Below are 51,342 nucleotides of genomic sequence, written 5' to 3' on the forward strand. Positions count from 1 at the left end.
GTCGAACCGCTACCGCTTGCAAGGAGGGGCCCCGTGTTAACACACGTGTGTTAACAAGGGGCCCCTCCTTCCCGCTCAGCGGGGCGTGAGGGTGGGGTGCACGCGGACCACCACGGCGGTGGCGTTGTCGTCGCCGCCCTCGTCCAGCGTGGCGGAGAGCAGGGCGCCGACGGTCCGCGCCGGTTCCCGCCGCGCGGCCAGCAGGTCCCGTAGCCGGTGATAGCCGAGCTGGTCGCTGACCCCGTCGGTGCAGAGCAGCCAGGTGTCGCCGCTGCGCAGCGGCACGGCCAGCACGTCCGGCTCGGGCTCGTCCGGATGGCCGACATAGCGCAGCAGCTGATAGCGGGCCCGGGCCGCCTCCGGTGAGGTCGCCGGCCACCAACCGTGCAGCACCCCGAGCCAGGCCATGGTGTGGTCGACCGTCATCAGCTCCAGCAGCCCGTCGCGTAGCCGGTAGGCCCGCGCGTCGCCGAGCTGGACCAGCCAGCCCTGCCCGCCGTCCGGGTCGGCGACCAGGGCGGTCAGCGTGCAGCCGGTCAGCCCGGCCAGGTTCGCCCCGGCCTGGCGTACCCGTTGCTGGGTCTGGGCGGTGGCGGCGTGCAGCTGCTGCGCGCCGACGGTCGGCCAGCCGGCGCGGACCTCCGCCACGAAGGTGCGTACCGCGGTGGCGCCGGCGACCCGGCTGCCCTCTCCGTCGCCCATGCCGTCGACGACCACGACGAGCGGCAGCTCCGCGTCGACGTGCAGCACGTCGAAGTTCTCCGAATAGTGGTGCCCGACCACGCTGCCGCCGGCGATCTCCAGGGTGAGCCGCCCGACGACCAGCCGGTGGGCAGGGTCGACGGGTTGGTCCGGCGAGCGGCGGCGGAACACCAGCGGACGGTAGCACCGGCCGGGGTACACGAGCGGCGGGTCGCCGCCGTGTCGGGCGGCCACGACAAAGGTTGCCAACATGGGTTGACACGAGCTGGTGCTCGCCGAGGCCGGCGCTGACCTCGACGACCTGCGCCGCCGGGTGGAGGCGGCGCTGCCTACGGTGGCCTGACGCCCGGCCAATCGCTGGTGGCGCCGCCCCGCTCCGGCCCGCGTACGCTTCCCGGCGGCACCGGCCTTGAAACCTGTTTGCGGTCCATGCGACATCGGCCGCCGTCGAGTCGCAGACTCCTCGCGGTTGCCGCACACTCGCTCTCGTGGACGGTGGAGACGACAAGCGCCCGGCGGCCCCGGCCAATCCGGCGCCGCGCACCGCCGTGGTGGTCAACCCGGTGAAGGTCGCCGACCTCGACGGGTTCCGCCGGACGGTCGACGACGCGCTCGCCGCGGCCGGCTGGCCGGAGCCGACCTGGTACGAGACGACGGTCGAGGACCCCGGCCACGGCCAGGCGCGCGAGGCGGTGCGGGCCGGCGCCGAGATCGTCTTTGCCTGCGGCGGCGACGGCACGGTGCGGGCCTGCGTCACCGCGCTCGCCGGCACCGACGTGTTGCTCGCCGTGCTGCCCCAGGGCACCGGGAACCTGCTCGCCGCCAACCTCGGCCTCGACGCGGACCCGGCCGCCGGGCTGGCGGTCGCCGTCGAGCGCGGGATGCGACGGCTCGACGTCGGCGTCGTGGACGACCGGTGCTTCGCGGTCATGGCCGGGATGGGTTTCGACGCGCAGCTGCTCGACGCCACGGCCGAACGGGCCAAGAAGCACCTCGGCTGGCCGGCGTACGTGGTGGGGGCCGTGCGGCACCTGCGGGACCGGCCGATGCGGGTCACCATCCGCATCGACGGCGGGCCGCCGCTGCGCCGGCGGGCGCGCACGGTCCTGGTCGCCAACGTCGGGCGGCTCCAGGGCGGCGTACGCCTGCTCGCCGACGCGGAGCCGGACGATGGCTGGCTCGACGTGGCCGTGCTCAACCCGCGTACGCTCGGCCACTGGCTGGCGATGGCGTGGGCGCTGCTGCGCCGGCGCGGCGCGGTGCCCCGGATGGAGCTGTTCCGGGCCCGCAGGGTCGAGATCGTCAGCGACCGGGCCCAGCCACGGGAGCTCGACGGGGACCTGATCGAGCCGGGCCGGTCGCTGACCGCCGAGATCCGGCCTGGGGCGCTGTGGTTGTGCGTACCGCGGCCGGAGCGCAACCCCGACCTGTCGGTGGACGCCGCCGCGGCGGCCGAGCGCGGCGGACGCCTGGTCGAGGAGGCCCGCCGTGAGTAGCACCAAACTGGTCCCCGAGACCCGGCTCATGTCGGCCGACGAGCTCTGCGCCGAGGATGCCTGGCGTACCCTGCGCCGCCACGGCGGCTGGTGCCTGCTGCGGGACGCCTTCGTCCGGTTCCGCTACGGCGACGGCTTCAGCCACTCCCGGGCGTTGGCGTTGCAGCTCTGTCTGGCGGTGGTGCCGTTCCTGATCGCGCTCACCGGCCTGATCTCCCACCTGGGCGCCGACGCGGGCGGCGAGGTGGTCGCCGACACCGTGCTCGCGCTCACCCCCGGCCAGAGCGAGTCCGTGGTGCGGCAACTGCTCGCCGACGGGAAGCACACCGAACACCTCGGCGAGCTGGCACTGTTCCTCGGCCTGCTGACCGGGCTGGTCGCGCTCTCCACCGCCATGGCCCAGATTGAGCGGGGCGCGAACCGCATCTACGGCGTCGAGCGGGACCGGCCCGCCCTGGCCAAGTACGTCCGCGCCGCCGTGCTCGCGGTGACCGCGGGCGTGCCCGCGCTGACCGGGTTCCTGATCCTGGTCGGTGGCCGGGCGCTGGGCGACTCGGTGCAGCGGCACTACGCGTGGGGTGGCTTCGCCAACGCCGCCTGGGATGTGGTCCGCTGGCCGCTCAGCCTCGGGCTGACCGTGCTGGCCGTGGCGGTGTTGTTCCGGCACGCCCCCCGGCGTAGCCAGCCCGGGCTGTCGTGGCTGTTCTTCGGCGCCGGGATCGCCACCGCGCTCTGGTGGCTGGCGAGTCTGCTGCTCGCCGCGTACGTCAAGTACAGCGGCGGGTTCGGGCAGACGTACGGCGCACTGACCGGCATGATGGCCCTGCTGCTCTGGGCCAACCTGACCGGGGTGGCGCTCTTCGGCGGGCTGGCATTCGCCGCCCAACTGGAGGCGATGCGGATCGGCGTGGCCGAACCCGCCCAGCCCGACCTCTGGGAGTCGGAGGCCGAGCGCGCGGAGGCCCGCGACGCAGCGGGATGACCCCCACGTGTACGCGAACCGCGAATCGGGTACAGCGCGCCTCGCGGCAGACAAGGGAGGTACGGGGTGACAGCGGTCAAGGAAGCCATGCGACGACCCCTCGGGCAATTCGCCCGGCGCAGCGTGGCGGGGCTGGCGGCCGTTACCGGAGCGGGCGTCGCGTTCGGCATGCTGCTCATGCTCGTCCGGCTGCACTGGGGGCCGCTCTACCACGCCGACCACGAGGCGGCAGAGTGGTTCAACAAGCTGGTGGCCCCGCACCACGCCCTGGTCACCGTGCTCCGGGCGATCACCGACCTGGGCGGGCGGCCGGTGCTGATCTGGCTGGTCACCATCGCGGTGGTCGGGCTGCTCATCCGCCGCCAGCCCCGGCTCGCGGCCTATCTGATCATCACCGGGGTCGGCGGGGGGATCCTCGACCCCACCCTGAAGGCGCTGGTCGGACGGCTCCGCCCGGTCGTCGACGTGCCGATCACCCAGGCACCTGGCAACAGCTTCCCCAGCGGGCACGCGCTCGGTTCGTTCGTCGCGTACGGGGCACTGCTGCTGGTCTTCCTGCCGGCCCTGGCACCCCGCTGGCGTCGACCGGCCATCGCCCTGGTCGCCGCGCTGGTCTTCCTGATCGGGCTGACCCGGATCGCGCTGGGCGTGCACTTCGTTTCCGACGTGTTCGGCGGCTGGCTGCTCGGCGTGGCCTGGCTCGGCGTCACCGCGTACGCCTTCCGGCTGTGGCGGCGCGAGCGCGGCCGGCCGGTGCCGCCGATCAGCGAGGGCCTGGAGCCGGAGGCGGGCGAGGAAATCAGCCCCGCGCCGGACGAGGAGCACGTGCTGGAGCACCCCCGCTCGTCCGCCGCCGAGCTGCTGGTGGGCTGGGTGCTCGTCCTCGGCGCCGTCTACGCCTTCGGCATGGTCGTCAGCTACCACGCCAAGGGCACCGTCCTCGACGCCCTCGACACGCGGGTGCCGCAGTGGTTCGCGGCCCGGCGAACCGACCCGCTGAACGACCTGAGCTGGTGGTGGAGCAAGTTCGGCGACACCCACGCCATCCTGCTGGTCTCGCTGGTCTTCTGCCCGTTGGTGCTGGCCGTCGGGAAGCGCTGGCGGCCGGTGCTCTTCGTCGTGCTGGCGATGTTCGGCGAGCTGAGCCTCTTCCTCGTCACCGCCCGGCTGGTCGAACGGCCCCGCCCACCGGTGGAGCACCTGGACGGCCGGCTGCCGACCTCGTCCTACCCGTCCGGGCACATCGCGGCCACCATCTGCCTGTGGAGCGCGATGGCGATCATCGTGTTCGCCCGGACCGACCGCTGGTGGCGGTGGCTCTTCGTGGCCCTGGCCGTGATCATGCCGGTCGGGGTGGCCACCTCCCGGATGTACCGGGGCATGCACCACCCGACCGACTTCGTGGGCGCGATCCTGCTCGCCGCCGGCTGGATCGGGCTGCTCTGCTGGGTGGTCCGCCCCAACGCCGACGTACGCCCGGGCGCATGCTGGCCCGGCCGCCGGCCGGCGGCAGACCGGCCGGCCATCGGGCCGGCGCGAATGCACGAGTCCGCCAACGCCGGCCGCGAAAATTGAGGGAACCGCCGATGCTGCGGGTGATGACGTGGAACGTCCTGACCGGCGGGCGGGACCGTGACGGGACCGACCGGTGGGACCGGATCGTCGGGGTCGTCGCCGCGCAGCACCCCGACGTGCTGGCCCTGCAGGAGCTGCGCGGCCTCGACGGCGACGGCCGAATGGCGGAGCTGGCCGGCCGGCTGGGCATGACGCCCCACCTGGCCCGCTCCTGGTTCGGGCAGCCGGTCGCGGTGCTGGTCCGCGCACCGCTGCGGGTGCTGCGCGCCGGCCGGGTACGCCGCCCCTTCCACCACGCCACCGCACAGGTGCAGGTGGCCACCGGCGCCGGCCCGCTCACCGTGTTCGGCACCCACCTGAACCCGTGGTCGGGTGGGCGGCGGCGGTTGGAGGCAGACTGGCTCGCGGCTGCGGTCCGGCGCACCGGGGGCCGGCTGGCCCTGCTCGTCGGGGATTTGAACACGCTCGACCCGACCGTCGACCACACCGCGCGGCTGGCCGGCCTGTCACCCCGCTACCGGCGGCGGCACCTGCGCCGCGACGGCCGTACCGTCGACACCCGCGCGGTGTCCCGCCTGCTCGACGCCGGCCTGGTCGACCTCTGGCGGCACAGCGGCGGCGACGAGCCGGACGGGTCGACCGTGCCGACCCGGCACGGCGGGGCCGAGTTCGCTCCGATGCGCCTGGACTATCTGCTCGCCACCCCGGAGCTGGCCGCGTTGACCCGCGCGGTCCGGGTGGTCCGTGGCGGCGACGCCGACACCGCCTCCGACCACTATCCGCTCGTCGCCGACCTGTCGCTGGACCCGGGCTGACCCAGCTGGCTCACAGGACCCAGTTCACCAGCAGAGTGAGCACCACCGAGGCGAGCACCGACAGCAGGATCATCAGCAGGCAGCCGGCGCCGCCGCCGAGGGGACGAATTTCCACGTTCCCGATACGCATGGACCCACCTTCCCAGGCCGGCGGGTCACCGCGCGCGTAGCCGGGGCAGCAACTCCTCCTGCGCCCAGTCCAGGAAGATCGACTGGCCGTCGCCACCGACCTGCACCAGCGCCACGTGGGTGAACCCAGCGTCGACGTACTTCTGGAACGCCTCGACGTGCCGGTCCACGTCCGGCCCGCAGGAGATGCTCTCGGCCACGTCCTCCTCGCGGACGAACTGGGTGGCCCCGGCGAACGCCGCCGGGTCGGGCAGGTTGGCGTTGACCTTCCAACCCAGGCCGAACCAGCGGAACTGGTCGTGCACGATCTTGCGGCACTCCGCCTCGTCCGGGCCGTAGCAGATCGCCACCTGCCCGTAGCGGGGGCGGCCCGCGCCGCCGGCCTGCTCGTAGATCTCGATCAGGTGCGGCAGCGGCTCGGTGGCGATCATCCCATCGGCGTACTCGGCGGCGAGGGTGGCCGACTGCCGGCCGGACGCGGCGACGGCCATCCGCACCGGGCGTTCCGGCCGATCCCAGACGTACGCGTCGGGCACGTCGTAGTGGTTGCCCGAGAAGGTCAGCGTCTCGCCGTTGAGCAGCGGCCGGATGATCTGCAGCGCCTCCTCGAACATCTCGTGCCGCTGCTCCACGTGCGGCCAGCCGCCGACCACGTGTTCGTTGAGGTTCTCCCCGGCACCCAGGCCGAGGGTGAACCGGCCGTCCGACAGCACTCCGATCGTGCTGGCCTTCTGCGCCACCACCGCCGGGTGGTAGCGGCGGATCGGGCAGGTCACGAAGGACATCAGCCCGACCCGACCGGTGGCGTGGGCGACCGCGCCGAGCACCGACCAGGCGTACGGGGAGTGGCCCTGCGCGTCGAGCCACGGATAGTAGTGGTCGGACATGACCAGGTGGTCGAAGCCGGCCGCCTCGGCGCGTACGGCGTGGTCGACCAGCTCCTTCGGGCCGGACTGCTCACACATCAGGGTGTAGCCGACGCTGACCATGGGCGCATCTCCTTCCGGGCGGATCGTCCCCGGATACCCGGCCTCGCGGGCGTCAACCCTGATGTCCGCTTCGCGGGCTCGCCGCAACGCCCGACCGGGTGCCGACGAGCGTCAACCGCTCGGCCTGGGCATGCCTTGACTTATCGACTTTCGTTATGGAGCATGGAGGCTGTGAGCATAACGAAAGACGATATGGTGGGTGGTCGGTGAGCGTAACCGTGAAGGTGAGCGCGCGGCTGCTCACCGCACTGCTCGGTGCGGCCGCAGTGGTCGTACTGGTGTTCGGTGTGTGGCCGACCGTGCTCGGTCCGTCCGGCTTGGACTTGGGGCGTCACATGGTCCCGATGCCCGGCCCGCAGCGGCAGCCGTACCTGGCGGTGCAGCCCACCGTCGCGTTCGGCGAGCGGTGGCAGGCCGCCGGACTCGACTCGCAAAAGTTCTTCCCGTGGACGGACACCGCAAAGGGCACCCGGGACGCCGCGACCGGCCTTCCGCCAGTCGAACTGGCCCCCGGGAGTTCGATGGAGTTGACGTTCTGGGGGCCGACGTGGGACGACCGTCTCGGTTTCGCGGTGCCTCAGCTGGCCGCTCAGGCGCTGATCCTGTTGGTGCTGTGGTTGTTGTGGCGCATCGTCCGTACGGTGCCCACCGCTGAGGTGTTCACCGCGGCCAATGCCCGGCGGATGGGCGGCATCGGAGTTGCTGTAGCCGTCGGCGGCACCGTGGTCCAATGGCTGGGCTACGCCCTCCACGACGGGATCGTCGGTCGCTCCGCCGCCGCAGGCCTCGTTGACCTCCCATTCTCCTTCTCTTTCCTGCCGCCAGTGATCGGCTCGGTCGTGTTGCTGCTCGCCGAGGTGTTCCGGCAGGGCGTACGGCTGCGGGCCGACGTCGACGGCCTCGTCTGATGGTGCACATGCCAGATGATCCCGGCCACCGGGTGAAGGTCCACCTCGACCGCATGCTCGCCACGCGGGGAATGACCCTGGTTGAGCTCTCCGAGAAGGTAGGGGTGAGCGTCGTCAACCTTTCGGTGCTGAAGAACGGGCGTGCCCGGGCCATCAGGTTTTCCACCCTCACCGCCATCTGCGACGCGCTCGGCTGCGCGCCCGGCGACCTCCTTGAGGTTGAGCGCGGCCAGTGAATTCCCACCGAGCGACTCCTCGGATCGTGGGGGAAGAGGACCTCGCCTTCACGGCCGGCCAGTTCCTGGAGGTGGTGCGGGCCTTCACGGTGATCCTGAGCCTGCCCCGGTCGGCCGCCGAACACGTCGACGCACTCGTCGTAGCCACCGGCCAAGGCGAGGAATGGCGTGGGAACGCGGCTGAAGAGACCTATGTCGGGATCACGCTCGACTACCTGCGCGGCCTCGGCCTCCGCCGGGTCGACGGGGTTCACCTCCAGGCCGAGCCGGCCCCCAACACGGGGCTGCCAGCCGCCTGGATCCTTGAGCACCTACGTGGACGAGGGATGGGTCGCCACACCCGAGGAACTGCAGTACCTGCAGTGGCTGTGGAGTCAGCACGAAGCCCTCCTCGGCAACGCCCCGGCCTGACTCAGGAGAGGTCGGAAGTCCTGCGGACCGCTGCCACCCGGGCGGACATCTTGACGCTGGGGGGAATGCTGCCTACAGTCCGGCCTTAACCGGTTCAGGCCGGGTGGCGCAGTGCCCTGTGGTGGGGAATGGCCGCCCTCGTGGCGGCTCATGGCGACATGGGCCGCCACCGGCCGCCGCCCTGAGTGGATGGACAACTTAACCGGTTGCTTCCAACGCTTCATCGGCTTACGCTGATGCCTGCGTTCGCCGGGAGTCAGGCGGCGGCTGTCGGGCTCAGCCGCCTCGTCCATCACCACCGCACCCCGATCTGGGCACGGGGCGACCTCCCTGAGGACAGCCATGAAGAAAATTCTTTCCGTCGCGGGCGCCGCCCTGCTGACGGTTCTCGCCGCCGTCTTCGCCTTCGGGCAGCCGGCGCACGCCGCCGCCGGCTTCTCCGTCTCGAACGGCAAGCTCTACGACGCCAACGGCACCGAGTTCATCATGCGCGGGGTCAGCCACGCGCACACCTGGTACCCGCAGCAGACCAGCTCGTTCGCCAACATCAAGGCGCTCGGCGCGAACAGCGTGCGGGTGGTGCTGGCCAGCGGTGACCGCTGGGCCAAGAACGACACCGCCGACGTCGCCAACGTCATCTCGCTGTGCAAGGCCAACAAGCTGATCTGCGTCCTGGAGGTGCACGACACCACCGGGTACGGCGAGCAGAGCGGCGCGATCACCCTGGACCGGGCGGTCACCTACTGGCTGAGCATCGCCAGCGCCCTGCAGGGCCAGGAGAAGTACGTCATCGTCAACATCGGCAACGAGCCGTATGGCAACCAGAACTACGGCACCTGGGCCACCGACACCGCCAACGCCATCAAGCGGCTGCGCAACGGCGGCATCACCCACACCATCATGGTGGACGGCCCGAACTGGGGTCAGGACTGGTCCTTCACCATGCGCGACAACGCGGCCACCGTCTTCAACGCCGACCCGGCGAAGAACACGATCTTTTCGATCCACATGTACGGCGTCTTCAACACCGCCGCCAAGGTCAGTGACTACCTTGACCGGTTCCGCGCCGCCAAGCTGCCCATCGTGGTCGGCGAGTTCGGCAACATGCACTCGGACGGCGACCCGGACGAGGACGCGATCATGGCGTACAGCCAGGCCAACGGGATCGGCTACCTGGGCTGGTCGTGGAGCGGCAACGGCGGCGGCGTCGAGTACCTGGACATGGTCAACAACTTCAACCCCAACAGCCTGACCAGCTGGGGCCAGCGGATCTTCAACGGGGCCAACGGCATCAGGTCGACCGCCAAGGAGGCGTCGGTCTACTCTGGCGTCACCCCGCCGACCAGCACCCCGCCCACGACCACCCGGCCCACGACGGCCCCGCCCACGACGGCCCCACCCACCACCCCGCCGGCCGGCGGCGGCTGCACGGCGGCCTACGTGATCACCAACTCGTGGCCGGGCGGCTTCCAGGCTGAGATCACGGTGAAGGCTGGCTCGGCGGCGATCAACGGCTGGACGGTGAAGTGGACCTTCGCCAACGGCCAGACGATCACCCAGGTCTGGAACGCCACGGTCACCAACAGCGGCTCGGCGTACACCGCCCGCAACGTCGACTACAACGGCAAGCTCGGTGCTGGCGCCAGCACCAGCTTCGGCTTCCTCGGCGCCGCGAGCAGCACCAACAACGCCCCCGCGGTGACCTGCACCGCGAGCTGATCGCCCACGTACCACCGGTGGCCGGGTCCGCGCGGACCCGGCCACCGCTCGCGGCCTGGCTCAGCACTGGGCCAGCCGTGCCGCCCGCATCAGCAGGTACTCCTGCTCCGGCCGGCTGGTGGTCAGGCCGGCCGCTGACCGGTAGTGCACGACCGCCCGATCCCGGTCACCGGCCATCTCGTACAGGTGCGCCCGGGCCGCGTCGAGGCGGTGGTGCCCGGCCAGCCGGGGGTCGGCGGCCAGGACGGCGAGCGCGTCCAGCCCGGCGGCCGGGCCGTGCACCATCGCGGTGGCGACCGCGCGGTTGAGCGACACCACCGGGTTTCTCGACAGGCGTTCCAGCACCTGGTAGAGGGCGAGGATCTGCGGCCAGTCGGTCTGCGCGGCGGTGGGGGCCTCGTCGTGCAGCGCGGCGATGGCCGCCTGCAACTGGTACGGCCCGACCGGTCCCCGGGCCATCGCCCGGGTGACCAGCGCCGTCCCCTCGGCGATGGCGGCGGCGTCCCACCGGCCGCGGTCCTGGTCGGCCAGTGAGATCAGCTCCCCGGACGGGCCGGTCCGGGCGGCGGCGCGGGCCTCGGTGAGCAGCATCAGGGCGAGCAGCCCGGTCACCTCGCTGTCGTCCGGCAGCAGCGCGCGCATCGCCCGGGTCAGCCGGATCGCCTCCTCGGACAGGTCCACCCGGCGCAGCTGGTCACCACGGCTCGCCGTGTGCCCCTCGGTGAAGATCAGATAGAGCACGTGCAGCACCGAGGCGAGTCGGGACTCCCGCTCGCCCTCGTCGGGCATCCGGAACGGCAGCCCGGAGGACCGGATACGCTGCTTGGCGCGGCTGATCCGCTGCGCCATGGTGGCCTCGGGCACCAGGAAGGCGCGGGCTATCTCGGCGGTGGTGAGGCCGCCCACCGCCCGTAGGGTCAGCGCGATCGCCGACGCCGTCGACAGCGTCGGGTGGCAGCAGAGGAAGAGCAGGACCAGGGTGTCGTCCCGGTCGGTGACCAGCGGCTCGTCCGCGGCCGACGCCGTACGCCGGTGGTCGCCCTCCCGCCGGGCCGCGCGGTCCTCCCGGTCGCGCCGGGCGGCCTCGGCCCGGACCAGCTCGATCATCCGGCGGTACGCGACCTGCACGAGCCAGCCGCGCGGATTGTCCGGCAGCCCGTCGACCGGCCACTGGGTGGCCGCGTCCAGCAACGCCTCCTGCACCGCGTCCTCGGCGGTGGGGAAGTCCCCGAATCGGCGGGCGAGCACGCCGAGAACCTGCGGCGCCAGCTCGCGCAGCAGGTCCTCGGTGCTCGGGAAGCCCAGGTCAGATCTCCTGGGGCGGCGCCGACATGACGGGATGCACCTCGATCGGCATGTTCAGCGGTCGCCCGCCGGGGCCGGGCGCGGCCGAGATGTACGCGGCGATCTCGACCGCCCGTTGCGGCGTCTCGCAGTCGACGATCCACCAGCCGGCGAGGAACTCTTTGGTCTCCGCGAACGGCCCCTCGGTGACCACCGGTGCGCCGTTCTCACCCGCCCGGACGATTCGTGCCTGCTGCGGCCCGCCCAGGCCCTCCGCCTGGATCAGTTCCCCGTCGGCGGTGAGCTTCGCGTTGACGTCCCGCATGAAGTCGATGTGTGCCTGGAACTCTTCGGGCGTCCAGGTGTCGATCGACGGGAAGTCGGCCCCGGCGGCGCTGAACTGCATCAGCAGCATGTACTTCACGTTGGCTCCTTACGCCTGTGCACCGATTTTCGGTGCTTTCAGCCGCAGGTAGAAGCCGCCACCCCGGTTCTCGACATCCGCGCCGGAGAATTCTTGGAAATTCTCCGGCGCGGTAGGCCCCGGTCGGTCAGCCGGCTCGGCAGGAGACCGTCGGCCAGGTCCAGTTGCCGTTGTGCTGGATGGTGACGCCCCAGTTGTTGCCGCTGCCGTTGGGTGTGGCGACCATCGTTTGGGAGTTGGTCCAGGTGGCGTTGATGTTCCAGGTGGCGATGATCTTCGCCGGGGACGGAACGTTCATCGTGACGGTCCAGTTGTTGGAGCCGGACACCGAGACGTTGAGGTTGTAGCGGTCGCTCCACTGCTGGCCGGCCGACAGCGTCGCGGTGCAGCTACTACCGCCGCCACCGCCACCGCCACCGCCGTCGGGGGCCACGGCACGACCGGTCTGCGGGGAGATCATGCCGGCGCACAGGCCGCGACTGGCCAGCCCCTGCGCGATGCGCGGGATCGCCGCGAGGGTGTTGGCGGGCCAATCGTGCATGAGGATGACCTGGCCGTTGGTGAGCCGGCCGTTGGCCTGCACGATCGCGTCGACGCTCGCGCCGTTCCAGTCCTGCGAGTCGACGTCCCAGATGATCTCGGTCAGGCCGTACTTGGCCTCCACCGACCGCAGGGTCGAGTTGGTCTCACCGTACGGCGGGCGGAACAGCTTCGGCGTGCCGCCACCCGCGTTGGCGATGGCCTGCTGAGTCCGGGCGAGCTCCGAGTCCATCTGCGACTGGCTCTGCTGGGTCAGGTGCGGGTGGGTGTAGCTGTGGTTGCCGACCCACATGCCGGCGTCGACCTGGGCCCGGACCTGGGCCGGGTTGGCGGCCGCGTTCTGACCCGTGTTGAACATCGTGGCCCGCAGCCCGTTCTGCCTGAGCGCGTTGAGCAGGGCCGGCGTGCTGCTGGAGGGGCCGTCGTCGAAGGTGAGCCCGACGTACCCGTTGCAGGCGGCGGCGTGTGCAGGGGCGGCGGTGACGGCGAGAGTGGCGATGCTGCTTGCCGCGACCATCGCGGTGACGGCGAGTCCCGCGATCAGGGATCGCTTCGAGAGGTTCGGTGTGGTTCGCATCCGGGGTGCGCCTCCTCCTGATGAAGGGCTGGGCGGGGGGACGGGCGGGGCCAGGTCGCCAGTGCGATTTGTATCGACCATGGTCGAACTCCGGCGATGGCGACAGTATTGGTCTGGTCCTATCACGGTGTCAACAACTTCCGGAAATGACACGGAAGCCCTGCGCTGGTCGAGAAAGCAGCAAGCGACTGGCGGGTGGGTCACTGACTTCGAAACTTTCGGATTCTTTTCGAGTGACCCGCCGACCCTGACTCGCGGTGCCCTCGGACGTCGAGCGTGCTTACCGGCCCGCCTCGGTACGCTGGGCCGCCGCGCCGAACGAGGAGCCGGGAGAGAGACGACATGGCCGCAGCTCGTACCGTCCTTGACACAGTCGGGAACACCTCACTGGTGGAGCTGCGCAGGGTGGTGCCGCCGGGCTGCGCCCGGATCCTGGTGAAGGCGGAGGGCGAGAACCCGACCGGCAGCATGAAGGACCGCATGGCGCAGGCGATGATCGCCGGGGCCGAGCACGTCGGCCGGCTGCTGCCCGGCGGCACCGTCGTGGAATACACCGGCGGCAGCACCGGCGCCTCGCTCGCGCTGCGAAGCCGAGTCCGCCAAGGGCCACAACTTTTTGTCATCCCGGCGCTGCGTGACAACCGGACGAGCCGAAGGCGGGTGCCGGGGTCAACCTGCGGTGGTTGTGGGCCGAGGCCGACTGGCCTTAGGTATCGGGATTGCCCGGCGGTCCGGTTAGCAGCTCTGGGGCGAACTGAACGGCGTTCTTCAGTACCGGCCGAACCCCGCGAACGATTTAGCAAGGATGGGCAAGATCGACAGCAGCCGATCAAGCACAGCGCGCGAGTCCTGGCGTATCTCAGAGTCCGGGTGAAGGCTGGCAACGGTCGCAATGAACAGCGTGGTCACGACGTACAGTCCGGCCATGCCTGCGCCCGCCCAGGCTACGGGCTTCATCCCTGTCTCCCCTTCGGTCATGCCTGGGACGGTACACAGTTGGCAGACCACCCGCGTCGGGCCGTGCGGGCGTGTTGGTCGGCACTCACCACGCTGACATCGCCTTCAGATATCAAGCGACGAGGGGAGAAGCAGCCAATCGGCTGATAGGGCACGAAGCGTGACGGGCGGGTGTGGACAGCCAACGTGCGATTGCTGTCAGAGGTACGCAGCGGCCCGCTGCGAAATCAACTCCCTTGTCACTGCGCCCGGTCAGTCGTCATCAGTCGGGCTGGGGCGGTTCTTAGCGATCCAGGCTCGAACGGCTCTTCCGTCCCACACGCGGCCCATCTTCAAAGTGGCGAGAGGGTCAGGGAATCCCTTGCGGCCCACGATGATCGTGGCGCGCTGTTTGCTGATCCCGCCAAGCAAATCACGGATCTCATCCAACCCAAGCAGCTCCACAATCCGACGGTATGGCCTCACGGGAATGCACCAGGCCGTACGGGGTGAGACAACCCCTCTGGGGGTTGCCCTCGTGCAACTCCCATGGTGCGATGGGCGAATGACGCGACATGTCCTATACGGGGAGTACCTGACCGCCGTAGCCCTGACCCTGGCGCGCAGGCATGCCGGCCTGGAGCTTCCTGCTCAAGCGGGTGACCTGTCGGTGCGGGCGGAACTTGCCCTGTCGGGTGAGACACCGAGTGCCGATCAATCGCGGGTACTGGCCAGGGGAGGCGCGATGACCAATCACGGACCTGTTCTGCCTGTCTGGACGTGCGCGGGGTGTGGTGCGCCCTGGCCCTGCGCCACACGCCGCCGGGAGCTGCTTGCCGAGTACGACGGAGCTCTGGTGTCCCTGTCGATCTACATGGCTTCGCACTTCGTGTCCGCCGTGCAGGACATGGGCTGGGCTCCAGCCGGCGCTCTGCACCGCAGGTTCCTCGGCTGGGTGCGGCCATGAGCGTGATCGATCCGGGAGACGAGAAGTTCCACCGAGGCGACCCCGCATCGCGCGCCGTTCGATCTGACCACGACTCCCGGCCCCATCACAGGCATCGGGGATTGCTGATAGAGGCGCTTCAGGTCGCCGTCAGAGCCGCTAGCCGGCCGGGCGGTGTCATCGGACGGGTCCGGGCCTGCGGGCCGCCTTATCGCTGGTTCTCAGCCGACGGCGGTGACCTCCAGCAGCAGCGCCTGCTCGGGGTGCAGGGCCGGCAACTGCAGCCCCACCGAGGCGAGCACCGACCCGCCGAGCGTCACCCCGCCGGCTGCGGCCAGCCAGGCGGGCGGGGTCAGCTCCAGCAGCGCGGGCCCCGGCACCCCGGCTGGCGGGCGGACCAGGTAGCGGCGGGACGGGTCCAGCCCTGGCAGGCGTACCGGGCCCGGCACCTGGGCCACCGAGGTGGCCAGCCGGGAGACCGCGTACACCGCGCGGGAGCGGTCGTGGGCGACCACGCCGTGCGCCTGGACGGCCGGGTCCGGGTGGTCGACCCGGACCACCCGGCCGGCGTGCAGCAGTGGGCGGAGCCGCTTGTGCAGCGCCACCCAGGCGGCGAGTTCGGCCCGCTCGGCCGGGCCGATTCCGCTGATGTCCCATTCGATGCCGTGGTGACCGAAGAGCGCGGTGACCGCCCGGAAGCCCAGGTCGTGCACCCGGTGGGTGGTGTGCGAGCGCGCCGGGCCGAGGTGGGTGCCGATCAGCTCGGGCGGGAGCAGCAGGCCGGTCCAGCGTTGGATCGACAGCCGCTCCAGCGCATCGTTGCAGTCGCTGGCCCAGACCCGGTCGGTGCGGCTCAGGATCTCCAGGTCGACCCGGCCCCCGCCGGAGGAGCAGCTTTCGATCTCGACGCCGGGGTGCCAGGCGCGCAGCGCGTCGAGCAGCCGGTAGACCGCCACGGTCTGCGCGTGCACCCCGGGCCGGCCGGCGTGCCCGGCCTCGGTGAGGTCCCGATTGTGGTCCCACTTCAGGTACGCGATGTTGTCGTGCTCGGTCAGCAGCGCGTCCAGCCGACCCAGTAAATAGGCATACGCGTCGGGGTGGGCGAGGTTGAGCACCTGCTGGTGGCGCCACGCGGGCGGCAGCCGGCCGGGTGCCTGGAGCACCCAGTCGGGGTGGGCGCGGAACAGGTCCGAGTCGGGGTTGACCATCTCCGGTTCGACCCAGAGCCCGAACTGCATCCCGTGCCCGCGTACGTGGTCGATGAGCGGGTGCAGCCCGTCCGGCCAAACCGTGTCGTCGACCCACCAGTCGCCGAGCCCGGCCCGGTCGTGTCGACGGCCCCGGAACCAGCCGTCGTCGAGGACGAAGCGTTCCACGCCCACCTCGGCGGCCCGGTCTGCCAGGGCCTTGAGCCGGTCCAGGTCGTGGTCGAAGTAGACCGCCTCCCAGACGTTCAGCGTCACCGGGCGGGGGGAGCGCGGGTGCCGCGGGCGGGCCCGCAGGTGGGTGTGGAGCACGTCGCTGAGCCCGTCCAGCCCGTCGGCCGAGTGGACCGCGTGCAGCAGGGGAGTGGCGTACTCCGCGCCGGGGGCGAGCACGATCTCGCCGGGGGCGAGCAGCTCGCCGCCGCCCAGGGTGGCCTCGCCCGTCGGGCGGCGCTCGGCAACCGTGACGTGGTCGCCGCTCCACGCGGTGTGCACCGCCCACACCTCGCCGTGCCCGAAACCGAAGCCGGGCGTGCCGGCCACCAGCAGCAGCGTGGCGTCGTGGCCGGTCCGGCCGTGGCGGCCCTCGCGTACCCAGGCGCCCATCGGCCACGGGTGCCGCTGCGGCGCGCGTTCCCGGCACCAGCGGCCGGTGAGGTCGAGCAGTTCGGTGGCGACGGCCGGCACCGGCAGCACCGGGGTCAGCTCCCGCACCTCGTACGGCCGGTCGCCGTCGTTGCGCAGCCGGTGCCGCAGGGTCAGCAGCCCGGTCGGGTGCAGGGTGAGCTCGATGGTCAGGGGAAGCCCGGCGTCCGGGTCCGCCGCCCGCACGGTGACCCGCGCCGCGCCGGCCCCGTCGTCGACGTCCAGGCCGTCGAGGCGGAAGGCCGTCGACCAGTCCCGGCCGTCGCGGTGGCCGGACAGGCCGGGCCGGCCGCTCCAGCCGGCGCTGGCCTCGGGCAGCAGCGACAGGACGGTGGGCGCGTCGAAGCTGCTCGGCACCACCGGCGGGACGGTGGCGTCGACCAGGGCGGGCAGGTCTTCGGCGGGCAGCGGGCCGAGGTCGGCCCCCCAGTGCACGACCCGGGGCAGCCCCGGGCCGCGCGCGTCGAGCACCAGGCCGGTACGCCCGCGCCGTAGCTGGACGATGGTCATCCCTTCGACGCTCCCAGGGTCAGGCCCCGGACGAACTGCTTCTGCAGCAGGAAGAAGATCACCAGGGTGGGGATCGCGACCAGGACCGAGCCGGCCGAGACGAGGTTGTTGTCGGTGAAGAACTCGCCGCGCAGGTTGTTCAGCGAACTGGTCACCGGGAACTTGTCGCCGGTACGCATCAGGACGGTGGCCCAGAAGAACTCGTTGTAGATCCAGGTGACCTCGAGGGTCGCGAGGGCGGCCAGGGCCGGCCGGCACAGCGGCATGGTCACCTGCCAGTACTGCCGCCACACGCTGGCCCCGTCGACCATCGCCGCCTCGTACAGCTCGTGCGGCAGGGCCTTCATGTAGTTGCTCAGCACGAAGACGCAGAAGCCGCACTGGAAGGCGACGTTGACCAGGATCAACCCCCAGTAGCTGTCATACAGCAGCTCCGAGTCGCTCAGCCAGGCCGGCAGTGGGATCTTGGTGAACATCCGGAACAGCGGGATCAGCAGGGCCTGCTGCGGCAGCAGGTTCGCCGCGGTGAACAGCCCGAGCAGGGCCAGGTTGACCTTCCAGCTGAACCGGGCGATCACGAACGCCACGCAGGAGGCCAGGAAGAGGGTCAGCAGCACCGCCGGGACGGTGATGTAGACGGAGTTGAGGAAGTGCTTGCCGAACTCGGCGGTCCGCCAGGCGGTGACGTAGTTGTCGAAGGTCCAGCCGCCGAGCGACACGTAGCCGTGGCTGGCGGTGTACTGGTACGAGCGCAGCGAGGTCAGCACCGCCCAGAGGATCGGGAAGAGCCAGCCGATCGCCACCGTACCCAGGAAGAGGTGCAGGACCACCCGGGCGGGCCGCAGTGGCCGCTTGCTCATCGCCGACCCTCCCGCATGACGGTGGCCAGGTAGAGGGTGATGAAGACCAGGGAGACGACCAGCATGATCGTCGCCAGCGCCGAGCCGAAACCGATCCGGCTCGCCTCGCCCACCACGTTCGAGGTGACCAGCGCGGAAAGTAGTTCCAGGCCGTTGCGGCCCTTGTTGATGACCCAGACCAGGTCGAACGCGCGCAGCGACTCGATCACCGTCACCACCAGCACGATGATGTTGATGGGACGCATCACCGGGAAGACCACCCGGAAGAAGGTGCTGGTCTCCGAGGAGCCGTCCACCGCGGCGGCCTCGCGTAGCGACGGGTCGACGCCCTTGAGGCCGGCCAGGTAGAGCAGCATGATGTAGCCGACGTGCCGCCAGCCGGCGGCGACCAGGACCGCCCAGATGTTGACGGTCGGGTCGCCGTACCAGTCGACGTTGCTGCCGAGTACGGCGTTGAGCAGGCCCTGGTCGCGGCTGTAGAGGAGCTGCCAGATGAAGCCGATCAGCGCCAGGGACAGCACCACCGGCAGGTAGAGCGCGGTCTGGTAGAACCGGCTGCCGCGCAGTTCCTTGTCGAGCAGTACGGCGAGGAACATCCCGAACGGGGTGGCCACCACGAACAGGGCGGCCAGCCAGAGCAGGTTGTGCTGGATCGCCGGCACGAACGGCGGGTAGATGCTCACCACGTCGTCGTAGTTCTTCCACCCGACCCAGTCGATCTCGCCGAGCGGGCCGATGCCGTCCCAGTTGGTGCCGGAGAGCAGCACGGTGGCCAGCGCCGGCAGCCAGACCAGGCCGACCACCAGCAGCAGCGGCACCAGCACCATCAGCGTGAGCACCACGCGGTCGGTGCGGGACAGGAGCCGCACGGTGTCCTCCCCCCTTCCGCCGTCAGCTGGTGAAGATCGACTTCTTCTGGTTCTCGATGCTGGTCAGCAGCCCGCCGATGTCCTTCGGGTCCTTGATGAACTGCTGGAACGCCGGAATGATCACCGTGGAGGCGAAGTCCGGCCGGGTGTCCCGGTCGAGGAACTGGGCGATCTCGGTGGCGGAGCCGACCAGTTCGGCGGCCTTGCGCTGCAGGGCGGTGTAGCCGCTGGTGTCCGCGCCCGTGTTGGCCACCAGGGTGCTCGGGTCGTTCTTGACGGTGATGTCCGCCGCGTCCTTCGAGCCGACCCACTCCAGCAGCTTCCTCGCGTTCGCCGGGGACTTCGGCCTGCGGGCCATCATGTAACCGTCGATCGGCGCGTCGAGGGCCTTCGCGCCGACGGTCGAGTCGACCTCCGGGAAGGTGAAGAAGTCCAGGTCGTCCTGCTCTTCGTCGCCGAACTGCTGGGCGACGAAGAGGCCGAGCAGATACATGCCGCTCTTCTTCTGCTGCAGCGACTGGGCGGCCTCCTGCCAGGTGCGGCCGAGGGCGTCCGGCTGGTGGATCGGCAGCAGCCCCGCCCAGGTGTCGAAGACCTTCTTGACCTTGTCGGAGGTCCACTCCTCCTTGCCGGCCATCAGGTCCACGTGGAACTGGTAGCCGTTGATCCGCAGGTTGAGGATGTCGAAGGTGCCCATCGCCGGCCAGCCGTCCTTGTCGGCGAAGGCGATCGGGACCAGGCCGTCCTTCTTCATGTGCGCCGCGAGGGTGGTCAGCTCGTCGAGGGTCCGCGGCACCTGGTAGCCGTGCTGCTGCCAGACCGATTTGCGATAGAAGACGGCCCACGGGTAGTAGGACAGCGGCACGAAATATTGCTTGCCGTCGTCGCCGGTGGACGCCTTCTTGAACGCGTCCGAATATCCGGAGAGTTTGCCCCACACGTCGCTGACGTCGCCGGCCAGGCCCTTGGCGGCGAAGAACCGCATCCGGTAGCCGGCGAACCACATGAACACGTCGTCCGGCTTGCCCTGCAGGTAGTTGTTGATGTTCTCCTGGAACGTGTTGTGGTCGACCGTGTTGATGGCGACCTCGATCCCGGACGAGGTCTGGAAGCCGTCCATCACCTTGGCGATGACGTCCTTCGGCTTCGGGTCCGACTGGTTGGAGCCGAGCGACACGGTCTTGGCATCGGCACCGGAGTCGGAGTCACACCCGGCGAGCAGCCCGGTGCCGAGCAGCGCGCCCGCGCCGGCCGCGCCGGCGAGCAGAGCGCGGCGGGGGAGGCCGGCGACGGACGGGGGTACGAGTCGAGCGAGGTACTCGGCTTGCGATCGAGGACGGGACATTCGTGCCTCCTGCGGGGAAGAGGTGCGCTCACCATGAATCCACATGTCCGAACACAAACAGCCGGTGGCGGTTGAAGCTACTCCGCTCCGTCGATGTTGGAAAGTGTTGACTTGGGTGTTCGTCGGGGGCAGCCTCTGCTGTCATGCGGAGCTGGCACGGCGAGAGCATCTGGTACGGCGCCGACTACAACCCCGAGCAGTGGCCCGAGCAGACCTGGGCCGAGGACATCGCGCTGATGCGTCGGGCCGGGGTCAACCTGGTCTCGGTCGGGATCTTCTCCTGGGCCCTGCTGGAGCCCGCCCCCGGGCGCTACGAGTTCGGCTGGCTCGACCGGGCGCTGGACCTGCTGCACGACGGCGGGATCAACGTGGACCTCGCCACCGCCACCGCCAGCCCGCCGCCGTGGCTGGCCCACCGGCACCCGGAGACGCTGCCCCGCCGCGCCGACGGCACCATCCTGTGGCCGGGCGGCCGGCAGGCGTACTGCCCCAGCTCGCCGATCTTCCGGGAACGCTCACTCGCCCTGGTCGAGGCCGTCGCCGGCCGGTACGCCGACCACCCGGCCGTGGTGATGTGGCACGTCTCCAACGAACTCGGCTGCCACAACGTGCACTGCTACTGCGAGGTCAGCGCCGAGGCGTTCCGCCGCTGGCTACGCGAGCGCTACGGCGACCTGGACGCGCTCAACGCCGCCTGGGGCACCGCGTTCTGGAGCCAGCGCTACCACGACTGGGCGGAGATCAACCCGCCGCGTACCGCGCCCACCTTCGTCAACCCCACCCAGCAGCTGGACTTCCTGCGCTTCTCCTCCGACGAGCAGCGGGCCCAACTGCGCGCCGAGCGGGCGGCGCTGACCCGGCTCGCCCCCCAGCCCGTCACCACGAACTTCATGATCGGCACCGGCATCAAGCACCTGGACTACCACTCCTGGGCGTCCGACGTGGACCTGGTCGCCAACGACCACTACCTCGTCGCGGCCGACCCGCGGCCGTACGTCGACCTGGCGTTCGCCGCCGACCACACCCGCGGCGTCGCCGGCGGCGGGCCGTGGCTGCTGATGGAGCACTCCACCAGCGCCGTCAACTGGCAGCCGCGTAACGTCGCCAAGACCCCCGGCCAGCTGCGGCGCAACAGCCTCGCCCACGTGGCGCGCGGCGCCGACGGGGTGCTGTTCTTCCAGTGGCGGGCCTCCCGGGCGGGCGCGGAGAAGTTCCACTCCGCGCTGGTCCCGCACGCCGGCCCGGAGACCAAGGTGTTCCGCGAGGTGTGCCGGCTCGGCGCCGACCTGGCCGCCCTCGCCGAGATACGCGGCAGCCGGGTCGAGGCCGACGTGGCGATCCTCTTCGACTACGAGGCCTGGTGGGGCGTCGAGTTGGACTCGCACCCCAGCGTCGACGTCAGCTACGTCGACCGGCTGGCCGCCCTGCACGGTGCCCTCTGGCGGGCCGGGGTCACCGCCGACGTGGTGCACCCGTCGACTGACCTGTCCCGCTACCGGCTGGTCCTGGTGCCCACCCTCTACCTCGTCCGGGACGCCGACGCGGAGGCCCTGCGCGCGTTCGTGGCCGCCGGCGGCACCGCCCTGGTGACGTACTTCAGCGGCATCGTCGACGAGCACGACCACGTCCGGCTCGGCGGCTACCCGGGCGCGTACCGTGACCTGCTCGGCGTACGCGCCGAGGAGTTCTTTCCGCTGCACGCCGGTGAGCGGGTACGCCTCGACGACGGCTCGACCGCCGACGTGTGGACCGAGTGGCTGCACGCCGAAGGGGCGCAGGTGTTCGCCGCGTACGCCGACGGGCCGCTGCCCGGCGTGCCCGCGCTGACCCGGCACGCTGTCGGTGCCGGCGCGGCCTGGTACCTCGGCACCCGGCTCGACGAAGCCGCCACCGACCGCCTGGTGGCTCGGCTGCTCGCCGAGACCGGGGTCCGGCCGCCGGTGCCGGCCCCCAAGGGGGTGGAGGTGGTTCGGCGGCGCGCCGCCGACCGGAGCTGGCTGTTCGTCATCAACCACACCGACGTCGAGGCCCGGCTGGCCGTCACCGGCACCGAGCTGCTCGACGGCGGCCGGTGCGACGGTGAGCTGGTGGTCCCGGCCGGCGAGGTGGCGGTGGTCCGCGAGGGCCCTACCGACCGGCCGAGGGAGGTCTGATGCTCGCCCAGCAACGGCAGAGCGCCATCCTGGAGCTGATCCGCCAGCGCGGCGGCGTCCGGGTCAGCCACCTGGTCACCCGTTTCGGGGTGTCGGACATGACCATCCGACGGGACCTTGAGGTGCTCGCCGAGCGAGGGCTGATCGACAAGGTGCACGGTGGGGCGACCCTCGCCGGCCCCGGGTCGGCCGAGGAGCCCGGCTTCGCCGCCAAGTCGATCCGGCAGCAGGTCGAGAAGCGGGCCATCGCCGAGCGGGCGGCCCGCCTGGTCGAGCCCGGGATGGCGGTCGCACTCTCCGCGGGCACCACCACCGCAGCCCTGGCCGCCCGGCTGGCCGAGGTTCGCGGCCTCACCGTGGTCACCAACTCGATCCCGGTCGCTGACGCCCTCCACCAGAATCCCCGCGCCGACCAGACCGTCGTGCTCACCGGCGGCCTGCGTACCCCGTCGGACGCGCTGACCGGGCCGGTGGCCGAGGCGGCCATCGCCACCCTCAACGTCGACCTGCTCTTCCTCGGCGTGCACGGGATGAGCCCGCGGACCGGGTTCACCACCCCCAACCTGCTGGAGGCGGCGGTCAACCGGCGGCTCATCGACGCCGCCCGGCGACTCGTCGTGCTCGCCGACCACACCAAGTGGGAAACCATCGGCATCGCCACCATCGCCCCGCTGGGCAAGGCCGATGTGCTCATCACCGACGGCGGCCTGCCGCCGGAGGCCCGCCGGCAGCTCGGCGAGCAGGTCGGCGAACTGATCGTCGTGGCCGTCGACTGAGCGGCACGAGGGCCCTGATCTATGGCGGCATGTCGCGCGCGCACGGACCGCTGTGGCCAGCCGGCAGGGAGCACCGGCGGTGGTCCGGCATGATCGAGTCGCAGAACACCCAGTGCCGTACGTGTTGGGTGTCCTCCTCGGAGACGGTGGTGCGGCTGCCACCCGCGAAGCCGTCTCTCGTCACCTTCTCGGCTGTTGGCACAGCCGCGGTTACCGCGCTTGCACCGGGCGTCCCCGGGGGCCGGTGATCACCCTCACCCGAAGGCCACATTTCCAGTGGCCTCGGTATTGGTGCAACGACACCAACGGAATCCTTTTGACAGGTGCCTGGAGAGGTGAGATGGCCGCAAAGAGAGAATCCTTCGTTCGGACACTGCGCGCTCAGTGGCTCGGGCAGCAGATGCGTGAGCTGCGGGAGCGACGTGGCCTGACGCTCAAGTACGTCGCGCGGTTCCTGGAGCGGGACTTCTCGTCGCTGGCGCGGTACGAGCGGGCCGAGTGGCCGTTCCGCCGAGACCTCGTCGTCCAGTTGTTGGACCTGTACGGCGTCTACGACGAAAGCGAACGTGATCGACTCATCCAACTCGCTCAGGACGCCTGGCGCGTCGACCGGTGGGACAACGACTTCGACAAGACGATCTATGACACGTCTTTCATCGACTTTCCCTGGCTGGAGTCGAGGGCTGAGCAGGTCTGCACATACGCCGCGTTGTTGATCCCCGGCCTCCTACAGACCAGGGACTACGCCGAGGCGGTCATCCGGAACGCCGAGCCGAGTTCCACCAGCGAAGTTCAGATCCGCAAGTGGGTCCAGCTACGGATGGACCGCCAGCGGTTACTTGACGCGCCATCACCAACGAGGCTTGCGGTGATCATTGAGGAGGCAGCGCTACGACGTCCGGTGATGAGCAGGGGAGTCATGGCAAGCCAACTCGTTCACCTCACGGAGACAGCGAGGAAGCCGACGGTCGAGATTCGGATCCTGCCCTCCACCCTCGGGCTGCATGCCGGGTTGGACGGGACGTTCTGGATTTTCAAGATGCCATCGCCCTACAGCGACGTGGCGCACGCCGAGACGCTGGGCGGCCGGCTGTTCATGGAATCGGACAAGGCCCTGCGGTACGTCCGCGCGTACGATCGCCTCCGGGAGGCCGCACTCAGCGCGAGCGAGTCGGCGAAGCTGATCGCAGCACTCGCGGAGGAACTGTCATGAGCGACACGATGCCCGACGTGGCTTGGCACATCAGCACCAAGAGCCCGGACAACGGCGGAAACTGCGTCGAGGCTGGGCCGCTGTTGGACGGCTCGGGTCGGGTGGCCGTCCGGCACAGCAAGGCGCGCGACGCTGCGACGATCATCTACACGGCCCAGGAGTGGGCAGCGTTCGTCGGTGGCGTCAAGGACGGCGAGTTCGACTTCACCGCAGCCTGATCTCTGCTCCGCCGCCGAGCGGTGGCACCTTGGGGGGTGCCACCGCTCGATCAGGAGAGCAGCTTCTGCACTTCGCGCCAGAGCTTGTCGAACGACGGAGAGTTGGCGCGCGCGGTGTGCAGGTCGAACGTGGCGGCGAGCGGGGCCTGGTCCACCTTGGGCTTGTACGGGTGACCGGCCATCCGCTCGCTGAGCCAGCCCTTCGCATCCCGCTTGGCTTCGGGGTCGACCGGCGGTTCCAACTCGTCGGGCAGACCCCGTAGCCCGCCGAGCGACTTTGCGGCAGCCAGGAACCAAGCTTCGAACTCGCGGTTCGCGAGGACCACGCCCACCTTGACGTCCGGCCGGGCGGCCTGAGCCCGACTTTGTAGGCGCGGGCCGAGGTCAGCGGGGCAATGATCGTCGGCGTCGAGCAGTACGAGCACGCCACCGCGCCCCTTCACCCGTCTGGCCTGAGCCGCCACCGCCATCTCCAGCCCGGCACCGATCAACTGCGTCTGCGGAACCCGAAGCGGCACGGTCACCTGGAGGTTCCAGACCGAAAGTTCCGCGGCGATCCTCCGCAGCAGAACAGGCAGAGCATTCACCTCGCCGTGTCCCTCGATCGCCGGAGCGATGGTGATCGGCTCGTGCCCGCTCACTCTGCCACCGGTCCAGGCCGGTCCAGCGCAACTGGTTCAGGCGACAACTGATTGGCTCGCATCAGGGCACCAACGGTGAACAGTCCATCACGGACGATTTGCTGGCTTGCCGCGTCGAGCGGGCCGATGACCGTCACCCCGCTCGTGCTGGTAACGGCAAGGACGCTGTCCAGATCAACGTCGTCCCGGTCCAGGAGGTCGTCGCTTTGGGTTGTCGCGATCACCTGGACGTGTTCGCTGGCTTCGGTCAGCGCGTCGTAGAGGGCACCGGCGGCAGCGGGGTGCAAGGCCGTTTCCGGCTCTTCAATGCCAACGAGGTTGATCTGCCCATATTGGGTGGAGGGTTGAAAAAGCGCTGCCAGCACGCCGGCAGTTCGGATCGTGCCGTCCGACATGGCGTCAGGGCCGAACGTGGCGTCCGCGCCCTCGTCGCTGCGCTGGCGCATTTCGATGGTCACGTAACGTCCAACCGCATGCCGGTCGATACCAATGACGCCGGGCGCGACGGCCGCGAGGTAATCATCAACCCGGCCCTTTACGTCCGGATACGAGTCGCTGAGGTCGCCCAGCACGTCGCCCAAGTGCTCGCCTCTGCGACCCAGAACGGCCCGCTCAGCGGCCGGCTGGGGGAGCCGGAGCGTGCTCGTCGCGAAGTTGTAGAACCGCATGCCCCGCAGGGCCCGGGTAAGTCGGCTGAGTGTCTTGTTAACCGCGCTGGCGCTTTGTAGGTAGAGGCGGTCTGGGTCTACGGAAACCTCCTTGGCTGGGTGATGCGGTCGGCTTACCACCCCCCGTTCTGCCCGAAAGTCGGACGTTTGAGTCGTTGGAAACGACCGACATTCCTCCCACGATACATAAAACGGATGCTCGACTGAATCAGGAGCAGTGGCGATCTCGAAGCCATAGGTCCATCGTTCCCACTCCGAGTCGTCCGCCTCTGACGGTAGAGCGAAGTCGATCACAATGCTGAACGAAGCTGCCGGTTCCGGGACTCGACGTAGGATCTCTGGCAACCCATTACGGACCTCGATCGCCCGTTGAGGAGTGCTGGTGACGGCATCTGAAACAAAGGCGAGCGCATCTAGAAAATTGCTTTTGCCTGTGCCGTTTGGCCCGACGAGCAGCGCAAGCGGCCCGACGGTCACATCACACTCAGCGATGCTCTTGTAGTTTCTGATCCGCACTCGGTGAAGTCGCGGTTCAGGTGCGCGTGACCTGATCCCTGACCGGTCTGTCTCGCCCACGTCACCTCCAGCGTCAAGTTCGGCCACCTCTGACTGTCGCCATCAAGTAGCTAACTCCTGACGAGGTTACGGGCGATGGCTGCCCTTCGAGCAGCCGGTCCGCTCGGCCGCCGCGCTGTTGCTGGTCGCCGACCGATCCGCGACGTGGCCTGGGCCCAACAGGCAAACGACGGTGGCCCCGGGATAAATCCCGGGGCCACCGCCTCTCAGGTCTTGCGCTCACTCACTCAACGCCGGGCCATGCGCCGTTCAGCCATGGAACGACGTGCCGAGCCGGCCTTGGACAGACCACGGCTGAACAGGTACGCGCCCGTCAGCACGGTCAGGAACCACCACGCCAGGTTCGGGTTGCTGATGTGCAGACCGTAGGTGGTCGAGCTCCCCCAGAACGTCGCGACCACGACGGCCGCGACCGCGATGGCGTAGATCCAGAACTCGGTGGTGAGAAATGCCTGCTTGGTCTCGGTGCCCGTCGGTGCGGGCATCTCATGCCGGTGCCCGTCACCCATCGCCGGCATCTGGCGGGTCTGGGTGTCCTGCATGGTCGCCCGGTTGGGCACCTCCTGCGTCGGCCGGTTCATGGGCCTGGTGGACGCAGCCTGCGTGCTCATCTTGTCCTCCTCGGATGCGATGAGTTGCTCACCCGCCCCGCTACCGCGTTTCGGCCACGGCACGGTTCGCGTTTCGTGGCGGGGGCACCCGGGGTCTACCCGAGGGGCCCGGAGAGGTAACACCGACCGGCGGCCGAAATGTCGTCCCATCGTGGCCGCTGATGGATCGCGGGAGTCCAGGCACGAAGTGGTTTGGACCGCCGCTCGTCGGGCACGCAACGCCGATACCCGAGAACGCTGCGAGGTGGTTGACGTGCGTGAGGACGACATGCGGCAGGAGGCCGCGCGGCGGGCCGAGGAGCGGATCGCCGGCGGCGTGTACGCCAAGGGCGCACTCGACGAGGTCACGGTGCCACAGACCGACGTGTTGCGGGTGATCCAGGAGGAGGATCCGGACGATCCGGCGCACGTTCCGGTCGACGCGAACGTGCTGCGCGACGGCGGGCCCACCCGTGGTCAGGGCGCGGTCACCACGACCGGGGGCACCGCCGGCCCGGCCAGCGCCCGCCGGGTGGCCCGGCAGCCGGAGCGGCACCGGGGCAAGGTGGCGCCGACCACCACCGGCGATGCCACCACCGGCGGCCTGAGCACCCCGGCCGGCGGCTCCACCAGCGACGCCTCGTCGAGCGGTGCCCAAGTCGGCAACTTCACCGACGAACGGCCCAACCCAGGCTGACGCACCGCCCTTTGTTGATCATGAGGTTGGCGGCGCTCGTGGAGATCGAGATCGCCGTCAACCTCATGATCAACGGGGTTAAGCGGTGCGGAGGATGCCGAGGCGTTGGGTGGCGCGGGTGAGGGCGACGTAGAGGTCGCTGTGGCCGCGGGGGGACTCGGCGACGATCCGGTCGGGGTCGACCACCAGGACCGAGTCGAACTCCAGGCCCTTGGCCTGCTCGGTGGTGAGGATCACCACGCGGTTGGCCAGCTCGGGCTGCTCGCCGACGGCGGCCTCCGGGAGCGCGGCGGTGACCACAGGGCCCAGCTCGGCCATTCGACCGGCCGGGACGATTACGCCGAGGCGGCCGTCGGTCAGCGTGGCTGCCTCCCGGGCCGCCGCCTCGACCAGCTCCGCGGCGAGCCGGTCCGCGTCGACCGTGCGGTCCCAGGGTGGTACGCCGCTGGCGCGTACGGAGCGGGGCGGGCGTAGCGCCGGGTCGATCGCGGCGAGCACGTCGGCGGCGACCGCCATGATCTCGGCCGGGGTGCGATAGCTGACGGTCAGCTCCTCCAGCCGCCACCGGTCCGCCACGTACGGTTCGAGCGCCTCCGCCCAGGACGGCGTGCCGGCGAGCGCGCCGGTCTGTGCCACGTCACCGACGATGGTCATCGACCGGCTCGGGCAGCGGCGCATCAGCAGCCGCCACGCCATCGGCGACAGCTCCTGCGCCTCGTCGACGATGACGTGCCCGAACGCCCAGCTCCGGTCGGCCGCGGCGCGCTGCGCGGTGGTCAGCCGCTCGGACTCCTCCTGCCGTTCCAGCAGCCGGTCGGCGTCGAGCAGGTCGGTGACGCCGAGGATCTCGCCGCCGTCCGCCTCGTCCTCGACGTCGATTGACCGGGAACCGCGGGCGATCTCCAGCACGCCCTCGGCGTACTCGCGTTGCAGCGACCGGATCCGCTCCCGGCGGGCCACTGCGGCGCGCTCGTCCTCGCCCAGCAGCTCGGCCGCCTCGTCCAGCAGCGGCACGTCGGCCGGCGTCCAGCCGCCCGGCTCGCGGTGCAGCAGCGCCCGCTCGGCGTCGGTGAGCATCGGCGCGGCGGTGGCGATCCGCTCCGGGTCGGCGTACAGGTCGGCGAGCAGCCGTTGCGGGGTGAGCACCGGCCACAGCTCGTCCAGGGTGGCGCGGACCTCGGGCTCCTCGCGCAGCTCCCGGCGGATCTCGGCGACGTCCGCCTCGGAGAGCAGGTTCTCCCCGCCGAGCGGGTCGGCGCCGATCCGCTCGGCCACCTGCGTGGCGAGCGCGTGGACGATCTCGATGTCGAACAGCGCGCGGGCCAGGTTGTGCGGGCGGTTCGAGCGGCGGACCCGGTCCCGGGCCTCCCTCACCACGGCCGGGTCCAGGGTGAGCAGCTCCCGCTGCGGCAGCTCGATCTCCAGCGGCTCGTCGGGCACCCACTGCCGGTCCCGTACGGCGTTGGCCAGCACCTCGGCCAGCACCGCGCGGCCCTTGAGCGCGGCGGTCCGCGCCGGCTCGGTCCGCCGGGCCTGCACGCCGGGGAAAAGGTCGGCCGGGGTACGCAGCAGCACACCGGTCTCGGCCAGCGCCGGCAGCACCTGGGAGATGTAGCGCAGGAAGGTGGCGTTCGGGCCGACCAGCAGCACGCCCCGGGTGGAAAGCTGTTGCCGGTGGGTGTAGAGCAGGTACGCGGCGCGGTGCAGCGCCACCGCCGTCTTGCCGGTGCCCGGCCCGCCCTGCACCACCAGCACGCCCGGCAGGTCAGCGCGGATGATCCGATCCTGCTCGGCCTGGATGGTTTCGACGATGTCGCGCATCCGGCCGGTGCGGCCGGCGTTGAGCGCGGCGAGCAGGGACGCCTCGCCGGTCAGCTCCTCGTGTGCGGTGGGGGAGGCGGTGGCGATGTCCAGCACCTCGTCGTTGAGCCCGGTGACCTTCCGCTCCCGGGTACGCAGGTGCCGCCGCCGGCGTACGCCCTGTGGGTTGGCGGCGGTGGCGAGGTAGAACGACCGCGCCGCCGGGGCCCGCCAGTCCATCAGCAGCGGGTCGTAGTCGCCGCTGGTGTCAAAGATGCCGATCCGGCCGATGTAACGGCGGGAGTCGTCGTCGCCGTCGAGGCGGCCGAAGCAGAGGCCGGTCTCCACCGCGGAGTACTGCTCGACCTGCTCGGCGTACATCCCGACGGTGGAGTCGCGCTGCGAGCGGGCCTGCAACGTGCCGCCGGTGGTTCGCAGCTCGTCGGTGAGCCGCTGGGCGGCCTGCTCCCGCATGCCGTCCAGCCGGTCGTAGAGCATCGAGACGTACTCCTGCTCGCGGCCGATCTCGTCGTCCGATCCCGCCAGCGCACTCGCAGTTGACAAGCCGTCTCCTCATTGCCTAAAATAGCTATAGGAATGGCAATTTTCGCCATTCCTTTTTGTGTTTGGACTGAGAAAGATACCGCGCGTCGAGCCGCCGGGCCAAGCCGGCCGGCCGCCCGTCAGGACGGGTGGGCGGACGTCCACCCCTGCTGGTGGAGCCGCTCGAAGCCGTCGAGCAGCAGGTCGAGCGCGAATTCGAACTCGAACTGGTCGTCGCAGCCCTGCCCCACGACCGATCCGTTGTCGTGCGCTTCTCCCAAGGCGATCTCCGCGATGTACGGATACCGGCGCGCCAACTCCTCGAACACGGCTGCCTGCTGTTGCGGGTCGGCGGGCGGCGGTGGGCCGGGAAACACTTCCTGGGTGAATCCCCACACCCGGCTACCCAGCGCGTGCATCACGTGGTGGGTGAGGTCGATGGAGAAGCCGCCGGCCCGGAACATGCCGACGACCGAGTTCAGGTAGTCGAACACGACCAGGGTGGGGTGGGGGCGGGACTCGATGACGCGGGACGCCCACGGGTGGCGCAGCATCGCCCGCCGGGCCGACAGGATGCGCTGGCGGATCGCGCACTTCCAGGCGGTGCCCGTCTCCGGGGGGTCGATCTCGCCGACGATGACGTCGACCATGCCGTCGAGGAGTTCCTCCTTGTTGGCCACGTGTTTGTAGAGCGCCATCGGCACGACGCCCAGCTCCTGGGCGAGGGTGCGCATGCTCAGCGATTCGATTCCGACCCGGTCGGCGAGCGCGACAGCGGCGTGCAGCACGCGATCCCGGTTGAGCGGGACCCGGCGCGCACCGGCTACCTGCTGGACCATGTCGACCGCCTCTCGTAGGAAACACACCTTGACGGTGTACGGCGTACACCCTACCCTCAGGCGCAGAGGTGTACGCCGTACACTTCTGCCGTGACCGGTCTGCTGATGACCGGAACGAGAGAAGGGAACCGCGGTGACTTCCTTCGTGAAACGAGACTGGCTGGTGCCGGTCGGGCTGATCATGCTCAGCGCCGTGCCGGTGATCGCCGGCGCCGCCCGGGTCGCCGAGTTGAGCGGAGGCGCGACAGTCACGGCGGACAACGCCCGGTTCTTCGCCGCACCGGTGCCCGTGCTGGTGCACATCGTCGGCGCCAGCCTCTACTGCCTGCTGGGCGCGGCGCAGTTCGCCCGTGTATTCCGCCGCCGCCGGCCCGGCTGGCACCGCGCAGCCGGGCGGTTGCTGGTCCCCTGCGGGCTCGCCGCCGCGCTGTCCGGGCTCTGGATGGCGCTGTTCTATCCCCGGCCGCCCAGCGACGACGTGCTCGTCACCGGCTTCCGGCTCGTCTTCGGCTCAGCCATGGTCGGCTGCATCGTCCTCGGCGTCGCCGCCATCCGACGCCGGGACATCGCCCGCCACCGCGCCTGGATGGCGCGCGGCTACGCCATCGGTCTCGGCGCGGGCACCCAGGTCCTGACCCACCTGCCCTGGATGGTGCTGGCCGGCCCACCGAATGGGCTCACCCGGGCGCTGCTCATGCTCGCCGGCTGGGTGATCAACCTCGGGGTGACCGAATGGGCGCTTCGCAAGCGACCCACCCGGTCACCCCGGACCGTTGGACATTCGACCAACGCGAGTGCGGGCGCTGGGCCGGCAGGTCAGCCGCGCGCGACCTGGTAGAGCCGCTCCGGTGTGACCATGCCAGCCAGCACCCGGCCGTCGTCGGTGAGCAGCACGCTGAACAGCTTCCCGGTCAACAGCCGGCCGCTGCCCCAGTCACCGCTCACCTTCGGCAGCCCGCCGAGCACCTGGGCCACCGCGTCCGCGCCCGGCGCCGCCGAGTTCGCGTCGCCCTTCGGGCCACCGGCCGGACCGGCCGCGTCGAGCCGCGCCACCACCACCGTGGTCCAGCCGGTGCCGACCGTACGCAGGTCCCGGCCGTCCGGCCGCCGGTCGAGGTCCGGGTCGTGCTTGCCGGCCGGCCCGCGCTCGCCCGCCGCCGGATTCTCGCCGGCCTTGACGCCGGGCTCCTCGGTGACCTTGACCCCCGGCGGCGGGTTGAACCGGAACTGGTCGGCGTCCGGGGTGCGGAAGTCGACCTGCGTGAACGCCACCTCGAACGCCGGCCGGTCGGCCCCGTCGGCGAGCACCACGAACCGCAGCGGCACGTGCTCCTTCGCGTCCAGCGCGATCCGCACCTGGTGCACCAGCGAGTCGGCGTCGCGCGGGCTGAGCACCAACTCGTACGCGTCCCGCCCGGCTACCCGGGCGGAACGGCCGACGGTCACCGCGGTGCTCGGGTCGATCGCGGCGAGCGCCTGCTCGGCGGCGTCGACCGGAGTGGCCGGCGCCGACGGCACGGTCGCCTCGCCCGCCGGCAATGTCCGGTGCGACGCGGTGTTGGTCCGGCTGCTCCACGTCCACACGTCCCGGCCGTTGTGCAGCAGATCCTGCTCACCGAGCGTGTCGACCAGCGCGAGCCGCTGCCGGTCCGGCCCGCCGTACCAGACCCGCAGGGTGTGCGTGCCGGTGAGCAGGGTGGCCAGCTCGTTGCCGGTGGCCGCGCCGGCCAGCCCGGCGATCGGCGGCAGCCCGAGGTCGGCGCGTTGCACCACCGTGCCGGAAAGCCCTTCGAGGCGGGACGTGCGCAGGTCGTTGAGAAGTTCGGCCGCGGTGCGCGGCGGCAGAGCCGGTTGGGCCCCGGCGGCGAATGTGCCGACCGCGGCGCCGCCGCCGATCACGGCGACCCCCGCGGTCACCGGGACCAGCCAGCGCAGCACGGCACGGTTCTTGAGAATGGGCATGTTGGGCACCTCCTGACCGTAATGGTGCACGCGGGTCGCTGTGAGGCCGCTGAGGAGAATCCCTAAGGAGGGTCACCCGATGGCACCCTTGGACGGGTGCGATTACTGGTGGTGGAGGACGAGTCGCGGCTCGCGTTCGCGTTGCAGCGGGGCCTGCAGGCCGAGGGGTTCGCGGTGGACGTCGAGTCGACCGGGCCGGCCGGCCTGGACGCCGCCCGGCACGGCGGCTACGACGCCATGATTCTCGACGTGATGCTGCCCGGCCTCTCCGGCTACGAGGTCGTACGCCGGCTGCGGGCGGAGGAGCACTGGCTGCCGGTGCTCATGCTCTCGGCCAAGGACGGCGAGTACGACCAGGCCGACGGGCTGGACTGCGGGGCGGACGACTACCTCACCAAGCCCTTCTCGTACGTGGTGCTGCTGGCCCGGCTGCGGGCGCTGCTACGCCGGGGCGCGCCGGAACGCCCCACCGTGCTCACGGTCGGCGACCTGCGGCTGGACCCGGCGCGACGGCGGGTGACCCGGGCCGACGTCGAGGTGGCCCTGACCACCCGCGAGTACGCCCTCCTCGACTACCTGATGCGCCGGCCCGGCGAGGTCGTCTCCAAGACCGAACTGCTCGACCACGTCTGGGACGCGAGCCTGGACACCGCCCCCAACGCCGTCGAGGTCTACGTCGGCTACCTGCGCCGCAAGATCGGCCGCGACCGCCTCGAAACCGTCCGCGGCGCCGGCTACCGCCTCGCATGAGAGCGCAAGGAGGGGCCCCCTGTTATCGCCTCCGGTATAGGAGGGGCCCCCTGCTAACACTCGGCCTGCGGGTGCGGCTGCTGGTGATCGGGGTGGCCGGCCTGAGCGTCGGGCTGGCGCTCGGCGGGATCATGCTGCTCGGGGCGCTCGGCTGGACGCTGCAGCGCACGGTCGACGCCGAGGCGTTCCGGACCGGCGACGCGGTCGCGCTGCTGGCCGCCGAGAAGGCGCTGCCCGACCCGCTGCCGGTGGCCGGTGGCCAGCTGCAGGTTCAGGTGGTCGACGGCCAGGGCCGCATCCGTGCCGCCTCGATCGACGCCGACCGGCTCGTGCCGATGCTCCGCCCCGACCAGCTGCACGCCGGTCAGCGCCAACGCCTCGTGGTGGACGGGCCGCGGGTCGGCCTTGCCGGCCCGGTCCGGGTGGTTACCGTGCCCGCGGGCACCCCGGCCGACCCGCTCACCGTGCTGGTCGCCAAGTCCATGGCGGACGTGCGGCACAGCCAGTACGTGGTCCGGGCCCTGCTGCTGGTGGGCTTCCCGCTGCTGGTTGCCGGGCTGGCCGTGGTCGCCTGGCGGGTGGTCGGCGCGACGCTGCGCCCGGTGGAGGCGCTGCGCAGCGGCGCGGCCGAGATCACCGGGCGGGCCGGTCCGGGGCGGCTGCCCGTACCGGCCGCGCGGGACGAGATCCAGCGGCTGGCGGTCACCCTCAACGACATGCTCGACCGGCTGGAGGCGTCCCGGGCCCGGCAACGGGCCTTCGTCGCCGACGCCGCGCACGAGCTGCGCAGCCCGCTGACCAACATGCGTACGGAGCTGGAGGTGGCCCGCCGGCTGGGCGACGCGACGGACTGGCCGGTGGTCGCGGAGAACCTGCTCGCCGACACCGAGCGGCTGAGCAGGCTCGTCGATGACCTGCTGCTGCTGGCCCGCCTCGACGAACAGCCCGCCCGGCCGGACGGCAGCGCCGTGCGGGCGGTGGGCCCGGTGGAGCTGGGTGAGCTGCTGCGCGGCGTCGCCGGCCGCTACCCGTCCCCACCGGTACGCCTCGCCCCACCGCCCGGGCCGTTGTGGACCGAGGGCGACCCGGGGGAGCTGCGCCGGGTGCTGGCCAACCTGGTGGAGAACGCGCTGCGGCACGCCCGTGGTGAGGTGGTGCTGGCGGTCACCGGCCCACACCCCGACCCGCCGGTGCCCGGGCAGCGGGGATCGGGGCGGGCTGCCGGGGCGTACCACCTGGTGACCGTGACCGACGACGGGCCGGGCATTCCGGCGGCCGACCGGGAGCGGGTGTTCGCCCGGTTCACCCGCCTCGACGACGCCCGGGCCCGGGACGACGGCGGCGCCGGGCTGGGGCTGGCCATCGTGCGGGAGCTGGTCCGCCGGGCCGGCGGCTCGGTCGACCTCGCCGACGCCGTACCCGGGCCGGCGGCGGGCACCGGGCCGGGGCTGCGGGTCAGCGTACGGCTGCCGGCGCTGGACGAACCGGAGGCGGACTTCTGATCAATGGGTTCGGGGTTCGAGCCCCTGACGGCCCCCCAACAACGCGTGAGCTGGGGGTCGCTGAACCTCGCCTTGGTTGATCCACTCAGCCAGCCGGTAGGTCAGGTCTGGCCGGGGCTTGCTACGGGTAGTCCTGCGGCCTTGGCGCAGTCGAGCAGTCGCCGGTCGTAGGTGACGAAGGCGATGAGCGCTGTTCCGGACTCGTTGGTCAGAACCTGGGCGGTGGCGAGGTGAATGGCGTCGAGGCTGCGTAGCGCCGGCTCAGCGAACGCGGCTGCAGTCGCGCGGATCGTACTGTCGATCTCCAGTCGGAACAGCCGCCCGACGGCCGCCGGCACTCCGATCAAGGCTTGTGGAGCTGAGCGGCGCAGCGCTCTGGGCACTTCCACCTCGACGAGAGCGGAGGAGACCAGCGGCACATCGTCGTGGGTGTTGAGCCAGGCGACAAGGTCGGCACTGCATGCCTCCTGCCGAACCAGCTTGACGACGGCGGCGGAGTCGAGGTAGATCACCAGCGCTCCTCGTCTCGCATTCCGGCGAGCGTGGCGGCCACGTCCACATCCTCGTCACCGAGCTTCGGTGGAAGCGGAACGGGACCGCCGCCGGTCGGGGCAACGGCTCGCCCCGCAGCTACCAGCTTGGCGAGCATCGACCGGTCGTTGCCTACCGGAACAAGTCGGGCGATCGGGTGCCCGCGATCGGTGATCTCGACGGTCTCGCCGCCGCTCACCCGAGCCAACACCTGGCTCGTGTTCTGGTTGAGCTCCCGGACACCGATACGTTCCATGGACAAGAGTGTAGAACTAAATGTTCTACCTTGCCAGTTGTCCGCGTGGCCAGGCTGCCTACCGGCCAGGACCAGAACCGGCGACACCAGGCAAAGGGCCACTGCGACTGCAACCGACCACCGTGCGTCGGCGAACCGGACCGACGGTTCGGCTGGTCGGGCCGGAATCATCGGGCACCGCCCGGCGGGCGCGAGCTGGGGAGACGGCCAAATGATGCACAACCCGATTCCCGCGACCGGAACAGTCACTCTGGCCCTGCGTCACTGACCCGATGCGCTTGCCGTCGGTCTATGCCGGCGTCTTGATGGCCGGGCCCGCCCCGGCCCCCTCCCGCGTGACGCGGCGGCGCCGGGTCGGCAGCCCGAGCGTCGGGTGGGCGACGCCCCAGGCGGCGCCTTTGCAGACCAGTTCCTTGTACACGGCGGCGAGCCGCCCGGTCAGGGCCGCCGGCACGGCCCGGTCGTCGGCGGTGACGTACTGGATCAAGCCGTTCTTACGGCCCAGCGAGACGCACTGGTTGAAGTAGCGGATCGACGTGTGCGGAAGCTCCCCGCCGGTCAGGCGCGCCGCGATCGCGTCGGCGGCCTGCCACGCGGTCGGAACCCCGGAGGCGCACGACATCCGCAGCGGCTTGTCCCCGGGGCCCATCACCATGGCCGCGTCGCCGATGGCGTACACGTCGGGGTGTGAGACCGAGCGCATCGTCCCGTCGACCACGATCTGGCCGGTGTCGGTGACCTTCAGGGCGGTCGCCTGTGCGATCGGGTGGACCGCGAAGCCGGTGGTCCACACGGTGACCGCGGCCGGGATGGTCCTGCCGTCGGTGGTGGCGACGCGGTCGGCTTCGACGCCGGTGACGGCAGCGTGCTCGTACACGGTGATGCCGAGCTTGCCGAAGACCTTTCGCAGGTGCGCGCGGCCCTTGGGCGAGAGCCAGTCGCCGAGGTCGTCGCGGGCGGCGAGGGCGACGTCGAGGTCCGGGCGGGCCTCGGCGATCTCGGTCGCGGCTTCCACACCGGTGAGGCCGCCGCCGACGACGAGCACGGTCTGCCCGGCGTCGAGGCGGGTCAGGCGCTCGCGCAGTCGGAGCGCTCCGAGGCGGCCGGCGATCTCATGCGCGTGCTCGGCGACCCCGGATACGCCGTGGGCGTCCCAGCCGCTGCCGAGGGCGTAGACGAGCGTGTCGTAGGCGAGTTCCTCGGCGCCGTTCGCGTCGCTGACGGCGACGGTCCTGCGGTCGACGTCGAGGCCGGTGACCTTCGCGAGTCGCAGTGCGACGCCGGTGCCCGCGAACATCTCGCGCAACGGCCGGGGCTTGAGGTCCTGGCCGGCCGCCAGTTGGTGCATGCGGACGCGTTCGACGAAGTCGGGCTCGGCGTTGACGAGGGTGATGGCGACGTCCTCGCGGCGGAGCCGCTTGGCGAGGCGGCCGGCGGCGATGGCTCCGGTGTATCCGGCTCCGAGGACGATGATGCGGTGCTGCATTTCTCGCTCCTGTCCTGCGCGGGTTTGCCCTTTGAACCGGGCGGGCCGCCGATTCCTGACAGGAACGCGATATGAAGCACCTCACACCGTGCTGAACACGGGCTTTCCGTGGTCGGTGGCCGCCCAGCGCGCGGTCGCGCGGTCGAGTTTGTCGGGGTTGACCTGGCTGCGGATCGCGGCGATGCCCTCGGCGGTGACCTCCAGGCAGATGACGCCGACGACCCGGCCGTCCACGACGGCCACCACGGCGGGGTCGCCGCCGGCGGTCCCGGCGTAGAGCTCGGGCGTGCCGCCGAACATGGCCCGCTTGGCCTCGCTGGGCTTGAACAGGCCCCGCAGGAACTTGGCGACCGCGATGGCGCCTTCGAACGCCTTCGCGCGGGCCGGGACCTTCCCGCCGCCGTCGCCGATCGCGATGGCGTCCTCGGTGAGCAGCCGCACGAGCGGCTCGGTCCGGCCGCTGGCTGCGGCCGCCAGGAACTCCTCGACGATCCGCCGGGCGGTGGCCTCGTCGGTCTCGGTGCGGGCCTTGCCGTCCGCGACGTGCTTCTTGGCGCGGTGGAAAATCTGCTGGCTGGCGGCCTCGGTGATGTCGAGGATCTCGGCGATCTCCCGGTGCGGGTAGTCGAAGGCCTCCCGCAGCACGTACACCGCCCGCTCGTTGGGGGTGAGGCGTTCCAGGAGGGTGAGGACCGCGTACGAGACCGACTCGCGCTGCTCGGCGGTGTCGGCCGGACCGAGCATCGGGTCCCCGGCGAGCAACGGCTCGGGTAACCACTGACCCACATAGGTCACCCGGCGGGCCCGCGCGGAGGTGAGCTGGTTGTGGCACAGGTTGGTGAGAACCTTTGTCAGCCAGGCCTCGGGGACCTCGATGCGGTCGACGTCGGTGGCCTGCCAACGCAGGAACGTCTCCTGCACGGCGTCCTCGGCCTCCCCGGCGGAGCCGAGGAGGCGGTAGGCGATGGCTGCCAGGCGCGGCCGGCACGCCTCGAACCGCTTGACGTCGTTGGCGGTCAGGGGCATGGCCCGATCCTAGGCCGCGCGGCGCGAATCGGCCGCTGCGGCGATGCCCCGCGCTTGACAACTGCCGTCAAGCGCTTGACGATGCTTGTCAAGTAAGGAGGGAAGCAGCATGCGATCGGGTTATGAAGAGTTGGTCGAACAGCTCACCAGGTTGATCGACGTCCGCCTGTTGGACCCGCTCGAGATCCTGGTCGACGGCCATGACGCTATCGGATCCCTGCGGGCCGTGGTCCATGAGAACGCAAGGACCTTGGCCACCACGATGGTCGGCGGCGACGATCGTGCGGCCTACGGTGCGATCATCCGAGCGATCTCGACGCTCTATCCCGGCGACGGTCCGTTCGACCCGCCGCTCGACTGGTGGCGAAGCCCGCTCGGCCAGGTCGTCGCACGAAGGGTTGGCCACCCCACCGCTGAAGCGGTGTCGTACGCGGTGGCCGGCGCCATGCTCGGCATCACCCGCCAGGGTGTCCACGACCTGGCTTCCCGCGGCAAGCTGGCCCGTCACCCCGAGGGCGGCGTCCGCTCTGCCGCAGTCCGCGACCGACTCCTTCAGGAGGGGACCAGACGTGCCTGAGACCATCATCAGCTCCGGGACGGTGCCGATCGCCGTCCGCGACTTCGGCGGATCAGGACGCCCACTGCTACTTCTGCACGGTGCCGGCGGCAATCTCGCCCAGCTGGGGACGCTGGCCGCGCAGTTGCGCCCGGCACACCGGGTGGTCGCCGTCGACCTGCGCGGACACGGGCGGTCCGGAGACGGTCCGTGGCGCTGGGACGACGTACTGGACGACCTGACCGCGGTCGCCGACGACCTCGGCCTGACCCGTCCCGCGGTGGTCGGCGTCTCCCTCGGCGGAATGCTGGCCGCGCTCTGGGCACGCCGCCACCCGGAGTGTCCCGGCGCCGTCAGCCTGGACGGAAACCCGACGCTGGGCCGCCCGGAACAGCTTGCTGGGATGGACCCGGAGCAGGCGGCGACCCAACTCGCCACGCTGCGCGCCGCCTTCGACGGGATGGCCGCGGTGATGGCCGAGCCGCTCAGCGCCGAGCAGTTGGCCGCGGCGTTGGCGGGCCAGCGGGCGATGGCGCAGCGGTACGGTGCCGCGCCGGAAGACTGGGTGGCCGCCTTCGAGCGCAACCTTGCGCCGTGCGACGACGGCCGTAGTCGACTGCGCCCCGGCCCGGAGCTGACCGAGCAGATACGAGTAGCGATGGAGTCACTCGACCTGATCCCCGCATACCGGGACACCCGCTGCCCGCTGCTGCTCGTGCTCGCCACCGAGGACCTGCCCGAACAGCACGCGTTCGGCGAGTTGTACGCCGCCTACCGCCGGGCCACCGCCGAGCGCCTCGCTGCGGTGGCCAATCCGTCGCTGCGGGTGCTGCACCTGGCTGGCGCCAGCCACGCGATGGTCGCCGAACGCCCGCAGGAACTTGCCGACGTCATCACCGGTTTCCTCGCCACGGCAGCTCGCGACTGAGCCGACGCGGAATGCTCGGTCAGCGGCGACGGGTGCAGACCGAAGGGGCTCGGGCGACCGTGTCGGTGGACCACACCAGTGCGACGGTGAAGCAGTAGTCGGTGGTGCGGTCGAGCCCGTAGGCGATGTAGCTGTCGGTGCCGGCGGGCAGGTCGACGAAGGTGTGCTGCTCCTGCCCCGAGCGGCCCCCGGCGACCACCACCGGCCCCTCCGCCCCGGCCGGGTACGTCCAGCTCAGCAGGACGCTGTCCCGCCGGTCGGTCAGCCGCACCCGCTGCGGCGGGGTGCCGGGGGAAGCGGCGGGCGCGGCGTTCGACGTGGCCTTCGACGTGCCGGAGGGGGTGCCGGTCGGGGTGTGGCCGGTGGTCGGGGGGTGGCCGGTGGTCGGGGGCGCGCCGGACGTGCCGCGCGGACGGTCCACCCGCGACACGCCGGCGATCACCGCGATGGTGCCGAGCAGCAGCGCCACGATCACCCCGGCCACCACCAGCGGCAGCCACGGGGTGCTCCGCCGGGCGGGTGCCGGCGGTCGGGGCACGTGCACCGGCAGGTAGCGCGACGGCGGCTCAGGCTCGGCGGCCCGCGGCACCCGGCGTACGCCTTCCGGCTCGCTCTCGGTCAGCCCGACCACGGTGGGGGGCAGGGCGCTCTCCTCGGAGCGCCAGGGCTCCTCGGCCGACTCGTCGGGCGGCCACGGGTAATCGTCGAACGGCTCGGCGGCGGCCTCCGGTGGGGTGCGCGGCGTGGGCACGCTCGGGTGCCCACCCTCGGCCCGCTCGGGCGGGTGGTAGAGCGGCGGCTCGGGCGGGCCCTCGGCGGTCGGGGGGACCCGGGCGGCGGGCACGATCGGCGGCTCCGGGGCGGGCGGCTCCGGGGCGGCGCAGACATGGTCCGGATCGGCGGCGAGCCGGGCCAGCCCGGTGACCTGCGCGGCCAGCGGGTCGTCGGCGGGCAGGTGCAGCCGGCACAGCTCCTCGGCGAGCGTCAGATGCTCGTGGGACTCGGCGTAACGGCCGCAGTCGCGTTCCATCGCGCCGAGCTTGGCCAGCATCTTGATGCCGCTGGGGTGGCCGTCGCCGTAGATTTCGCGGTGCAACTCCCAGGTGTCCTGCAAGCGGTCGCGGGCGACGTCGCACTGGCCGCGGGCGTACTCCACGGTGGCCAGGTCGGCGTGGGCGGCAAGCACCCGCGGTGACTCCGGGCCGTCGCGGGCGGTCAGCTCGATGATGACGTCGGAATAGAGCCGGGCGGCCCTGGCGTCGCTGCCGACCCGGTGCAGCACAGCGGCGAGCGTGGCGGCGGCGGTGATGGTGCGCTCGTCGGAGCCGCCGTACAGCCGGGTGGCCGCCGCGTACGCGAAGGCGGCCCAGCCCCGCGCAGCATGCGGCTCGCCGAGCGCGACCAGCAGCCGGGCCTGGAGCCCGGCGGCGTCGGCCAGGTCGGGGGTGGCGTTGGCGGGCCGCGGGTCGGCGTCGGTCAGCGCGCCGGCGAGCAGTCGCTGGGCGCCCGCGAGGTCCCCCTCGGCCACCAGGTGGTGCGCCCGGACAGTAAGTTCGCCGTAACCGGAGGTCACGCCCCATCGTGCTCGCCCGACAACGGTAAGTACAAGCCCCGCAGTGGATCAGTTTGGTCGGGATCCGGTCAGGTGGTCGGCCAGGGCTTCGCTGATCCGGCGCAGCTGGTCGACCTGCGCGGGGCTCAACGCGTCGAACAGGTGCCGGCGTACCCCCTCGACGTGGCCGGGCGCGGCGGCGGCCAGGGCGGCGTGGCCGGCGTCGGTGAGGGCGGCGATCTGCCCCCGCCGGTCGGTGGGGCACTCCTCCCGGCGGATCCAGCCGGCCGCCTCCAGCCGGGAGGCGGCGTGGGAGAGCCGACTGCGGGAGGAGCCGGTGGCGTCCGCGAGCTCGCTCATCCGCAGCCGTCGCTGCGGGGCCTCGGAGAGCCGCACCAGGATCTCGTAGTACGCGTGCGGCATTCCCGCGTCGCGTTGCAGCTCCCGGTCGAGGGTGTCCATCAGCGCCCGGGACGCGGTGAGGAACGCGCGCCAGGTTCGCTGCTCGTCGGGGTCCAGCCACCTTGTCATGACGTCCATCATAAGACAATTCGTTGAACGCTCAATTAAAACGCGCTACGGTCGGGTAATGGGAATCCACCGCCTCAACCACGCCGTGCTCTATGTCCGCGACCTCAAGCGCAGCGTCGCCTTCTACCGCGACGTGCTCGGCTTCCGCCCGATCCCGATGACGCCCGACGGCTTCCGCGGCGCCGCGTTCCTCCAGGCGCCCGACTCCACCAACGACCACGACCTCGGCCTGTTCGAGATCGGCGCCGCCGCCGGCCCGTCACCGGCCGGCCGGACCAGCGTCGGCCTCTACCACCTCGCCTGGGAGCTGGACACCCTGGACGAGCTGGCCGCCACCGCCGAACGCCTGGCAAGCGCCGGCGCACTGGTCGGCGCCTCCGACCACGGCACCACCAAGAGCCTCTACGGCCACGACCCGGACGGGCTGGAGTTCGAGATCTGCTGGATCGTTCCGGCCGACCTGCTCGACGCCGACGCGCTCGCCGCCCGCAAGCGGATCGGCCGGCTCGACCTCGACCGGGAACGGCAGCGCTACGGTGGCCAGACCCGCGGCGGGGTGGGGATCTCCGTCCCGGCCTGAACAGCGATGCGGTAGAACGTCAGGATGCCGACCGACACCGTCCTGCGCGAACTGCTCGTCCGGCAGCTCGACCACTGGCTGCCCGCTGCGCTGCAGCGTTCCCGGCGGGCCACCCTCGCCCTCGCGTACGCCGGTGGCGACATCGCCGGCGCGGAGGCCGCGCTGCGGGTCGTGGCCAAGTTCGCCGACCGGCTGCGCGGGCGTCGACTGACCGTGCTGGTGCTCGCCGACGGCGGCGCGGAGCTGCCGGCCCGGCTCGGCGCGGCGGAGGCGGCCCTGCCGGCCGACGTCGCGGTGCACGTGGTGCCCGGCCACCCGGACCGGCTGCCAGTGGTGCTCAAGGCCGCCGGCGCGGCGGGCGCCCCGCTGCTGACCGTGCTCGACGGCAGCGACCCGGACCCGGCCGTGCTGGCCGCCGCCGCCTCCGGCCGCCCGGCCGAGCTACTGCTGGCCACCGCTCCCGGCCGGGCGCTGCGTCCGGCGCTGACCGCGGCCGGCTTCCCGCTGCTCACCGAGGTGGAGCTGGTCCCCACCACCGACGCGCCGCCCCGACTGCTCCGCTACGCCACCAGCTCCGACCGGGCACTGGAAGCGCTCAAGGACGCGCTCTGGGCGGTCGACGAGCACGCGGGGGTGCGCTACCGCGACCCGGCCGACCCGGCCGGCCGCCTGGCGGACGTCACCCGCGACCCGGAACTCGGTCCGCTGCGCCACGACCTGCTCACCGAACTCGCCCGCTCCGGCCCCCGCACGGTGACCGAGCTGCGTCGCTTCGCGGTCACCTCGACGGTCTACCGGGCGGTTGACGCGAACACGGCGCTGGCCTCGCTGCTCGCCGCCGGCGAGGTCAGCCGCAAGCCCGAGCAGGGCCGGCTCGGCGGGGACGTGACAATCAGCGCCGACGCGGGCCGGCCTGCTGGGCCAACTGTCTGACCACGATGGATGCCCCGGTCGCGATCACGCCGATGCTGAACAGCATCTGCCCGCACACCACCGCCCGGGCGACCTGCCCCTGGGCGTGCACGTCGCCGTACCCGACGGTGGTGATCGTGCTGAGCGCGAAGTAGAGCGCGTCGACCCGGGTCTGCAGGCCCACGAACTCGCCGGCCCGGTTGGTGGCCAGGACGTAGTCGCCCAACGCGAAGGCGAGCAGCCCGGCGACCAGCGCGACCGCGAGCCGGATCAGCGAGCGGACCGCCGCCTCGCCGGTCGGCGCGGTGGACGCGAGTTGCTCGCGTACCTGCCGGGTGATCAGGACGGCGACGGTCACCACCACGATCGCGGTGCCGATGGTGCGCAGAACGAGCCGGAGCACGTTCGGGTCGGGAGTCAGCGGCACGAGGAAGTACGCCGCGACCAGCAGCAGGCACGCCAGCAGCGCCAGCCGGCGCTCCCGCAGGTGCGTCCCGTCGGCCATGCGGCGATTCTCCGCCGCGACCCCGGCAGGGTCGCCGGGAACGACCAAAATCCCCCGGGTACGGAGTCAGCCGGCGTCGGGGCGGGCGGTCAGCCGTCTAGGCCGCACCACGCGGATCGGCAGCGGCTGCTCCCGGGCGGCCCGGAACACGCCGGGGCTCATCCCGACCTCGCGGGTGAAGAAGCGGCCGAAGTTGGTCGGCTCGGGAAAACCGAGCCGCCGGCCGATCCCGGCGACCGGCTCGTCGGTCGCGGCGAGCAGCCGGCAGGCCTGCAACGCCACCCGGTCGTCGATCACCTGCTTCGCGCTCCGCCCGGTGATGGCCAGGCAGGCGCGGGTCAGCGTACGCGCCGAGCAGCCGAGCCGGGCGGCGTAGTCCGCCACCCGCCGGCTGTGTTGATAACAGCGCTCCACCTCCCGGCGCAGGCGCTGGAAGGCTGCCGTCTCCGGTCTCGGCGTCAACTGCGGAGCGCCGGGGAGCAGGGCCAGCCGCAGCAGGAGCACGGCGAGCTGATGGCGCAGCAGACCCCTGGCCGCCCGCACCCCCGCGTGCCGGTCCGCGTCCACGGTCAGCTGGCTCACCTCGCTGATCACCGCGTCCTCGTCTTCCCCGGCGAGCTGCCGGTAGGCCGGCACCGCGTCCGGGTCCACGTCGAGGCCGCGCAGCGTCCCGATGCCCCAGCGCACCACCGTCGCGTCGAGTCGCGAGCCGACGCAGCGCAGCACCTGGCCGGCGCGGGCCCGCAGCAGCGTGCCGGGCCGGCAGGGCAGCGCACGGAAATCCAGCTCGGCGCTGCCGTGACCGTCGGTGACCAGGATCAGCAGTTCGGCGTCGAGCAGGATCGGGCGCGGCCAGCCGGGCTGGGGCGCGAGGTCACCGAGCGCGCCGGTGACGATGTCGTCGGCGTCGTACCCGAAGGTGAGCAGGTCGGTGCGAATGGCCGGGGAAAGTCGACCGGTGGTGACCATCGTTCCGACGGTAACCGGCGGTGGCGCAGGTTGCACTTCGACGGTTCCGACAGGTCGTGGCGGGTCTTGTCGCCGGGAACCCGGGCCGGTTAGGTTACCGATCGGTAGCGCCCGGGTCGGCGGACCGGCCCCGGCCCCGCCGACTCGCGATGGGATGGGTATGAGAGATCTGTTCTCGGTCGAAGGCAAGACGGTCCTGGTCACCGGCGGCTCCCGGGGAATCGGGCTGATGATCGCCCGGGGCTTCGTGCAGGCCGGCGCGAAGGTCATCATCTCTTCGCGCAAGGCCGACGTCTGCGAGACGGTGGCCAAGGAACTCTCCGCCGTGGGGCAGTGCGAGGCGATCCCCGCTGACCTCAGCGGCGACGAGGGCGCGCTGGGGCTGGCCGCGGCCGTCCGGGAACGCACCGACCGGCTCGACGTGCTGGTCAACAACGCCGGCGCCACCTGGGGCGCCCCGCTGGAGGAGTATCCGGAGAGCGCCTTCGACAAGCTCTGGGCGGTCAACGTCAAGGCCGTCTTCCGGCTCACCACGGCGCTGCTGCCGGCGCTGCGCGCGGCCGCCACCGCCGACGACCCGGCCCGCGTGATCAACATCGGGTCGGTCGACGGCCTCCGCGTGCCGTGGATGGAGGTGTACGCCTACTCGGCGACCAAGGCGGCCGTGCACATGCTCACCCGCAGCCTGGCCCACCAGCTCGCCGGCGAGCGGATCACGGTCAACGCGATCGCGCCCGGGCCGTTCGAGAGCAGGATGATGGCCTTCGCCCTGGACGACCCGACCTCCCGGGCCGCGATCGAGCAGCAGGTGCCGCTCGGGCGCATCGGCCGCCCCGAAGACATGGCGGGCACCGCGATCTACCTGTCGTCGCGGGCCGGCGCGTACCTGACCGGAGCGGTGATCCCGGTCGACGGGGGCATCACCACGCACGGCTGACTTCGGGGCGTACCCGATGATGGGTAGCCGGAGCCGCGCGGACTCGGCAGATCCGCGCGGCCCGGTGTGCGTCGTCAGCGGCCCGCGAGCAGTCGGTTGACCGCCGTGTCGACGTCCAGGTGCTCGGCCTCACGGCCGCGCGGGACGACGACGTAGGTTCGGCGCAGGAAGCGCACGAGGACGCTGCGTGGAACCTCGAAGAGGGCGTTGCCGTCCGGGGACGACAGCGCGAGCGCGACGAAGTCGCCACGCGGCGTGGCCCACGGCCAGACCCGTACGTCGCCGATGCCGGCCGGCTCGTCGAGCCCGGTGACCAGCAGTTCGCGCGCGAACGACCAGCTCACCGCCTCCCCGCCGGCAGACTCGGCGTGGAACAGGACATGGACCGCATACGGGTCAGCAGGGTCGTAACGCAGGCTGGCACGCACCGGCAAGGCGGTGGCGTCAGGCGCGACGAGCCTTAGCGACGTCTCGACCTCTACGGTCGTCGGTCGGATGACACTCATGGACGTTCTCCCCCCGGCACCGCTGCGGAACGCGCGTGTCCCGCTTTTCCCATACTCAGCCGCTACTCGTGGCTACGCTCCGCCATACGCTGACTTCACCCAGTGGTGGGAAGGGGGTTGGAAACGCCTCCGAGAACGTGAAAATTCTTGTAGGATTTCCTGCTTTGCCCTGTTCCGTGATCCCGCCCGGCAACGGGTGGTTCAGTCGTCGACCTACTCCGGTAACGCCCAGTCGTCAGCGAGGGTGACGGGCCGGGGCGACACTGGGGTGGAAATGGTCACCACGGGTTCCTCAGTGGAACCGGGGGCCGCGGCCGACCCACCGAAAGGAGCGGCCTGAGCAGCCGAAAGGCGGGGGGCGAGGTGCCGGTGGATCAGGACGGCCAGGGTGCCGGCGACGGTCGCCGAGACACCCCTGGAGGCCCCGTCGACCTACGCCCCGGCCGGTGGCGGGCCCGGGCGCACACCGCCCTCGACCTGATCCGCGCCAACCCCACCGGCCGGATCACTCTCAAGATCTTCATTGCCATCACCGGCGCCATCGTGGTCACCGTCGGTATCGCACTCATCCCGCTGCCCGGCCCCGGCTGGCTGATCGTGCTCGGCGGGCTCGGCATCTGGGCCGTCGAGTTCCACTGGGCCCGCCGGCTGCTCACCTTCACCCGACGACACGTCCAGGCCTGGACGCGCTGGGTGATCCGGCAGCCACTGCCGGTACGCCTCCTGCTGGGCGCGATCGGGCTGGCGTTCCTGGCCGTGGTGCTGTGGCTGTCGCTCAAGTACAGCCTCGGAATCGACGTGGTGGCCTGGGTGCTGAACCACCTCGCGACGCACTGACCCCCGGGTTTTTGGTCTGGCTTCTCGATCAGGTAGAGTCATCGTCGCTGAGGGCGATTAGCTCAGCGGGAGAGCGCTTCGTTCACACCGAAGAGGTCACTGGTTCGATCCCAGTATCGCCCACGCAGGTCAAAGGCCACTTCCCGGTTTCGGGAGGTGGCCTTTCTGCTTCCGTACAGCAGCTTTGTACAGCAGCCCGGTCATTGCGCCAGGGATTCGCCGAGGCGTTTGAGGGCATCTCTGGTCGCCTTCGTCGATACCTGTGTGTAGATCTCCATGGTCACGGAGAAGCGGGCGTGCCGGAGGATCTGCATGGCGACTCTTGGATGAACGTCGAGGTCGGCTAGGAGGGTGGCGCAGGTACGGCGCGCGTCGTGGACGGTGATCGGCGTGACCTTGGCCTTCTCGCACCGGGTTTGCCAGGAGCGCTGGAAGTTGCGCGGCTCGATCGGTGTGCCATAGCGGGTGGTGAATACGAGGTCGGTCTTGTGCCACGCGTTGCCGGCGGCTGCTCGTGCCTCGTCGCGTTGTTCGCCTCGCAGCTTAAGCGCGGTCAGGCAGATGTCGGGCAGGGGAATGGTGGCGTCGGACGCCTGGGTCTTGGTGTCGCGGCGCAGGAGCTGCCCGCGTACGCGTTGCAGTTGGCGGCCGATGGTCAGCTCTCCGGCGTCGAGGTCGACGTCCTCCCAGGTGAGGCCGAGGGTTTCGCCCTGCGTAGACCGACGACGAGGACCAGGGCGTAGGCGGCGTAGAGGGGGTTCTCGTCGGCGCGGGCAGATTCGAGGAACTTTCGCGCCTCGTCGCTCGACCATGACTTGCCCCGACGGCGGCGGACGGTGGCGAGGGTGACCGGCACGGCCGGGTTTTTGGTGATGAGGTCTTTGGCCTTGGCGTGGGTGAGGGCAGCCCGCAGCGCGGCCCGGATGTCGCTGAGCGTCCGGGTCGACGGGACCGCCTGGCAGCAGCGGCCGACCGCGCAGCAGCGGCGCTTCTCCTTGCGACGTGCGGCGTCCTTGCCCTGGGCGCAGCACTGGCAGGTGCGGGCCACCTGGTTGATCCAGGTCTGCACGTCCCGCGACTGGAGCCGGTCGAGCCGCTTGGCCCCGAGGCCGGGGGCGATGTAGCGGCGGACGAACGTTTCGTAGGTGGCGTAGGTCAGGGGTGCCCGGTTCGGCTGGATGATCTCGGTGAGCCAGTAGGTGAGGAAGCTGCCGACCGTGGGGACGCTGGTCGCCACCGGACCTTGCTTCGCCTGCTGGTGCAGTTTGATCCACTTGTCGTGGACGGCCTCGCGCGTCTTTCCGTAGACGTACTTGCGGGTGCGCTTGCCGTCGGGCTTGGTGACCCAGACGTAGGCGGCGAATCCGTTGCGGTACGGGAAGATGGAACCTTCGCCGTTGGCTCGCGTGCGTCCGGGCATCAGGCGGCCTCCTGTCGTTCGACCTGTTCGCGGATGTAGTCGTCGACCCACTCGGGGAGGACACGTCGGTACTTGCCGTCCTTGATGGAGCGCAGCTCACCGGTGGCGATCTTCATCTTGACCTTGGAGATGCCGAAGCCGAGCAGGACGGCGACCTCGGCGGGGGAGTACCAGCGCGGGCGGAGGTCATGGCTCATGCGGCGGCTCCGACGAGCCAGGCTTCGTGGGCGAGTTCTTCCCGGCCGATGCGTGTGGCCTGGCGGCGTTGGGCGGCGGCGGTGTTGGCCAGGAGTGCGTCGCCGTCGGTGAGCCACCCGGAGCCGACGTAGGTGAGAACGCCGATGGTCACGGTGTCGGCCGTGTCGTCGTCTTCGGTGCGTCGGTAGGTGGCGCGGGTGTCGCGGAGTTGGCCGAAGGTGACGGAGTAGCGGCGGGCCTTGGTGAGGAAGTGGCCGCCGAAGCCGAGCATGTGCGCCCAGCGGCGCAGCCCGGCGTAGGCGTTCGGTTTGGTGTCAAGGCTGTCTTGACGGTCGCCGGCCGTTGCGGCGCCGCTGGCGGTGTCGGTGCCGGTGGGCCGTCCGAGGTGCCAGCAGGCGTCGATGAGGCGGGCGAGGTGGTCGCCTTCGGGGTCGGCGTAGTCGCCGATCGTGGCGGGGGTGAGCCGGATGGAGCAGTGGCCGGTGGCTTCGGTGGCCTTGGTGGCGTACTTGGCGAGGTAGGCGGCAACCTTGCCGTCCGTCAGCTCGCCGCCTGCGCTGTTGATGCGTCGCACGTCGACCTGCTTGCCCCAGGCGACCAGCCAGCCTTGCGGCCGGTCGGGGTGCGGAGGTGTGGTGAGGGTGATCTTCGAGGCGGCGGCGTGAACGGCTTCCTCCAGGTCGTCGACGGTGATGCCGTCCGGCGGCGGCACGAGAGCGTCCAGGTCGTCGGGGTCGACGCCGTCGAGGCGCAGCAGGCAGTGGAAGTGCACGGCCGCGCGGCGCTGCATCTCGGCGACCTTGCCGTGCGACACCCGCACTGGCGGCACCCAGCGGACCTTGCCCGAGGCGGTGACGACCCGGACGAAGGGGATGCCGCGTCGCCGGCAGATGGCGGCGAGGTGGCGTTCGATGGCCTGCTTGGTGCGCCGCCACAGCTCGCCGGAGAACCCGTTCCACACGACCTGGTGGTCGTGGTCGTAGCAGTCCAGGCACAACGGCTGCCCAAGCCGTGGATCGTTGGTGTCGTGGCGGGCGAAGCACACCGCGGGCTGCCCGTGCTGGCAGGTGCCGGCGGTGCTCCGGGCGCGGCAGGGAGCCGGTCGGCAGTCGCAGCGCTGCCGGCTGGCGCAGGTGTGGCGGGGGACGTGGCGGTGGTGGACCGTGCCGAACGAGGGTGCGGTGAAGGTGGCGAAGACGACCGGGTGTCGGCCGGCCGAAGCGGGGACGCCCTTGCCGCCGGTCAGGCCGCAGCGGACGACCTGGTAGGCGTCGCCCTGGTAGACCCAGGAGCAGTCGGGGCACTGGGATTCGCGGCGGTTGCCGCACGCCTTGTAGAGCGTCCGGTCGGGCAGCTCGTCGGTGTGCTGCTCGTTCAGGACCCTGCCGGTGTCGCGGTCGACGGCGGCGATGGTGCCGGTGAGGCGGATTGGACGGGAGCAGCCGCCGGCGGGTCGGGTGTGTTCCAGCCAGCCGGAGAACTGCGGGGTGGCGGCGCGGTGCAGGGCTTGGGCGTCACGGCCGTCGGCGAGGCCGGGACGGTGCAGGGTGAGCGGGGTGGACATGGCTCTCTCCTCAGGGGGTGGCAGGGACGGGAGACGACGCACCACCAGCCGTGGACGGTGGTCCGCTGGTGGTGTTCGTCGTGTCTCCTGGCACCGCCGAGAGGGCGGCTGACGCCGGAGGGCGGAGTCGTGGTCGTGCCACTTCCCGCCGATGGGTCATGTCCTTTCGCGCTCGTCGAGCCGATGAGTGGGGCCGGCACGGGTGAGGGGCCTGGGATGTCGGCATTCGGCGGGTTGCCGCAGGCTGCCCCCACCCGTGGAGGTGTGCGAATCCGGGCCATCGTGGACGGCAGGGAAGGCCGTGCTGGGCCGCTCAGCGGATTCGGGGAACCGGCACAGCGGCCGGTGCGGTCGAGAGCCGGCGGGACGTGGCCCGCATCAGCGGCAGGAAGGCCGCTCGGCATCTCCGGCATCGAGTCCAGTGGTCCGGCAGGAAGGCCGCGCTGGCGTGCTCGACGCGCGCCAGAGTAGCACCGGGTGCCGACACGTCAACCCGGCGCGAAACTCCGTCGACCGAAACAGGTGCGGCGCTGCCTACAGAGCGATGCGATTGTCGACCGATCGCTGAGCTGGACCGGTGTACTCGGTGAGGCTGAAGCGGCGATGCCCGTCGGTGGGATGCACGGTGACGACGACAGCGCTCTCGTCTTCGAATCGCAGCGTGAAGACGGGGTCGAGTTCGCACAGGAATGCAAACGCCTCGCGGTCCTCGTCGCTCTCGCTGACCAGGCGACCTCCCCCCTCCCAACCGGCGCCAGCGACGGTAATCACGACGGCCACCTCGACGCTGCCGAGCAGGGTGGATGAGTTCGCCCACCAGTCCAGCCAGCAGCGGCCCTCGAAGCGGTCCATGCCGTCATCCTTCCAGGGAGAGGCCCGGCCGGCTGCCGGCCGAGTGGGAGAACTTTCCTTACGTCTATCGAGTGGGAGAACTTTCCTTACGTCTATCGAGTGGGAGAACTTTCCTTACGTCTATCGAGTGGGAGAACTTTCCTTACGTCTATCGAGTGGGAGAAC

The 51,342-nt window shown here is 71.0% G+C and carries 51 protein-coding genes, 1 tRNA gene and 2 pseudogenes; 23 read left to right on the forward strand and 31 right to left on the reverse strand.

Annotated elements, in window-relative coordinates; all coding sequences use genetic code 11:
- Window positions 1–75: 75 nt before the first annotated feature.
- Window positions 76–954: a PP2C family serine/threonine-protein phosphatase gene (locus ABZ671_RS24200; protein WP_357862078.1), complete on the reverse strand. Its 879-nt coding sequence runs from the start codon at window positions 952–954 to the stop codon at window positions 76–78.
- A gap of 236 nt (window positions 955–1,190) precedes the next feature.
- On the opposite strand from ABZ671_RS24200, the gene ABZ671_RS24205 reads away from it, so the two are divergent.
- From ABZ671_RS24205 to ABZ671_RS24220, 4 genes are all read left to right on the forward strand, one after another.
- Window positions 1,191–2,198 carry a diacylglycerol kinase family protein gene (locus tag ABZ671_RS24205; protein WP_357862080.1) on the forward strand — a complete coding sequence of 336 codons (1,008 nt, stop codon included), beginning with the start codon at window positions 1,191–1,193 and terminating at the stop codon, window positions 2,196–2,198.
- Window positions 2,191–3,180 carry a YihY/virulence factor BrkB family protein gene (locus ABZ671_RS24210; protein ID WP_357862082.1) on the forward strand — a complete coding sequence of 330 codons (990 nt, stop codon included), beginning with the start codon at window positions 2,191–2,193 and terminating at the stop codon, window positions 3,178–3,180. Before ABZ671_RS24205 ends, ABZ671_RS24210 begins: the two co-directional genes overlap by 8 nt.
- Before the next feature lie 66 nt (window positions 3,181–3,246).
- A complete protein-coding gene (locus ABZ671_RS24215) occupies window positions 3,247–4,755 on the forward strand; it encodes a phosphatase PAP2 family protein (RefSeq protein ID WP_357862084.1) in 1,509 nt (502 codons plus the stop codon).
- Window positions 4,756–4,766: 11 nt separating this feature from the next.
- The gene (locus ABZ671_RS24220) at window positions 4,767–5,570 is read left to right on the forward strand and encodes an endonuclease/exonuclease/phosphatase family protein (RefSeq protein WP_357862086.1); all 804 of its coding nucleotides are present in this window, start codon (window positions 4,767–4,769) and stop codon (window positions 5,568–5,570) included.
- 155 nt (window positions 5,571–5,725) lie between these two features.
- On the opposite strand, the gene ABZ671_RS24225 is transcribed toward ABZ671_RS24220, so the two are convergent.
- On the reverse strand, window positions 5,726–6,688 hold the full coding sequence (locus ABZ671_RS24225; protein WP_357862088.1) for a TIGR03557 family F420-dependent LLM class oxidoreductase: 963 nt from the start codon (window positions 6,686–6,688) through the stop codon (window positions 5,726–5,728).
- A 206-nt stretch (window positions 6,689–6,894) separates the two neighbouring features.
- On the opposite strand from ABZ671_RS24225, the gene ABZ671_RS24230 reads away from it, so the two are divergent.
- The 3 genes from ABZ671_RS24230 to ABZ671_RS24240 all read left to right on the forward strand — a co-directional run bounded on the left by ABZ671_RS24230 (window position 6,895) and on the right by ABZ671_RS24240 (window position 9,962).
- Window positions 6,895–7,596 carry a DUF2975 domain-containing protein gene (locus ABZ671_RS24230; protein ID WP_357862090.1) on the forward strand — a complete coding sequence of 234 codons (702 nt, stop codon included), beginning with the start codon at window positions 6,895–6,897 and terminating at the stop codon, window positions 7,594–7,596.
- An 8-nt stretch (window positions 7,597–7,604) separates the two neighbouring features.
- Complete coding sequence (locus ABZ671_RS24235) at window positions 7,605–7,832, forward strand: helix-turn-helix transcriptional regulator (RefSeq protein WP_357862092.1); 228 nt, start codon at window positions 7,605–7,607, stop codon at window positions 7,830–7,832.
- 753 nt (window positions 7,833–8,585) lie between these two features.
- Complete coding sequence (locus ABZ671_RS24240; RefSeq protein ID WP_357862094.1) at window positions 8,586–9,962, forward strand: cellulase family glycosylhydrolase; 1,377 nt, start codon at window positions 8,586–8,588, stop codon at window positions 9,960–9,962.
- Between the two features lie 60 nt (window positions 9,963–10,022).
- Here the strand turns inward: ABZ671_RS24240 and ABZ671_RS24245 are convergent, their stop codons facing one another.
- The 3 genes from ABZ671_RS24245 to ABZ671_RS24255 form a co-directional block, all read right to left on the reverse strand.
- Complete coding sequence (locus tag ABZ671_RS24245; RefSeq protein WP_357862176.1) at window positions 10,023–11,267, reverse strand: sigma-70 family RNA polymerase sigma factor; 1,245 nt, start codon at window positions 11,265–11,267, stop codon at window positions 10,023–10,025.
- A gap of 1 nt (window position 11,268) precedes the next feature.
- On the reverse strand, window positions 11,269–11,661 hold the full coding sequence (locus ABZ671_RS24250; protein ID WP_357862178.1) for a YciI family protein: 393 nt from the start codon (window positions 11,659–11,661) through the stop codon (window positions 11,269–11,271).
- Window positions 11,662–11,797: 136 nt separating this feature from the next.
- Window positions 11,798–12,787, reverse strand: coding sequence for a polysaccharide deacetylase family protein (locus ABZ671_RS24255; protein WP_357862096.1), 990 nt, complete (start codon window positions 12,785–12,787; stop codon window positions 11,798–11,800).
- 342 nt (window positions 12,788–13,129) lie between these two features.
- On the opposite strand from ABZ671_RS24255, the pseudogene ABZ671_RS24260 reads away from it, so the two are divergent.
- Window positions 13,130–13,381, forward strand: a pseudogene (locus ABZ671_RS24260) (pyridoxal-phosphate dependent enzyme); the annotation flags it as partial.
- 174 nt (window positions 13,382–13,555) lie between these two features.
- Here the strand turns inward: ABZ671_RS24260 and ABZ671_RS24265 are convergent.
- From ABZ671_RS24265 to ABZ671_RS24290, 6 genes are all read right to left on the reverse strand, one after another.
- On the reverse strand, window positions 13,556–13,765 hold the full coding sequence (locus ABZ671_RS24265) for a hypothetical protein (protein ID WP_357862188.1): 210 nt from the start codon (window positions 13,763–13,765) through the stop codon (window positions 13,556–13,558).
- Window positions 13,766–13,996: 231 nt separating this feature from the next.
- The gene (locus ABZ671_RS24270; protein ID WP_357862098.1) at window positions 13,997–14,188 is read right to left on the reverse strand and encodes a hypothetical protein; all 192 of its coding nucleotides are present in this window, start codon (window positions 14,186–14,188) and stop codon (window positions 13,997–13,999) included.
- 702 nt (window positions 14,189–14,890) lie between these two features.
- Window positions 14,891–17,029, reverse strand: a complete 2,139-nt coding sequence (locus ABZ671_RS24275; RefSeq protein WP_357862101.1) for an alpha-galactosidase — start codon at window positions 17,027–17,029, stop codon at window positions 14,891–14,893.
- A complete protein-coding gene (locus ABZ671_RS24280) occupies window positions 17,026–17,889 on the reverse strand; it encodes a carbohydrate ABC transporter permease (RefSeq protein ID WP_357862103.1) in 864 nt (287 codons plus the stop codon). Before ABZ671_RS24280 ends, ABZ671_RS24275 begins: the two co-directional genes overlap by 4 nt.
- On the reverse strand, window positions 17,886–18,758 hold the full coding sequence (locus ABZ671_RS24285; protein WP_357862105.1) for a sugar ABC transporter permease: 873 nt from the start codon (window positions 18,756–18,758) through the stop codon (window positions 17,886–17,888). The genes ABZ671_RS24280 and ABZ671_RS24285 overlap by 4 nt, the downstream gene beginning before the upstream one ends.
- Before the next feature lie 22 nt (window positions 18,759–18,780).
- Window positions 18,781–20,103 carry an ABC transporter substrate-binding protein gene (locus ABZ671_RS24290; protein WP_357862107.1) on the reverse strand — a complete coding sequence of 441 codons (1,323 nt, stop codon included), beginning with the start codon at window positions 20,101–20,103 and terminating at the stop codon, window positions 18,781–18,783.
- A 143-nt stretch (window positions 20,104–20,246) separates the two neighbouring features.
- Between ABZ671_RS24290 and ABZ671_RS24295 the strand changes: the two genes are divergently transcribed.
- Window positions 20,247–22,256 (forward strand): beta-galactosidase, encoded by a 2,010-nt coding sequence (locus ABZ671_RS24295; protein WP_357862109.1) that lies wholly within the window; start codon window positions 20,247–20,249, stop codon window positions 22,254–22,256.
- On the forward strand, window positions 22,256–23,032 hold the full coding sequence (locus ABZ671_RS24300; protein WP_357862111.1) for a DeoR/GlpR family DNA-binding transcription regulator: 777 nt from the start codon (window positions 22,256–22,258) through the stop codon (window positions 23,030–23,032). The genes ABZ671_RS24295 and ABZ671_RS24300 overlap by 1 nt, the downstream gene beginning before the upstream one ends.
- 19 nt (window positions 23,033–23,051) lie before the next feature.
- On the opposite strand, the gene ABZ671_RS24305 is transcribed toward ABZ671_RS24300, so the two are convergent.
- Window positions 23,052–23,303 (reverse strand): hypothetical protein, encoded by a 252-nt coding sequence (locus tag ABZ671_RS24305; protein WP_357862113.1) that lies wholly within the window; start codon window positions 23,301–23,303, stop codon window positions 23,052–23,054.
- Between the two features lie 69 nt (window positions 23,304–23,372).
- On the opposite strand from ABZ671_RS24305, the gene ABZ671_RS24310 reads away from it, so the two are divergent.
- Together ABZ671_RS24310 and ABZ671_RS24315 are read left to right on the forward strand one after the other, a co-directional pair.
- Complete coding sequence (locus ABZ671_RS24310; RefSeq protein WP_357862180.1) at window positions 23,373–24,245, forward strand: helix-turn-helix transcriptional regulator; 873 nt, start codon at window positions 23,373–23,375, stop codon at window positions 24,243–24,245.
- Window positions 24,242–24,463 (forward strand): DUF397 domain-containing protein, encoded by a 222-nt coding sequence (locus ABZ671_RS24315; RefSeq protein ID WP_357862115.1) that lies wholly within the window; start codon window positions 24,242–24,244, stop codon window positions 24,461–24,463. Before ABZ671_RS24310 ends, ABZ671_RS24315 begins: the two co-directional genes overlap by 4 nt.
- Before the next feature lie 50 nt (window positions 24,464–24,513).
- Here the strand turns inward: ABZ671_RS24315 and ABZ671_RS24320 are convergent, their stop codons facing one another.
- The 3 genes from ABZ671_RS24320 to ABZ671_RS24330 form a co-directional block, all read right to left on the reverse strand.
- Window positions 24,514–25,104, reverse strand: a complete 591-nt coding sequence (locus ABZ671_RS24320; protein WP_357862117.1) for a DUF4276 family protein — start codon at window positions 25,102–25,104, stop codon at window positions 24,514–24,516.
- Entirely contained in the window at window positions 25,101–26,288 is a 1,188-nt protein-coding gene (locus tag ABZ671_RS24325) for an AAA family ATPase (protein WP_357862119.1), read from the reverse strand. The genes ABZ671_RS24320 and ABZ671_RS24325 overlap by 4 nt, the downstream gene beginning before the upstream one ends.
- Window positions 26,289–26,575: 287 nt before the next feature.
- Window positions 26,576–26,866: a hypothetical protein gene (locus ABZ671_RS24330; RefSeq protein ID WP_357862182.1), complete on the reverse strand. Its 291-nt coding sequence runs from the start codon at window positions 26,864–26,866 to the stop codon at window positions 26,576–26,578.
- Window positions 26,867–27,212: 346 nt separating this feature from the next.
- Between ABZ671_RS24330 and ABZ671_RS24335 the strand changes: the two genes are divergently transcribed.
- Window positions 27,213–27,635: a hypothetical protein gene (locus tag ABZ671_RS24335; protein WP_357862121.1), complete on the forward strand. Its 423-nt coding sequence runs from the start codon at window positions 27,213–27,215 to the stop codon at window positions 27,633–27,635.
- Window positions 27,636–27,713: 78 nt separating this feature from the next.
- Here the strand turns inward: ABZ671_RS24335 and ABZ671_RS24340 are convergent, their stop codons facing one another.
- Both ABZ671_RS24340 and ABZ671_RS24345 read right to left on the reverse strand, forming a co-directional pair.
- Window positions 27,714–29,933, reverse strand: a complete 2,220-nt coding sequence (locus ABZ671_RS24340) for an ATP-binding domain-containing protein (RefSeq protein ID WP_357862184.1) — start codon at window positions 29,931–29,933, stop codon at window positions 27,714–27,716.
- 185 nt (window positions 29,934–30,118) lie between these two features.
- A complete protein-coding gene (locus ABZ671_RS24345) occupies window positions 30,119–30,817 on the reverse strand; it encodes a TetR/AcrR family transcriptional regulator C-terminal domain-containing protein (RefSeq protein ID WP_357862123.1) in 699 nt (232 codons plus the stop codon).
- Window positions 30,818–30,980: 163 nt separating this feature from the next.
- On the opposite strand from ABZ671_RS24345, the gene ABZ671_RS24350 reads away from it, so the two are divergent.
- The gene (locus tag ABZ671_RS24350) at window positions 30,981–31,655 is read left to right on the forward strand and encodes a DUF2306 domain-containing protein (protein ID WP_357862186.1); all 675 of its coding nucleotides are present in this window, start codon (window positions 30,981–30,983) and stop codon (window positions 31,653–31,655) included.
- Here the strand turns inward: ABZ671_RS24350 and ABZ671_RS24355 are convergent.
- Window positions 31,634–32,779, reverse strand: a complete 1,146-nt coding sequence (locus ABZ671_RS24355) for a sigma-E factor regulatory protein RseB domain-containing protein (RefSeq protein ID WP_357862125.1) — start codon at window positions 32,777–32,779, stop codon at window positions 31,634–31,636. The genes ABZ671_RS24350 and ABZ671_RS24355 overlap by 22 nt on opposite strands.
- Window positions 32,780–32,875: 96 nt before the next feature.
- On the opposite strand from ABZ671_RS24355, the gene ABZ671_RS24360 reads away from it, so the two are divergent.
- Window positions 32,876–33,529 (forward strand): response regulator transcription factor, encoded by a 654-nt coding sequence (locus ABZ671_RS24360; protein WP_357862127.1) that lies wholly within the window; start codon window positions 32,876–32,878, stop codon window positions 33,527–33,529.
- Window positions 33,526–35,031, forward strand: coding sequence for an ATP-binding protein (locus tag ABZ671_RS24365; protein ID WP_357862129.1), 1,506 nt, complete (start codon window positions 33,526–33,528; stop codon window positions 35,029–35,031). The genes ABZ671_RS24360 and ABZ671_RS24365 overlap by 4 nt, the downstream gene beginning before the upstream one ends.
- 101 nt (window positions 35,032–35,132) lie before the next feature.
- On the opposite strand, the gene ABZ671_RS24370 is transcribed toward ABZ671_RS24365, so the two are convergent.
- The 4 genes from ABZ671_RS24370 to sigJ all read right to left on the reverse strand — a co-directional run bounded on the left by ABZ671_RS24370 (window position 35,133) and on the right by sigJ (window position 38,330).
- On the reverse strand, window positions 35,133–35,543 hold the full coding sequence (locus ABZ671_RS24370; RefSeq protein ID WP_357862131.1) for a type II toxin-antitoxin system VapC family toxin: 411 nt from the start codon (window positions 35,541–35,543) through the stop codon (window positions 35,133–35,135).
- Entirely contained in the window at window positions 35,540–35,818 is a 279-nt protein-coding gene (locus ABZ671_RS24375; protein ID WP_357862133.1) for a type II toxin-antitoxin system prevent-host-death family antitoxin, read from the reverse strand. Before ABZ671_RS24375 ends, ABZ671_RS24370 begins: the two co-directional genes overlap by 4 nt.
- Window positions 35,819–36,107: 289 nt before the next feature.
- Window positions 36,108–37,304 carry an FAD-dependent oxidoreductase gene (locus ABZ671_RS24380; RefSeq protein ID WP_357862135.1) on the reverse strand — a complete coding sequence of 399 codons (1,197 nt, stop codon included), beginning with the start codon at window positions 37,302–37,304 and terminating at the stop codon, window positions 36,108–36,110.
- 81 nt (window positions 37,305–37,385) lie between these two features.
- Window positions 37,386–38,330 carry an RNA polymerase sigma factor SigJ gene (gene sigJ / locus ABZ671_RS24385; RefSeq protein WP_357862137.1) on the reverse strand — a complete coding sequence of 315 codons (945 nt, stop codon included), beginning with the start codon at window positions 38,328–38,330 and terminating at the stop codon, window positions 37,386–37,388.
- A gap of 130 nt (window positions 38,331–38,460) precedes the next feature.
- Between sigJ and ABZ671_RS24390 the strand changes: the two genes are divergently transcribed.
- Window positions 38,461–38,907, forward strand: coding sequence for a hypothetical protein (locus ABZ671_RS24390; protein ID WP_357862139.1), 447 nt, complete (start codon window positions 38,461–38,463; stop codon window positions 38,905–38,907).
- A complete protein-coding gene (locus ABZ671_RS24395; RefSeq protein WP_357862141.1) occupies window positions 38,900–39,814 on the forward strand; it encodes an alpha/beta hydrolase in 915 nt (304 codons plus the stop codon). Before ABZ671_RS24390 ends, ABZ671_RS24395 begins: the two co-directional genes overlap by 8 nt.
- Window positions 39,815–39,833: 19 nt before the next feature.
- On the opposite strand, the gene ABZ671_RS24400 is transcribed toward ABZ671_RS24395, so the two are convergent.
- Both ABZ671_RS24400 and ABZ671_RS24405 read right to left on the reverse strand, forming a co-directional pair.
- Complete coding sequence (locus ABZ671_RS24400) at window positions 39,834–41,387, reverse strand: tetratricopeptide repeat protein (RefSeq protein WP_357862143.1); 1,554 nt, start codon at window positions 41,385–41,387, stop codon at window positions 39,834–39,836.
- Window positions 41,388–41,435: 48 nt separating this feature from the next.
- A complete protein-coding gene (locus ABZ671_RS24405) occupies window positions 41,436–41,906 on the reverse strand; it encodes a MarR family transcriptional regulator (RefSeq protein WP_357862145.1) in 471 nt (156 codons plus the stop codon).
- Window positions 41,907–41,955: 49 nt separating this feature from the next.
- Between ABZ671_RS24405 and ABZ671_RS24410 the strand changes: the two genes are divergently transcribed.
- Both ABZ671_RS24410 and ABZ671_RS24415 read left to right on the forward strand, forming a co-directional pair.
- On the forward strand, window positions 41,956–42,477 hold the full coding sequence (locus tag ABZ671_RS24410; protein WP_357862147.1) for a VOC family protein: 522 nt from the start codon (window positions 41,956–41,958) through the stop codon (window positions 42,475–42,477).
- 24 nt (window positions 42,478–42,501) lie between these two features.
- Complete coding sequence (locus tag ABZ671_RS24415) at window positions 42,502–43,410, forward strand: hypothetical protein (RefSeq protein WP_357862149.1); 909 nt, start codon at window positions 42,502–42,504, stop codon at window positions 43,408–43,410.
- Here ABZ671_RS24415 and ABZ671_RS24420 read toward each other — a convergent pair.
- On the reverse strand, window positions 43,370–43,894 hold the full coding sequence (locus tag ABZ671_RS24420; protein WP_357862151.1) for a potassium channel family protein: 525 nt from the start codon (window positions 43,892–43,894) through the stop codon (window positions 43,370–43,372). The genes ABZ671_RS24415 and ABZ671_RS24420 overlap by 41 nt on opposite strands.
- A 66-nt stretch (window positions 43,895–43,960) precedes the next feature.
- A complete protein-coding gene (locus ABZ671_RS24425; protein WP_357862153.1) occupies window positions 43,961–44,863 on the reverse strand; it encodes an AraC family transcriptional regulator in 903 nt (300 codons plus the stop codon).
- 160 nt (window positions 44,864–45,023) lie between these two features.
- Between ABZ671_RS24425 and ABZ671_RS24430 the strand changes: the two genes are divergently transcribed.
- Complete coding sequence (locus ABZ671_RS24430; RefSeq protein ID WP_357862156.1) at window positions 45,024–45,800, forward strand: SDR family oxidoreductase; 777 nt, start codon at window positions 45,024–45,026, stop codon at window positions 45,798–45,800.
- 74 nt (window positions 45,801–45,874) lie between these two features.
- Here the strand turns inward: ABZ671_RS24430 and ABZ671_RS24435 are convergent, their stop codons facing one another.
- Entirely contained in the window at window positions 45,875–46,306 is a 432-nt protein-coding gene (locus ABZ671_RS24435; protein ID WP_007457244.1) for an SsgA family sporulation/cell division regulator, read from the reverse strand.
- A gap of 369 nt (window positions 46,307–46,675) precedes the next feature.
- On the opposite strand from ABZ671_RS24435, the gene ABZ671_RS24440 reads away from it, so the two are divergent.
- Window positions 46,676–47,143, forward strand: a complete 468-nt coding sequence (locus ABZ671_RS24440; RefSeq protein WP_357862158.1) for a TIGR02611 family protein — start codon at window positions 46,676–46,678, stop codon at window positions 47,141–47,143.
- Window positions 47,144–47,194: 51 nt separating this feature from the next.
- Window positions 47,195–47,266: transfer RNA gene (locus ABZ671_RS24445), tRNA-Val, on the forward strand.
- 77 nt (window positions 47,267–47,343) lie between these two features.
- Here the strand turns inward: ABZ671_RS24445 and ABZ671_RS24450 are convergent.
- From ABZ671_RS24450 to ABZ671_RS24465, 4 genes and pseudogenes are all read right to left on the reverse strand, one after another.
- Window positions 47,344–48,563: pseudogene (locus tag ABZ671_RS24450) on the reverse strand (site-specific integrase).
- Window positions 48,563–48,760 carry an excisionase family DNA-binding protein gene (locus ABZ671_RS24455; RefSeq protein WP_357862160.1) on the reverse strand — a complete coding sequence of 66 codons (198 nt, stop codon included), beginning with the start codon at window positions 48,758–48,760 and terminating at the stop codon, window positions 48,563–48,565. The pseudogene ABZ671_RS24450 and the gene ABZ671_RS24455 overlap by 1 nt, the downstream one beginning before the upstream one ends.
- A complete protein-coding gene (locus ABZ671_RS24460) occupies window positions 48,757–50,325 on the reverse strand; it encodes a replication initiator (RefSeq protein ID WP_357862163.1) in 1,569 nt (522 codons plus the stop codon). The genes ABZ671_RS24455 and ABZ671_RS24460 overlap by 4 nt, the downstream gene beginning before the upstream one ends.
- 534 nt (window positions 50,326–50,859) lie before the next feature.
- Window positions 50,860–51,177: a hypothetical protein gene (locus ABZ671_RS24465; RefSeq protein WP_357862165.1), complete on the reverse strand. Its 318-nt coding sequence runs from the start codon at window positions 51,175–51,177 to the stop codon at window positions 50,860–50,862.
- Window positions 51,178–51,342: the final 165 nt, after the last annotated feature.

The organism is Micromonospora sp. NPDC006766, from assembly GCF_040636055.1.
Lineage (GTDB): Bacteria > Actinomycetota > Actinomycetes > Mycobacteriales > Micromonosporaceae > Micromonospora.

What these genes read in the sequence shown, in the direction of transcription:
- ABZ671_RS24200 (WP_357862078.1), bottom strand. Translation starts at nt 954, where the DNA reads ATGTTGGCAACCTTTGTCGTGGCCGCCCGACACGGCGGCGACCCGCCG.
- ABZ671_RS24220 (WP_357862086.1), top strand. Translation starts at nt 4,767, where the DNA reads ATGCTGCGGGTGATGACGTGGAACGTCCTGACCGGCGGGCGGGACCGT.
- ABZ671_RS24225 (WP_357862088.1), bottom strand. Translation starts at nt 6,688, where the DNA reads ATGGTCAGCGTCGGCTACACCCTGATGTGTGAGCAGTCCGGCCCGAAG.
- ABZ671_RS24235 (WP_357862092.1), top strand. Translation starts at nt 7,605, where the DNA reads ATGCCAGATGATCCCGGCCACCGGGTGAAGGTCCACCTCGACCGCATG.
- ABZ671_RS24240 (WP_357862094.1), top strand. Translation starts at nt 8,586, where the DNA reads ATGAAGAAAATTCTTTCCGTCGCGGGCGCCGCCCTGCTGACGGTTCTC.
- ABZ671_RS24250 (WP_357862178.1), bottom strand. Translation starts at nt 11,661, where the DNA reads ATGCTGCTGATGCAGTTCAGCGCCGCCGGGGCCGACTTCCCGTCGATC.
- ABZ671_RS24255 (WP_357862096.1), bottom strand. Translation starts at nt 12,787, where the DNA reads ATGCGAACCACACCGAACCTCTCGAAGCGATCCCTGATCGCGGGACTC.
- ABZ671_RS24265 (WP_357862188.1), bottom strand. Translation starts at nt 13,765, where the DNA reads ATGACCGAAGGGGAGACAGGGATGAAGCCCGTAGCCTGGGCGGGCGCA.
- ABZ671_RS24275 (WP_357862101.1), bottom strand. Translation starts at nt 17,029, where the DNA reads ATGACCATCGTCCAGCTACGGCGCGGGCGTACCGGCCTGGTGCTCGAC.
- ABZ671_RS24280 (WP_357862103.1), bottom strand. Translation starts at nt 17,889, where the DNA reads ATGAGCAAGCGGCCACTGCGGCCCGCCCGGGTGGTCCTGCACCTCTTC.
- ABZ671_RS24290 (WP_357862107.1), bottom strand. Translation starts at nt 20,103, where the DNA reads ATGTCCCGTCCTCGATCGCAAGCCGAGTACCTCGCTCGACTCGTACCC.
- ABZ671_RS24295 (WP_357862109.1), top strand. Translation starts at nt 20,247, where the DNA reads ATGCGGAGCTGGCACGGCGAGAGCATCTGGTACGGCGCCGACTACAAC.
- ABZ671_RS24300 (WP_357862111.1), top strand. Translation starts at nt 22,256, where the DNA reads ATGCTCGCCCAGCAACGGCAGAGCGCCATCCTGGAGCTGATCCGCCAG.
- ABZ671_RS24305 (WP_357862113.1), bottom strand. Translation starts at nt 23,303, where the DNA reads ATGTGGCCTTCGGGTGAGGGTGATCACCGGCCCCCGGGGACGCCCGGT.
- ABZ671_RS24310 (WP_357862180.1), top strand. Translation starts at nt 23,373, where the DNA reads ATGGCCGCAAAGAGAGAATCCTTCGTTCGGACACTGCGCGCTCAGTGG.
- ABZ671_RS24315 (WP_357862115.1), top strand. Translation starts at nt 24,242, where the DNA reads ATGAGCGACACGATGCCCGACGTGGCTTGGCACATCAGCACCAAGAGC.
- ABZ671_RS24330 (WP_357862182.1), bottom strand. Translation starts at nt 26,866, where the DNA reads ATGCCGGCGATGGGTGACGGGCACCGGCATGAGATGCCCGCACCGACG.
- ABZ671_RS24340 (WP_357862184.1), bottom strand. Translation starts at nt 29,933, where the DNA reads ATGCTCTACGACCGGCTGGACGGCATGCGGGAGCAGGCCGCCCAGCGG.
- ABZ671_RS24345 (WP_357862123.1), bottom strand. Translation starts at nt 30,817, where the DNA reads ATGGTCCAGCAGGTAGCCGGTGCGCGCCGGGTCCCGCTCAACCGGGAT.
- ABZ671_RS24355 (WP_357862125.1), bottom strand. Translation starts at nt 32,779, where the DNA reads ATGCCCATTCTCAAGAACCGTGCCGTGCTGCGCTGGCTGGTCCCGGTG.
- ABZ671_RS24365 (WP_357862129.1), top strand. Translation starts at nt 33,526, where the DNA reads ATGAGAGCGCAAGGAGGGGCCCCCTGTTATCGCCTCCGGTATAGGAGG.
- ABZ671_RS24375 (WP_357862133.1), bottom strand. Translation starts at nt 35,818, where the DNA reads ATGGAACGTATCGGTGTCCGGGAGCTCAACCAGAACACGAGCCAGGTG.
- ABZ671_RS24380 (WP_357862135.1), bottom strand. Translation starts at nt 37,304, where the DNA reads ATGCAGCACCGCATCATCGTCCTCGGAGCCGGATACACCGGAGCCATC.
- sigJ (WP_357862137.1), bottom strand. Translation starts at nt 38,330, where the DNA reads ATGCCCCTGACCGCCAACGACGTCAAGCGGTTCGAGGCGTGCCGGCCG.
- ABZ671_RS24405 (WP_357862145.1), bottom strand. Translation starts at nt 41,906, where the DNA reads ATGGACGTCATGACAAGGTGGCTGGACCCCGACGAGCAGCGAACCTGG.
- ABZ671_RS24410 (WP_357862147.1), top strand. Translation starts at nt 41,956, where the DNA reads ATGGGAATCCACCGCCTCAACCACGCCGTGCTCTATGTCCGCGACCTC.
- ABZ671_RS24415 (WP_357862149.1), top strand. Translation starts at nt 42,502, where the DNA reads ATGCCGACCGACACCGTCCTGCGCGAACTGCTCGTCCGGCAGCTCGAC.
- ABZ671_RS24420 (WP_357862151.1), bottom strand. Translation starts at nt 43,894, where the DNA reads ATGGCCGACGGGACGCACCTGCGGGAGCGCCGGCTGGCGCTGCTGGCG.
- ABZ671_RS24425 (WP_357862153.1), bottom strand. Translation starts at nt 44,863, where the DNA reads ATGGTCACCACCGGTCGACTTTCCCCGGCCATTCGCACCGACCTGCTC.
- ABZ671_RS24430 (WP_357862156.1), top strand. Translation starts at nt 45,024, where the DNA reads ATGAGAGATCTGTTCTCGGTCGAAGGCAAGACGGTCCTGGTCACCGGC.
- ABZ671_RS24435 (WP_007457244.1), bottom strand. Translation starts at nt 46,306, where the DNA reads ATGAGTGTCATCCGACCGACGACCGTAGAGGTCGAGACGTCGCTAAGG.
- ABZ671_RS24455 (WP_357862160.1), bottom strand. Translation starts at nt 48,760, where the DNA reads ATGAGCCATGACCTCCGCCCGCGCTGGTACTCCCCCGCCGAGGTCGCC.
- ABZ671_RS24460 (WP_357862163.1), bottom strand. Translation starts at nt 50,325, where the DNA reads ATGTCCACCCCGCTCACCCTGCACCGTCCCGGCCTCGCCGACGGCCGT.
- ABZ671_RS24465 (WP_357862165.1), bottom strand. Translation starts at nt 51,177, where the DNA reads ATGGACCGCTTCGAGGGCCGCTGCTGGCTGGACTGGTGGGCGAACTCA.